This is a genomic window from Bacillus sp. FJAT-50079, assembly GCF_018343515.1.
GTDB lineage: Bacteria > Bacillota > Bacilli > Bacillales > Bacillaceae_C > Lederbergia.
Window position 1 is genome coordinate 57,672 of record NZ_JAGYPD010000007.1, and the last position, 57,671, is coordinate 115,342.

53 protein-coding genes and 3 pseudogenes (2 of these 56 cut by a window edge) are annotated in these 57,671 nt (G+C 38.8%); 43 read left to right on the top strand and 13 right to left on the bottom strand.

The window, feature by feature from the left end; genetic code table 11:
• From KHA95_RS18580 to KHA95_RS18605, 6 genes and pseudogenes are all read left to right on the top strand, one after another.
• Positions 1 to 495, top strand: the end of a protein-coding gene (locus KHA95_RS18580; RefSeq protein ID WP_213139057.1) for an MGDG synthase family glycosyltransferase. Its footprint begins 663 nt before the window's first position; 495 of the gene's 1,158 nt are visible here — the last part of the coding sequence; the start codon falls outside the window, past its left edge; it ends in the stop codon at positions 493 to 495.
• On the top strand, positions 492 to 1,106 hold the full coding sequence (locus tag KHA95_RS18585; protein WP_213139058.1) for a DedA family protein: 615 nt from the start codon (positions 492 to 494) through the stop codon (positions 1,104 to 1,106). The genes KHA95_RS18580 and KHA95_RS18585 overlap by 4 nt, the downstream gene beginning before the upstream one ends.
• Positions 1,103 to 1,897 carry a patatin-like phospholipase family protein gene (locus KHA95_RS18590; RefSeq protein ID WP_213139059.1) on the top strand — a complete coding sequence of 265 codons (795 nt, stop codon included), beginning with the start codon at positions 1,103 to 1,105 and terminating at the stop codon, positions 1,895 to 1,897. Before KHA95_RS18585 ends, KHA95_RS18590 begins: the two co-directional genes overlap by 4 nt.
• A gap of 466 nt (positions 1,898 to 2,363) precedes the next feature.
• Positions 2,364 to 3,755, top strand: coding sequence for a branched-chain amino acid transport system II carrier protein (gene brnQ / locus KHA95_RS18595; protein WP_213139060.1), 1,392 nt, complete (start codon positions 2,364 to 2,366; stop codon positions 3,753 to 3,755).
• A 758-nt stretch (positions 3,756 to 4,513) separates the two neighbouring features.
• A pseudogene (locus KHA95_RS18600) lies at positions 4,514 to 5,784 on the top strand (site-specific integrase); the annotation flags it as partial.
• Positions 5,785 to 6,346: 562 nt separating this feature from the next.
• Entirely contained in the window at positions 6,347 to 6,769 is a 423-nt protein-coding gene (locus KHA95_RS18605) for a lipoprotein (RefSeq protein ID WP_213139061.1), read from the top strand.
• Between the two features lie 228 nt (positions 6,770 to 6,997).
• On the opposite strand, the gene KHA95_RS18610 is transcribed toward KHA95_RS18605, so the two are convergent.
• Complete coding sequence (locus tag KHA95_RS18610; RefSeq protein ID WP_213139062.1) at positions 6,998 to 7,657, bottom strand: GntR family transcriptional regulator; 660 nt, start codon at positions 7,655 to 7,657, stop codon at positions 6,998 to 7,000.
• Positions 7,658 to 7,783: 126 nt separating this feature from the next.
• Between KHA95_RS18610 and KHA95_RS18615 the strand changes: the two genes are divergently transcribed.
• A complete protein-coding gene (locus KHA95_RS18615) occupies positions 7,784 to 8,545 on the top strand; it encodes a MerR family transcriptional regulator (protein ID WP_349305507.1) in 762 nt (253 codons plus the stop codon).
• A 68-nt stretch (positions 8,546 to 8,613) separates the two neighbouring features.
• On the opposite strand, the gene KHA95_RS18620 is transcribed toward KHA95_RS18615, so the two are convergent.
• Positions 8,614 to 10,290, bottom strand: a complete 1,677-nt coding sequence (locus KHA95_RS18620; RefSeq protein WP_213139064.1) for a hypothetical protein — start codon at positions 10,288 to 10,290, stop codon at positions 8,614 to 8,616.
• 141 nt (positions 10,291 to 10,431) lie between these two features.
• Between KHA95_RS18620 and KHA95_RS18625 the strand changes: the two genes are divergently transcribed.
• The 5 genes from KHA95_RS18625 to KHA95_RS18645 all read left to right on the top strand — a co-directional run bounded on the left by KHA95_RS18625 (position 10,432) and on the right by KHA95_RS18645 (position 18,903).
• A complete protein-coding gene (locus KHA95_RS18625) occupies positions 10,432 to 11,241 on the top strand; it encodes a hypothetical protein (protein WP_213139065.1) in 810 nt (269 codons plus the stop codon).
• A gap of 78 nt (positions 11,242 to 11,319) precedes the next feature.
• On the top strand, positions 11,320 to 13,488 hold the full coding sequence (locus KHA95_RS18630; protein ID WP_213139066.1) for a YhgE/Pip domain-containing protein: 2,169 nt from the start codon (positions 11,320 to 11,322) through the stop codon (positions 13,486 to 13,488).
• A gap of 157 nt (positions 13,489 to 13,645) precedes the next feature.
• Positions 13,646 to 15,550, top strand: a complete 1,905-nt coding sequence (locus KHA95_RS18635) for a PTS mannitol transporter subunit IICBA (RefSeq protein WP_213139067.1) — start codon at positions 13,646 to 13,648, stop codon at positions 15,548 to 15,550.
• Positions 15,551 to 15,676: 126 nt separating this feature from the next.
• Positions 15,677 to 17,755 carry a BglG family transcription antiterminator gene (locus KHA95_RS18640; RefSeq protein ID WP_213139068.1) on the top strand — a complete coding sequence of 693 codons (2,079 nt, stop codon included), beginning with the start codon at positions 15,677 to 15,679 and terminating at the stop codon, positions 17,753 to 17,755.
• Positions 17,756 to 17,760: 5 nt separating this feature from the next.
• A complete protein-coding gene (locus KHA95_RS18645; RefSeq protein ID WP_213139069.1) occupies positions 17,761 to 18,903 on the top strand; it encodes a mannitol-1-phosphate 5-dehydrogenase in 1,143 nt (380 codons plus the stop codon).
• Between the two features lie 36 nt (positions 18,904 to 18,939).
• Here KHA95_RS18645 and KHA95_RS18650 read toward each other — a convergent pair whose 3' ends face one another.
• The 6 genes and pseudogenes from KHA95_RS18650 to KHA95_RS23020 all read right to left on the bottom strand — a co-directional run.
• Positions 18,940 to 19,164 (bottom strand): hypothetical protein, encoded by a 225-nt coding sequence (locus KHA95_RS18650; RefSeq protein WP_213139070.1) that lies wholly within the window; start codon positions 19,162 to 19,164, stop codon positions 18,940 to 18,942.
• Positions 19,165 to 19,169: 5 nt separating this feature from the next.
• Positions 19,170 to 19,490: a YbjQ family protein gene (locus KHA95_RS18655; protein WP_213139071.1), complete on the bottom strand. Its 321-nt coding sequence runs from the start codon at positions 19,488 to 19,490 to the stop codon at positions 19,170 to 19,172.
• Between the two features lie 203 nt (positions 19,491 to 19,693).
• Positions 19,694 to 21,295, bottom strand: a complete 1,602-nt coding sequence (locus KHA95_RS18660) for an ABC transporter permease (protein WP_213139332.1) — start codon at positions 21,293 to 21,295, stop codon at positions 19,694 to 19,696.
• Between the two features lie 2 nt (positions 21,296 to 21,297).
• Complete coding sequence (locus KHA95_RS18665) at positions 21,298 to 22,191, bottom strand: ABC transporter ATP-binding protein (protein ID WP_213139072.1); 894 nt, start codon at positions 22,189 to 22,191, stop codon at positions 21,298 to 21,300.
• Positions 22,188 to 22,556 (bottom strand): hypothetical protein, encoded by a 369-nt coding sequence (locus KHA95_RS23015; protein ID WP_249317090.1) that lies wholly within the window; start codon positions 22,554 to 22,556, stop codon positions 22,188 to 22,190. The genes KHA95_RS18665 and KHA95_RS23015 overlap by 4 nt, the downstream gene beginning before the upstream one ends.
• Positions 22,557 to 22,664: 108 nt before the next feature.
• A pseudogene (locus tag KHA95_RS23020) lies at positions 22,665 to 22,829 on the bottom strand (TetR/AcrR family transcriptional regulator); the annotation flags it as partial.
• A 274-nt stretch (positions 22,830 to 23,103) separates the two neighbouring features.
• Here KHA95_RS23020 and KHA95_RS18675 point away from each other — a divergent pair.
• The 13 genes from KHA95_RS18675 to KHA95_RS18730 all read left to right on the top strand — a co-directional run bounded on the left by KHA95_RS18675 (position 23,104) and on the right by KHA95_RS18730 (position 35,661).
• Positions 23,104 to 23,718, top strand: a complete 615-nt coding sequence (locus KHA95_RS18675) for a hypothetical protein (protein ID WP_213139073.1) — start codon at positions 23,104 to 23,106, stop codon at positions 23,716 to 23,718.
• A 170-nt stretch (positions 23,719 to 23,888) separates the two neighbouring features.
• Entirely contained in the window at positions 23,889 to 24,620 is a 732-nt protein-coding gene (locus tag KHA95_RS18680) for an ABC transporter ATP-binding protein (protein WP_213139074.1), read from the top strand.
• Positions 24,617 to 25,363 carry an ABC transporter permease gene (locus KHA95_RS18685; RefSeq protein ID WP_213139075.1) on the top strand — a complete coding sequence of 249 codons (747 nt, stop codon included), beginning with the start codon at positions 24,617 to 24,619 and terminating at the stop codon, positions 25,361 to 25,363. The genes KHA95_RS18680 and KHA95_RS18685 overlap by 4 nt, the downstream gene beginning before the upstream one ends.
• 251 nt (positions 25,364 to 25,614) lie before the next feature.
• Complete coding sequence (locus tag KHA95_RS23025; RefSeq protein ID WP_249317092.1) at positions 25,615 to 25,878, top strand: mechanosensitive ion channel domain-containing protein; 264 nt, start codon at positions 25,615 to 25,617, stop codon at positions 25,876 to 25,878.
• On the top strand, positions 25,847 to 26,224 hold the full coding sequence (locus KHA95_RS23030; RefSeq protein WP_249317094.1) for a mechanosensitive ion channel family protein: 378 nt from the start codon (positions 25,847 to 25,849) through the stop codon (positions 26,222 to 26,224). Before KHA95_RS23025 ends, KHA95_RS23030 begins: the two co-directional genes overlap by 32 nt.
• 22 nt (positions 26,225 to 26,246) lie before the next feature.
• Positions 26,247 to 27,497, top strand: coding sequence for a polysaccharide deacetylase family protein (locus KHA95_RS18695; protein ID WP_213139076.1), 1,251 nt, complete (start codon positions 26,247 to 26,249; stop codon positions 27,495 to 27,497).
• 131 nt (positions 27,498 to 27,628) lie between these two features.
• The gene (locus KHA95_RS18700; RefSeq protein WP_213139077.1) at positions 27,629 to 28,807 is read left to right on the top strand and encodes a GTP-binding protein; all 1,179 of its coding nucleotides are present in this window, start codon (positions 27,629 to 27,631) and stop codon (positions 28,805 to 28,807) included.
• Between the two features lie 14 nt (positions 28,808 to 28,821).
• Positions 28,822 to 28,971, top strand: coding sequence for a 50S ribosomal protein L33 (rpmG, locus tag KHA95_RS18705; RefSeq protein ID WP_213139078.1), 150 nt, complete (start codon positions 28,822 to 28,824; stop codon positions 28,969 to 28,971).
• Between the two features lie 220 nt (positions 28,972 to 29,191).
• Positions 29,192 to 30,082, top strand: coding sequence for a carbohydrate ABC transporter permease (locus tag KHA95_RS18710; RefSeq protein ID WP_213139334.1), 891 nt, complete (start codon positions 29,192 to 29,194; stop codon positions 30,080 to 30,082).
• Position 30,083: 1 nt separating this feature from the next.
• Positions 30,084 to 30,911 carry a carbohydrate ABC transporter permease gene (locus KHA95_RS18715; protein ID WP_213139079.1) on the top strand — a complete coding sequence of 276 codons (828 nt, stop codon included), beginning with the start codon at positions 30,084 to 30,086 and terminating at the stop codon, positions 30,909 to 30,911.
• A gap of 53 nt (positions 30,912 to 30,964) precedes the next feature.
• Positions 30,965 to 32,266 carry an ABC transporter substrate-binding protein gene (locus KHA95_RS18720; RefSeq protein WP_213139080.1) on the top strand — a complete coding sequence of 434 codons (1,302 nt, stop codon included), beginning with the start codon at positions 30,965 to 30,967 and terminating at the stop codon, positions 32,264 to 32,266.
• Between the two features lie 80 nt (positions 32,267 to 32,346).
• The gene (locus KHA95_RS18725; protein WP_213139081.1) at positions 32,347 to 34,104 is read left to right on the top strand and encodes a sensor histidine kinase; all 1,758 of its coding nucleotides are present in this window, start codon (positions 32,347 to 32,349) and stop codon (positions 34,102 to 34,104) included.
• Between the two features lie 15 nt (positions 34,105 to 34,119).
• Positions 34,120 to 35,661 (top strand): response regulator transcription factor, encoded by a 1,542-nt coding sequence (locus KHA95_RS18730; protein ID WP_213139082.1) that lies wholly within the window; start codon positions 34,120 to 34,122, stop codon positions 35,659 to 35,661.
• Between the two features lie 3 nt (positions 35,662 to 35,664).
• Here KHA95_RS18730 and KHA95_RS18735 read toward each other — a convergent pair whose 3' ends face one another.
• Complete coding sequence (locus KHA95_RS18735; protein WP_349305508.1) at positions 35,665 to 36,819, bottom strand: nuclease-related domain-containing protein; 1,155 nt, start codon at positions 36,817 to 36,819, stop codon at positions 35,665 to 35,667.
• The gene (locus tag KHA95_RS18740) at positions 36,803 to 37,936 is read right to left on the bottom strand and encodes an MFS transporter (protein WP_213139083.1); all 1,134 of its coding nucleotides are present in this window, start codon (positions 37,934 to 37,936) and stop codon (positions 36,803 to 36,805) included. The genes KHA95_RS18735 and KHA95_RS18740 overlap by 17 nt, the downstream gene beginning before the upstream one ends.
• 319 nt (positions 37,937 to 38,255) lie before the next feature.
• Between KHA95_RS18740 and KHA95_RS18745 the strand changes: the two genes are divergently transcribed.
• Both KHA95_RS18745 and opuFB read left to right on the top strand, forming a co-directional pair.
• The gene (locus KHA95_RS18745) at positions 38,256 to 39,212 is read left to right on the top strand and encodes an ABC transporter ATP-binding protein (protein WP_213139084.1); all 957 of its coding nucleotides are present in this window, start codon (positions 38,256 to 38,258) and stop codon (positions 39,210 to 39,212) included.
• The gene (gene opuFB / locus KHA95_RS18750; protein ID WP_213139085.1) at positions 39,205 to 40,716 is read left to right on the top strand and encodes an osmoprotectant update ABC transporter permease/substrate-binding subunit OpuFB; all 1,512 of its coding nucleotides are present in this window, start codon (positions 39,205 to 39,207) and stop codon (positions 40,714 to 40,716) included. The genes KHA95_RS18745 and opuFB overlap by 8 nt, the downstream gene beginning before the upstream one ends.
• A 189-nt stretch (positions 40,717 to 40,905) precedes the next feature.
• Here opuFB and KHA95_RS18755 read toward each other — a convergent pair whose 3' ends face one another.
• Positions 40,906 to 41,232, bottom strand: coding sequence for an MGMT family protein (locus KHA95_RS18755; protein WP_213139086.1), 327 nt, complete (start codon positions 41,230 to 41,232; stop codon positions 40,906 to 40,908).
• Positions 41,233 to 41,319: 87 nt separating this feature from the next.
• On the opposite strand from KHA95_RS18755, the gene KHA95_RS18760 reads away from it, so the two are divergent.
• The 5 genes from KHA95_RS18760 to KHA95_RS18780 all read left to right on the top strand — a co-directional run bounded on the left by KHA95_RS18760 (position 41,320) and on the right by KHA95_RS18780 (position 46,210).
• A complete protein-coding gene (locus KHA95_RS18760; RefSeq protein ID WP_213139087.1) occupies positions 41,320 to 41,640 on the top strand; it encodes a cupin domain-containing protein in 321 nt (106 codons plus the stop codon).
• 56 nt (positions 41,641 to 41,696) lie between these two features.
• Complete coding sequence (locus KHA95_RS18765; protein ID WP_213139088.1) at positions 41,697 to 42,395, top strand: response regulator transcription factor; 699 nt, start codon at positions 41,697 to 41,699, stop codon at positions 42,393 to 42,395.
• Complete coding sequence (locus KHA95_RS18770; protein WP_213139089.1) at positions 42,395 to 43,399, top strand: sensor histidine kinase; 1,005 nt, start codon at positions 42,395 to 42,397, stop codon at positions 43,397 to 43,399. Before KHA95_RS18765 ends, KHA95_RS18770 begins: the two co-directional genes overlap by 1 nt.
• Before the next feature lie 188 nt (positions 43,400 to 43,587).
• The gene (locus tag KHA95_RS18775) at positions 43,588 to 44,358 is read left to right on the top strand and encodes an ABC transporter ATP-binding protein (RefSeq protein WP_213139090.1); all 771 of its coding nucleotides are present in this window, start codon (positions 43,588 to 43,590) and stop codon (positions 44,356 to 44,358) included.
• Positions 44,333 to 46,210: an FtsX-like permease family protein gene (locus KHA95_RS18780; RefSeq protein WP_213139091.1), complete on the top strand. Its 1,878-nt coding sequence runs from the start codon at positions 44,333 to 44,335 to the stop codon at positions 46,208 to 46,210. The genes KHA95_RS18775 and KHA95_RS18780 overlap by 26 nt, the downstream gene beginning before the upstream one ends.
• A gap of 43 nt (positions 46,211 to 46,253) precedes the next feature.
• On the opposite strand, the gene KHA95_RS18785 is transcribed toward KHA95_RS18780, so the two are convergent.
• Together KHA95_RS18785 and KHA95_RS18790 are read right to left on the bottom strand one after the other, a co-directional pair.
• Entirely contained in the window at positions 46,254 to 47,285 is a 1,032-nt protein-coding gene (locus KHA95_RS18785) for a DUF4179 domain-containing protein (protein WP_213139092.1), read from the bottom strand.
• Positions 47,257 to 47,805 (bottom strand): RNA polymerase sigma factor, encoded by a 549-nt coding sequence (locus tag KHA95_RS18790; RefSeq protein ID WP_213139093.1) that lies wholly within the window; start codon positions 47,803 to 47,805, stop codon positions 47,257 to 47,259. Before KHA95_RS18790 ends, KHA95_RS18785 begins: the two co-directional genes overlap by 29 nt.
• A 214-nt stretch (positions 47,806 to 48,019) precedes the next feature.
• On the opposite strand from KHA95_RS18790, the pseudogene KHA95_RS18795 reads away from it, so the two are divergent.
• From KHA95_RS18795 to KHA95_RS18845, 11 genes and pseudogenes are all read left to right on the top strand, one after another.
• Positions 48,020 to 48,280: pseudogene (locus KHA95_RS18795) on the top strand (ABC transporter ATP-binding protein); the annotation flags it as partial.
• Entirely contained in the window at positions 48,274 to 49,068 is a 795-nt protein-coding gene (locus KHA95_RS18800; RefSeq protein WP_213139094.1) for an alpha/beta hydrolase, read from the top strand. The pseudogene KHA95_RS18795 and the gene KHA95_RS18800, both read left to right, overlap by 7 nt.
• A gap of 97 nt (positions 49,069 to 49,165) precedes the next feature.
• A complete protein-coding gene (locus tag KHA95_RS18805) occupies positions 49,166 to 49,537 on the top strand; it encodes a hypothetical protein (RefSeq protein WP_213139095.1) in 372 nt (123 codons plus the stop codon).
• A 117-nt stretch (positions 49,538 to 49,654) separates the two neighbouring features.
• Positions 49,655 to 50,371 carry a hypothetical protein gene (locus tag KHA95_RS18810; protein WP_213139096.1) on the top strand — a complete coding sequence of 239 codons (717 nt, stop codon included), beginning with the start codon at positions 49,655 to 49,657 and terminating at the stop codon, positions 50,369 to 50,371.
• Positions 50,372 to 50,387: 16 nt separating this feature from the next.
• A complete protein-coding gene (locus KHA95_RS18815) occupies positions 50,388 to 50,783 on the top strand; it encodes a GntR family transcriptional regulator (RefSeq protein WP_213139097.1) in 396 nt (131 codons plus the stop codon).
• Between the two features lie 2 nt (positions 50,784 to 50,785).
• On the top strand, positions 50,786 to 51,643 hold the full coding sequence (locus KHA95_RS18820) for an ABC transporter ATP-binding protein (RefSeq protein ID WP_213139098.1): 858 nt from the start codon (positions 50,786 to 50,788) through the stop codon (positions 51,641 to 51,643).
• Positions 51,644 to 51,649: 6 nt separating this feature from the next.
• Complete coding sequence (locus KHA95_RS18825; protein ID WP_213139099.1) at positions 51,650 to 52,570, top strand: ABC transporter ATP-binding protein; 921 nt, start codon at positions 51,650 to 51,652, stop codon at positions 52,568 to 52,570.
• Positions 52,563 to 53,798, top strand: a complete 1,236-nt coding sequence (locus KHA95_RS18830; RefSeq protein ID WP_213139100.1) for an ABC transporter permease — start codon at positions 52,563 to 52,565, stop codon at positions 53,796 to 53,798. Before KHA95_RS18825 ends, KHA95_RS18830 begins: the two co-directional genes overlap by 8 nt.
• Before the next feature lie 179 nt (positions 53,799 to 53,977).
• A complete protein-coding gene (purU, locus tag KHA95_RS18835) occupies positions 53,978 to 54,877 on the top strand; it encodes a formyltetrahydrofolate deformylase (protein WP_213139101.1) in 900 nt (299 codons plus the stop codon).
• Between the two features lie 162 nt (positions 54,878 to 55,039).
• Positions 55,040 to 56,524 carry an aldehyde dehydrogenase family protein gene (locus KHA95_RS18840; protein ID WP_349305502.1) on the top strand — a complete coding sequence of 495 codons (1,485 nt, stop codon included), beginning with the start codon at positions 55,040 to 55,042 and terminating at the stop codon, positions 56,522 to 56,524.
• Between the two features lie 41 nt (positions 56,525 to 56,565).
• Positions 56,566 to 57,671 carry the 5' portion of a saccharopine dehydrogenase family protein gene (locus KHA95_RS18845; RefSeq protein WP_213139103.1) on the top strand. Its footprint extends 37 nt past the window's final position, so the window shows 1,106 of its 1,143 coding nt (coding positions 1-1,106); its start codon is at positions 56,566 to 56,568; its stop codon lies off the right edge, out of view.

Genomic DNA, 57,671 nt, shown 5'->3' on the forward strand with positions numbered 1-57,671 from the left:
GAATGTAAAAAGGAAATCGAATATTTCGTTTTATGCGGAAAGAACAAGAAACTTTTTCAAACAATTGCAAAGCTCAATTTCAAGAATATCCACCCGTATTCCTACATTTCATCAAAAGAAGAGATGAATGAGATGTATGACAATATCGATGCAATAATAACGAAGCCAGGAGGGGTTACAATTAGCGAAGCGGTTCGCAAAGAAATTCCAATCTTTATTCATTCTGCACTTCCTGGTCAAGAAGAAATTAATTTAAAGTTGCTAAAAGATCTAAAGCTTGTACATGAACTCAATGATAAGCAAAATTTTGATGATCAAGTGATTGCTTTTTTAAACGATAAGCTTCTAATGCAACAAAATGAAACATCATTTCACTCTTATTTAGAGGTTTTACGTGATGGGACACCGATGAATATATATCATTTCATTAACTCTTTAATTAAATCGGGTAAAGAAGATGATCAGATGTCCGTGAAAGAAGGGGCTTTTCAATGATTCAACAATTTTTGGAGTGGCTAAGTACGATCGGTCTTTCCGGCTTATTTATTGCAATGTTTCTAGAAGGATCCTCTTTGCCATTTCCAGGTTTGGCGATTGTGCTATCATACGGATATTTATTATCACCTGAATATGTAGCCACCATTTTTATCGCTGCAGGAATGAGTGTTTTTTATAGTCTTTCTAGTCTTATTCCGTATTTTATAGGAGAAAAGCTAGAGCGTATCTTCCCTAATAAATTGAGAAAGAAGCTAGATAGGGGAATTCACCTATTTAATCGATATGGTGTTTGGAGCATTGCACTTACTCGACCATTTGGAGTGGGGAATTATATTTCATATGTTGCTGGTATGAGTAAAGTGAATGTATATAAATATTTACTTTTAACTTTCATAGGCATATATCCATGGTCGTACGTAATGATTCTTGCTGGGGCCTATGTTAACGGCAATTACGAGGTATTTAAAAATTATTTTAGCACATACAGCATATATGGATATGGAATGGTTTTATGTGGTATAGCGATTGCTATTTTTATTTATTATAGAAAGTCTAAACAAAGAAATTCGAATTTCACCAAATGGAAAAAAGGAGGCCAAAGTGAATGAAGCAAACGGGAGTGTCATTAGGTGGTGGCTCTCTGCGTGGAGTTGCCCATATAGGCGCTTTAAAGGAATTGATTAGTAATGAGATCGAAATTACCCACATTGCTGGAACGAGTGCCGGATCTGTCGTTGGCGGCCTCTTTGCAAGTGGAATGGATCCAGAAAATATGAAATGCATTGTGCATGATTTATCAATTAGGCGCCATATTGATATTGGGTTCAATCGAAAAGGTTGGATAAAAGGAGATCGAATCTATCAATCATTATTAAAGTGGACAGATGGAAAACACTTCTCTGATTTGAACCTTCCATTTGCTGTTATCTGTGTAGATCTGATTTCCGGAGAGATGGTCGTGATCGATACTGGGGAGGTAGCGCTGGCAATACGTGCAAGCATTGCCATCCCGGGATTATTTTCACCAGTAGAAATGGGAGGAAAACTACTAGTAGATGGTTATATATTAAATAATAATCCCGCAGACATCGTTAGAAGGATGGGAGCGAAAAAGGTTACATCTATTCGAGTGCAGAGCTCCCATGTACATCAGCCTACAAATCTTATTTCCGTACTAAATCGATATATTGATATTGCTAGTCAGAAAAACACAGAACGTTGCTTAGAAGAGCATGCAGATGTGTTGATCGATATTGATTTACAGAATATAGGTAGATTTGAAACAAAATCTTTATCTAAGGTCATTGCATTAGGGCAGTTAGAAGCTAGAAAGGTATTATTTAACAAAAAGTACAAAAACGTTGTTTATATGGATCAGTGGCTGCAAAAGGTACATTAATAAGTAAGTTTGAAAAGAAGCAGATTATATCTGCTATTTTTTTTGAATGGATATTGTTGCGCTAGCTCGAGTTGATCGAGTAACTAACCCTTTACGATCTAGCTCACTTTATAAGTGTGTCAAATCGCCCATTTTTACGTCACCAAAGGTGTTTTATAAATGGGGAAATCTGTAATCCGCACCTTAATTCGAGATGATAATGTTATGTAAATATAATAAATGTTCTGCATACTATTTTGATTACGTTTTCAGCTGAACTTTGTGTATTTCGCATAATATAGCGGTTTTTTATGTATCTCAGTCATAAGTAGGGAGACTTTTTTGTCGGTTCGAAATCGTCAAAATACTTTGTTGAAATATATTGCAATTTGTCGAAAATCAGAGTAATATAGATTTCAGCGATATATTGCATACAAGTCTTTGCGGACTGAAAATAGGTTTACAAATTTTTAGGAGGAACAGATTTATGAAGACAAAGTTATCATTTTCGTCTTATTTTGTTATAGGAGTCATGCTATTTGCGCTATTTTTCGGGGCAGGAAATCTGATCTTCCCAGCGACACTTGGACAGAATGCAGGAACAAATCTATGGCCTGCTGTTATCGGATTTTTAATTACGGGAATCGGCTTGCCATTCCTTGGAATATTGGCAATGGGCTTTTCAGGAAGCCGCAATTTACAAGATCTTTCCAGTCGGATTCATCCAGCCTATGGGGTTATTTTTACTTCACTTCTTTATTTGACAATTGGACCATTTTTCGCAACGCCACGTACAGGAGCAGTTGCATATGATATCGGAATTGCACCATTTATCAGTGATGGATTTGTACAGATCGGATTATTTATTTTCACATTGATTTTCTTCGTTGTTACTATGTGGTTGTCTTTAAATCCAGCAAAAATTGTCGATAACGTTGGAAAAATTCTCTCACCTGGAATTCTCATTCTTCTTGCTGTATTACTTTTAATGGTCATTGTAAAACCAATGGGAGCAATCGGGGATCCACAAACCGCAGCATATACAAGTGGAGCGTTCATGAAAGGATTTACGGAGGGCTATAATACGATGGATGCCCTCGCATCGCTCGTATTTGGAATTATTGTCATTAATGCCATTCGCGGCATGGGCGTTACGTCCAAAGCCGGTATTCTTTCAGCAGCAGTGAAATCAGGAATTGTTGCAACTTCATTTCTTGGAATTATTTACGTTGGAATTGCTTATTTAGGCGCAACAAGTACTGAAACATTAGGTCTTTTTGACAATGGTGGACCGGTTCTTAGCAATGCATCTGTCCATTATTTTGGGAAATTTGGATTAGTAATGTTAGCCGTTATTATTATCCTTGCTTGTTTAACGACAAGTATTGGATTGATTACCGCTTGCGGAGAGTACTTCCATACTTTATTCCCGAAAGTAAGTTATAAAGCATTCGTTGTTTTCTTTTCAGCGCTTTCTTTCACGATTGCAAACTTTGGATTATCAAATATTATTAATTACTCGATTCCAGTGTTAATGTTCCTTTATCCATTAGCGATCGTGCTCATGCTTTTAACATTTTTATCGCCATTATTTAATCATTCTAGAATTGTTTATGTAGCAGCAACATTCGTGGCGTTTTTAATTAGTATCGTCGATGGAATTAAAACATTTTGTCAACTTTTTGAAATTGAATATTTCGGTTGGTTTGCACCTATTGTTTCTTTCTATGAGGATACATTGCCGATGTATGAAGAAGGGCTTGGTTGGTTGTTGCCGGTATTAGCCATTATTGTTATTACTGGTGTCATTGCACGAATTGCAATGCCTAATCGCCCAAAAGTAAGCTCGAAATCAGAACCAGAACCATCAACAAACTAATTAATCTTAAAAGAGGCTATTCAAAAGTTAAACTTTTGAATAGCCTCTTCTTATGATCGATTTCCCCTTAATAGCATATTTAAGTCATTATGGTAAATCGAACTCCATCCGAATGCCTTTTACCATTGGAAATTCTTCAAGAGGGTAAATCGAACTTCATCCGAATGCCCTTCAGCTGTGGAAAGTCTCCAATGAGGTAAATCGAACCCCACTCGAATGCCCTTCACCTGTGGAAAGTCCCCAATAAGGTAAATCGAACCCCGTCCGAATGCCTTTCACCTGTGGAAATTCTTCAATAAGGTAAATCGAGCAAACGATGTTTACTAAAGGCTCACATCTCCCTTTTAGACGGCATCTCTAATCACGAAATGGAGGTGGTGCAATTAAACGAAAAATCGCCAATTTCGCCGCGAAAGTCGTGCAATTTTTTCGCGAAGTTTAGACGACATTTAACTAAAGAACCTATTACTCTGTAAAATTAAGGACAAGTGAATGTACCTTTTTATTGACTGAGTAGTCTTTGTCTTTAATGTCACACATTAAATAAAAATTTAGTACATCACTTATATATTGTGGTGTACTTCTTTTGTTTAATAGACCTCTAAATGACCTCATTTACTATAACGGCAGTTTTCTGAATTTACACACATCGGGTGTTGTGGTAAAATGTGAACATACGTTCCAAGTATAAGTTCTACTTGGGGGTGTTTTTTTGAAGGAATATACAGTAAAAGAGGTTGCTGACCTCTTAGGAAAACACGAAGAAACAAATAAAAGCTGCAATAAATCGAACAGGAAGTTACTCAGATGATAAGAATCATTTTTTTGTAGAATTTATTAGAGCAGAACGATTGGAAGATGATGAGGAAGCTGAAGGTCTATGGTTTACTGAGCTATTCGAAAATAATCTTATTGGACAGTGGTATAAAAATTTGAATGACAATGAGTTAAAACATAAACGAGACCTTCTTTATTCGTGGGGCTATGGTGAAGATAATTCTAATAGTAATCCTGAACCCTTTTACTCCAAACATAAAGGAATACTCTCATCAAGTACTTTTGTTCGATGTAGAACCAATATATGTAGCCGTAACCTTCGGTTTATTGACATTAGATATATGTACTACTACCGGTACCAGATTAAATGAATTATTGCAAATTAACAATACTAAAGAATGTATCCGTACTGTTAAGAAATTACATTTTTCTTTTTATGCTATTCCAAAAGGTCGTGATGAATTAGAAGCTTTTTATATTAGCGAACAAACAATGAAAATAATAAAATCGGTTGGTTTGATGCTAAAAACTCATTATGGCACTGAAAAAATCCCAAGCGTTAAATATCGTGGTGATCGACGCCATATATTCCCGAAATCTAAGCCTTATTTTTTTCAGTATCATAATAAAGCACTTATTGGATTTGCAATTAATTCAAGCTTTCGTTTTTTGTTGCACGGGCTACAATTTGAAACACAAGAAGGTAAACCTGTTGTAGTGACCGAAGCTGTTCAGCGACAAAAGCTACCAATAGACATTGTGGCTAAGATATTGCATCAACGTGATGTTAGGGGTGACTAGTTATTACTCTGAGCCTACACCAAGCCAATTGGCTCAATCAGTAAGTGATTTACACGATGTTATATCTGATTATTTAGATATTGATGAGGCTGTATTGCGAAATCCTGAAGATCTTGAAAAAGAACTCGAGGAGTATAAAGAAAAAGTTGGTGTGTTCAATAATGTTGTAGGTGGAACGTGTGTCACTAATCACGTCTGTCCAATAAAAATGGCGTGTTTAGGTTGCCAAGCAAAAATCCCACAACCTGAAAAGAAACACGAATTATTAGAGGTTATTGAGTTATCGAAAGATATGGAGAAACGATATAGTGCAATGGGTTTAACGATTGATGTGAAAAAAGCAAAAACGATGCGAAAACACGCTCGTAATGAATTAAAGGAAATCGAACTTATTGAAAAGTATAGGGAGGAGCAAAAGTATGAGCCAGACATTCTATTCAAAAAGAAATGAACCTGTTTGGCTTAAAGAAAGTCATCAAAAGCGTAGTAATCGTTCAATAGAGCTCGGTATACAATCAATTGATTAAAAAAGGTGATCCTATCACCTATACAACGGTCTCTGAACAATCAAAAAAATTGACCCCGAAGGGAAGGGAATTCACCCAAATACAATTCGCACAAACGAACAACTATATGAGTATTACAAGCAATATAGTAAAACTCATAAATAAAAAAAGAATAGCAAAAATACTGTATTAAACGATTCTATTAACACCGAGGATTTGAATTTTTCTAAAATAAAACCAAGCCGAAATCTTGATAATCTGAGAAGGAAATATATGAAATTAACTAAGGAAGAACTTGTCCAAAGACTAATTCTTTCAGAAGAATATATTGCAGAAAATAACACAAGATGGATTACCAGTTATTTCGAATCGTTTAAGTAGGTATCCTTCGTATATATCACCTAATCTTATTAAACTAACGGTGCAGTTTAGTTCAACAAGAAATATAATTTCATATGGAATTTTATGTTAGGAAATTATGAATAATCAAATAATGGGGGTTGTGAATTGAGAAAGTTACTATCCTTAATTGTAATTATCTCTGTGCTAACTGGTTGCAGTTCAGAATTATCATTTTCAGAATTACCTGAGAAGGGTGTTAAAAAAGATATTCAATCGTTTATTGACAATGTTAAGGATGAAAATGGGGTACATCTTTACTTCGAAAAACAAAAAGCTGTATATGTATATTTGAATGGATCAAATGTAAAAGAAGGTGAAAAAGCTACACATTTTACTGATTTTAATGTTGAAAAAAACGGTGAGACATTAAGCATTTTATACAATACTGCTGAAACTGCTGATTATTCAAATCAATCATTAAAGCACGAACTTTTATATAAGGTTAAATTAGACAAGAAATACGAGGTTATTAAGCCTGTTAGTAATGGTAAAGAAACCTCGTTTGGTGTAATATCAGGAAATCAATAACCAGCTTATTGAACTAACGGGTGCGTTAGCACAACAACATTATATTTTTGTTGTTGTAAATGAGGTCATTTGTTGTACAAAAAAGGATAGGTGAGCATAAGAAATTATGCTCACCTATCCTTTTTAATTTATTACTTAAAATGTCCGACATTAAATAAAAATTCAATGTTGTTAAGGGTTTTAAGAAAAAACCTGACTTTTAATAAAACATCAGACAAGACAGGTTCTTTATTTATTCTTTACATGAAATTCATTAATGGCCCGAAGCCAATTTTCCCTCATCATAGCAGAAACTTCGATTGCATCGCGCTTTTTCATTAACTCAATAATTTGATTATGTTCATCTATCGATTTTTCCGTTAAGACGATGGAATTATAAAAAAATAATCGGCGTACATGGGCTTGCAATGATTCAAGGATCGATAGGATATAGGGATTGTTTGCTGTATTGACGATAATCTGATGAAATTGTTCATCGATTTTTAATGCTGAAAAGGAATCATTTGAACGAATCGCATCAGCAAATCGCCGATTCGTCTCTTCAAGTAATGAAATGACTTCCGTCGTTAAATGAGGAATTGCCAACTCAGCGGATAATGCTTGCAATGCGGCCAAAGGCGGGAGCAAATCTTTGATCGTTTCCTTCTTTACCTCTGTTACTTGCGTTGCTTTTCCAGGATACATTTTGACAAAACCTTGAACCTCGAGCAATTGTAAAGATTCGCGAACGGGGGTCCTACTTACACCTAATGCAGCGGCAATCTCTGAGTCAATGAGCTTTTCACCAGGCAGTAAGGTCCCATCGATAATCCATTGCTGGAGTTGATGAAACGCTTTTACTTTCGCTGTTTTACGAACCGGCTTCGAATGATTTATCGGGATCGGCATAGCGATTCACCACCCTTTTAACAATATTATATAGGTATAGTATACAGGATAATGTTCGAAAGTGAAAATAGGTGCTGGCCATTAAATTTATGTATTGACTCTCACGTAACGTGATACCTTATAGTCATAAGTGAAGGGAGGCAAGAGAAGTTGAAAGTGAAAGAAGTGGCTGATTTGGTCGGTATTAGTGTGCGCACACTCCATCATTATGATGAAATTGGCTTATTAGCCCCAGAGAAAACGACGGAAGCGGGTTATCGTTTGTACTCGGATGATAATCTCGAAACGTTGCAGCAAATTTTGTTTTTTAAAGAGCTTGGCTTCCCTTTAAAGAAAATTAAGGAGATTATCAACCGCCCATCATTTGATCGGCAAGAAGCGTTAGAATTGCATCGGAAAATGCTGCTTGAAAAACGGAAGCGTCTCAATCAAATGATTGCAACGATTGAAAAGACGATACAGCATGCGAAAGGAGAAATAGAAATGTCTAATGAGGAAAAATTTAAAGGCTTTGATTTTAGCCATAATCGATACGAACAAGAAGCGCGCGAACGTTGGGGAGATGAGGCTGTTGATCAAGCAAATACAAAAGTGACATCCATGTCAAAAGGCGAAAAGAAAGAGTTTGAGAATCGATTTAATGAGATCTATCACGGGCTTGCCGCTATTCGCCATACTGCTCCTGAATCGGACGAAGCGCAGGCGCGGATTAAAGAATGGTTCGACTTTTTAAATCAAATGGGAGATTACTCGCTTGATGCATTTAAAGGGTTAGGGCAAATGTATGTCGATGATGAGCGCTTCACAAAAAACATCGATCAATTCGGAGAAGGGCTCGCACAATTTATGTGTGATGCAATGGCGGTATTTGCTCATACAAATAAGTAATAAAAAGTTAATGCCTGAACACAAGTCGCGTTAAGCTTTAACGCGCTAGTGGTCAGGCATCTCTTTTTTTATTGTAGGCCTTCTATACGGAGTTCTTTAACAGGCATGAATATTTCACCAGTATTTAAATACTTTAAGCTCACTATATCCCCCGCTTCTAAATAGATAGACAGAGGGGCGACCTCTGAGGAGATGATAAAGTTTTGCTTATTGTCCAAATAGAATGAAACAACGGTGAGATCTCCTTGTTTTTCTTTAAATACACGTATTACCGTACCTGCAACGCTTTTTTCTTCCGCCATCGATGTCCCATCAACTGAGCTGCCGCCTCGTTGTAAGGCAGTTTTATATAACTTTAGAGCTTCATTCGGTGTATTGGCAAAAACAGATATTTCCGGATTTGCAGCAGAAACGATGAAGTAATTTTGCAAAAATCCATTGGAATCGAGCACAGGTGTTAACCAGCTTGCTTTCCCGAAAAAGTTGTACAGTACAGGCATTTCTCCGGACCACTTTTTCTCGATAAATTTTTTATCGATTATTTGTAATGCCGCCTGGGAATCCATATAAGACTCTTCTAAATTACCTGTGTAGTAAGTTGCTTTTCCAGTACGTGCATCTGTAAGTGAGTAGCCAAGCATGGAGTCGACGCCTTCTTTCGGACTTGTAAAATCTGTGAAGTAGACCATGTTTCCATTCTCATCAAAGATCGGACTCACATTGGCAACTGTACCTTCATCAGATGGAAGCTTTACATCTCTTTTTCCAAATAAACTGTTCCAAAATCCATGAATATATTTTCCGAAATAACTATTTTGCAAGCTTACAGCTTCAGGAGAAACAGCACCGTCGATGAATGTAGGAGTTTCACCTAAAGTGAATTTTTCCGTTTTTCCATTTGCGGGATCAACCATAACTACACCTTGCATATCAAAGCCATCTCTCGCAGATATAAACCGACCGTATGTCCTGACATAGAAGGGTTTCCCGTCATCATTAATCTCTAATCGTGGTTCGCCATAGAAAATTAGATTGGGGTATTGATTGCGAATAAAACGATTTAAATCCTTATTTAAATATGCCGATGGACTATAAGTCATTTCTGCTTTAATAAATTTAGGATTATTGGATGCGTCGGTCGCACTCATTTTAAAATAGCCAGGCGTTGTTTTTCCATTCCGCCATTTGAAAAATCCGGAGAATTCAACAGGCGCAATATAAACAAACTCCTCTCCGACCTTTTGGATTTGCAATTCACCTAGCTCATAATAGCTTGTGTTTGGTACTTGGCCAAACGCTTTTTTCATTTTATTTCTTGCGAATTTCGGTGGTACGCTTGCGGGTGTTTTTGATTCATCAAAGGCTTGTATTTCCACCTTTTCTTCCATTTTTGATACGGTGTATTTTTCATTCGAATTAAATAAAAAGGCGCTTAATAAATAAACCATAAACACAAGGCTTCCCAAAAATAAAACAGCTTTGAATAAACGCTCCCGTCCGCTTGCGAATAAAGCGCCAAGGGCAGTAGCAATGAGCAGCAGGAACCAAAGCGAGCTAATCGTTCGATCAATATTGGAAAGATAATAAAAACCAAATACAACCAGCCAAAACAGGATGGTCACACCTATATATTCAACGCTGATATTTCGTTTCGGTGCTTTCTTTACTTGCTTGGGCATTATTGGAATGACGATTAATGTAAGGACAATCGCCACGATCAGTGAAAAAATGAATATACTCCCCATTTGAACAACTCCTCTAAAAATAGCTTTCTTCTTTTTACGATTTCACATATAAAGAGGTTTCAATTTTTTGTATATGTAGAAGTGTTTTTCCGAACGCTAGGAAGGGAATGAATAATTAGCAGCCAAAAGGAGATGTTTCTATTGATAAAAAAGATAATGATTTGTGCGATAGGGATAATGATGCTTACCGGATGCAATGCTGGTTCATCGAAGAACGGTCAAGGGGATCAGCCGGACAAAACTGAAAATCTTTCCCACTTACAAGAAGATGGAGTAAGTGATCAAAGTAAAGAATCTGCAAATCCTCAGGCGCTGACACAAGAGGAGGTCATTCAAGAAACAGAGAAACAATTAAAAACGGGTATGCCAGTGAAGCTGCCAAAAACGATCGTCGTTTCTGATGGAAAGTATTTAACCGCCAAAACGAGTTCCGATAGCGATCAGTATGTAGTGATGTTTTTTGAAACAGATCAACCCGTTCCTATTAACAATGATGAATTGGAGAATATGAAGGTAAATATTGCTACGCTAAAAGGAACAAAGTATGAATCGGAAGAAAAGGCGGCTGAACAGGTTAATTACGAAAACCATGCAGAGGTCGGCGGACAAAAAATCGATCTTGGCAATGGAATAACAGGCTATGCGGAAGGTGCAGCTGGTTCACAGTACATTGGTTGGAATGAGGGAAGATGGTCAATTGTTGTTCGCGGGCAAACAGAGCAAGGGGAACATGTGGCTGATGAAGCGAAAAAAGTGGTGCAATATTTAGAAGAACACACACTTCCAGTTCCACATGAACATGGAGCTGCGATGCTTGATGTCACTGAAAATAATGAGGAACATGTGCAGCGAATTGTTTGGCAGGAAGGTGAGATCGTCTACGAGATAGAAGCGGTGAGGAGCGCATTGGAGGCACTTGATTTAGCAGTCGCAACAGCGGGGAATCCATAAATTCTTCCCTGTTGCGACTAAGTCACGACAACAATGGGGAAAGTATGTAAAACTGCGAAAGTTACAGAGGAATGATAGATGAGGAATATTTGGAGCATTTATACAAAAGACTTAAAACAAATCGTGTCAAACTGGGCGGCGCTCATTTTAATTAGTGGATTGATCATTCTCCCATCACTGTATGCATGGCTTAATATTGCCGCTATGTGGGATCCCTATTCAAAAACGGGCAATCTCCCTGTCGCAATTGTGAATGAAGATAAAGGAGCGGTTGTTCAGGATAAGAGCATAAATATAGGAAAAGAACTAGAGCAATCATTACGTACGAACCCAAACTTAGAATGGCATTTTACCGATCGCAAGCGGGCGATGGAAAAAGTGGAGTTTGGTGAGTATTTTGCGATGATTGTCATTCCTGAGGATTTTTCGGAAGATTTAAGTTCCGTTATCTCCGATCATCCTGAAAAAGCGAAGGTAGAATATTATGTAAACGAGAAAATCAATTCGATATCACCTAAAATTACTGAAAAGGGTGCTTCGGTCATTGTTGATCAAATGAGTAGGAAGTTTATTTCAACAGTGAGTGGTATTCTTTTTGAAAGATTTAATAAGCTCGGGATCGAGTTAGAGCAGGAATTGCCTGACATTGAAAGGTTCGAAAATTATGTGTTTATCCTCGAAAAGGATCTTCCTGAAATAAACAGTTTACTTCGGGATTCATTAGCAGATGCAAATTCGGCGGAGAGAATAGTTGCGAAGGCGCAAGGAGCTCTTCCAGAAGTAAAGCAATTAACAATGGATGGACTTGAAACGTTAAATAAAACGGCAAACCTCATTCAAGAGGCTGAAAACAGCTTAAATCAAATCATGCCGAAAGTGAGGCAGGATATTGAAAACGTACAGAAAATTTCTAATGATATTCGGGCATTTATAAATAATATAGAAAATGCCAGTATTGATCTAAGCGATGAGCAGGCTTTACAAAATAAAGTACAAGCTCAAACCAATGGTGCACTTCAAAGCATTGAAACGGTTGAAGCTGCCGTCACAGAACTAAAGGAGATAAATGGAGCTGGATCAGAAAATATAGGGAACGAGCAGTTGGGACGAGCGCTTCAAGAAACGGCGAAGCTGAAAGAGATGCTGCTGGAAAACCAAGAAAATCTGGCAAATTTAGTTGAGTTACTGAATGGAAAAGGAGTGGAATTTCAAAGCAAGCTTGATGAAATGAAAGAGATTGCCCGCCGTACACCCGTTCAATTAGATACTTATATTCATAATTATAAAGAGATAATTGAGCCGGCAATCGTAAATGAAATAGCTAAAGCGAAAAAGACTTTAGCAGGTGCAAGGGACACTTTGGAAACAATTCAGTCCGCTTTTCCTCAAATAGAGCAAACACTGGCTCAAACGAAGAAAAACCTTGGCGAGGGTAAAGATAAATTACAATATGTATATGATGAATTTCCTTATATTAGTGAGAAGGTAATACAACTTGCCAATAAAATAAGAAACGTAGAAAATGAAACAGATGTAAGGGAGTTGATTAAGCTTCTTAAAAATAACCCTGAGGCAGAAAGTAATTTTTTCGAGGAACCGGTGGAACTGGATGAAAATAAGCTATTTCCAATAAAGAACTACGGTACAGGCATGACACCATTTTATACTGTACTTGCAATCTGGGTTGGAGCACTGTTATTAATTTCCTTATTGGCCGTGGATATTAGAAGCTCCGTCACATACACTGAGAAAGAAATTTATTTTGGGCGACTTTTGACATTTATAACGATTGGCTTTTTGCAAACATTGATTGTCACTGTTGGGGATTTACTTTTACTTGGAGTAACCGCAAGTTCACCATTATGGTTGATTGCTTTTGGGCTATTGACGAGTCTCGTTTTCATGATTATTGTCTATACACTTGTATCTGTATTTGGAAATGTAGGGAAGGCGATGGCAATCATTATACTTGTATTGCAAATCGCAGGGTCTGGAGGTACATATCCAGTTGTATTGCTTCCAAGCTTTTTTCAATGGATTAGCCCGTTCCTTCCATTTACATATGCTGTTGACTTAATGCGGGAAGCAGTGGGAGGAATAATTTGGAAACGGGTTTGGATGGACATTGGTTTTTTAAGTGCTTTTTCCCTACTCTTCGTTTGTATCGGCACTATTTTGAAGGAGCCGCTTAATAGAAGAATGGAGATCATGCTGAAAAAGTCAAAGGAATCAGGTATATTTCATTGATGAGCGGACAAGCAAAGCTAGACGGCGATCAACAGATTGATTGAATAACAATAGGTTTGTCGTTCTTTATACGACAAAGTTAGTATTCGTCTTTATTGAATCGGAGTAGATCGTAAATTAAAATATAGAATGAATAATAATGAAAGGGAGCGAGCATATGGCTCAATCGAATATTAAAGTTGCTGTTCAGAAGTTTGGTAACTTCCTCAGTTCAATGGTTATGCCAAATATTTCAGCTTTTATTGCGTGGGGACTTATTACTGCGCTGTTTATTCCTACTGGATTCATCCCAAATGAAAGCCTTTCCAGTATGGTTGGTCCAATGGTTACGTACTTATTGCCATTATTAATTGGATTTACAGGTGGAAAAATCATCTATGATCAACGCGGGGGAGTTGTTGGTGCAATTGCCACGATGGGGGTCATTGTTGGAACAGACATTCCGATGTTCCTTGGTGCGATGATTATGGGACCGCTTGGCGGATATGTCATTAAAAAGTTTGATCAGTCAATTGAAGGAAAAGTAAAAGCGGGCTTTGAAATGCTCGTAAATAATTTTTCAGCCGGAATACTCGGTGGAATTCTTTCGATCTTGTCATTTTTAGCAATTGGCCCTGCTGTTAATGCCTTTTCCAATTGGTTAATGGTTGGCGTCGATTGGTTAGTAAGCGCGGGTCTACTACCATTAACAAGTATTTTGATCGAACCTGGGAAAATTTTATTTTTAAATAATGCGATTAACCACGGAATTTTAACGCCGATTGGTTTAGAGCAGGCAAAGGAAACAGGGCAATCGGTCTTACTGTTACTTGAAGCAAATCCAGGACCGGGACTTGGTGTCCTTCTAGCATATTGTATTTTTGGAAAAGGGAACGCAAGAAGATCCGCACCGGGAGCGGCGATTATTCAATTTTTAGGGGGGATTCATGAAATCTATTTCCCTTATATTTTAATGCGCCCAATGCTAATTCTAGCGGTAATCTTAGGGGGAATGAGCGGTGTATTTACACTTGTTCTTTTAGGCGGAGGTTTATTCGCTCCATCATCTCCAGGAAGTATTATTGCGATTACGGCGGTTACTCCTCACCATGCAGGCGCATTTATTGCTAACTATGCGGGAATTCTTGTTGCTGCGATTGTATCGTTTGTCGTTGCTGCCTTCATTTTAAAAACGGGCAAACAATCGGATGAAGATATTGAAGAAGCAGCGAGAAAAATGCAGGAGATGAAAGGGAAGAAGAGCTCTGTTGTCGGAGCATTGGCTACGAACAACGGAAAATTACCAGACCAAGTAGAGAAAATTTATTTTGCTTGTGACGCGGGAATGGGTTCAAGTGCGATGGGTGCCTCGCTTTTACGTAAAAAAGTGAAAGAGGCAGGCTTAAACATAGCAGTAACCAATACAGCGATTAGCAATCTGCCTGCTGATGCACAAGTGGTCATTACACAGGATGAGCTAACACCAAGGGCGCAAAATAAAGTACCTGCTGCTTATCACGTATCGGTTGATAATTTCTTATCAAGTCCTGAGTATGATGAATTAATCGAGAAACTCCAAAATCCTGAGATTCGTTCTGAAGATGGAGTCGTGGAGGAAGTAGAGGAGCCAAAAACGGATCAATCTGAAAGTAATGATTTGCTGCTTGAAGAAAACGTCTTTTTAAATCAATCGTTTGTCAATAAAGAAGAGGCAATCCGCTTTGCAGGGCGAGCTTTAGTAAAAGCGGGTTACGTGAAAGAGAGCTATATTGAAGCGATGATCGCTCGTGATGAAATGACTTCAACGTATATGGGAAATGATGTGGCAATCCCCCACGGTACGGAAGAAGCGAAAAAAGATGTCATCAAATCTGGGTTTACGGTCATTCAAGTGCCAAACGGTGTTGATTTTGACGGGCAAAAAGTAAGATTGATTTTTGGGATTGCCGGAAAAGACGGTACACATTTAGAAATACTATCGGGCATTGCTGTAACATGCGCAGACATGGACAATATCGAGAAATTAGTTGCAGCGCAAACAGCGCGTGAAATTATGGATATGATCGATATTAAAAGTAATTAGTCTGTTGCCTCAATTTCTTGGATATAACATGAACTCTAAAGATAGAATGAACCTATATAGGAATAGAAAAGCGGATATCCGCTTTTCTATTCCCATTTAACGACTTAGGGGAAATGAGATGAAGGAATGTACATTACTTCAAGGGAAAAAGAGATCATTGAATTCATTATTAAAACATCTGGGAAACATACAGCAGCATCGATCGCCAATCATTTACAAGTGAGTGTTCGAACCGTACAACGTGATTTACAAGCAATCGAAAAAATTCTCCTATCTTTTGATCTACGCCTAGACCGCAATACGAATAAAGGATTAATCGTTCGCGGCAGAAATGAACAAATTTTTCGACTCATTCAACATATCGCCGGGATGCAGCCGGTCGATCAAACAGCGGAGGAAAGAAAGCTACGCTTGTTTTTAACATTGCTTGAGAAGGAAGCATGCAAGCTACAAGTTTTGGCGAATGAGTTAGGTATTAGTATTACGACTTTAATCTCTTATTTAGATGAACTAACGGTTTGGTTAGAAGATTTTCAAATAAATATTACGAGAACGAGAGGGATTGGGGTAGAGCTCAGTGGCAATGAAGCTAATAAGCGCAGAGCATTGGCCCGCTATTTTCTACTCTATTTTCAAGAAGAGCTAATTGAAAGCTTATTTTTATTGGAAAAAGGGAAACGTACAAACAAGACGATTTCTCATTACTTTTTTCCTGATTATTTACATTCGATTGACCAGGCTGTTACATCCGTACTCAGCCATACTCAACCGCGTTTAGCAGATAGTGATTTCGTTGGGTTTATTGTACATACTTGTATAACGATGCAGCGGACGGGGGCAGGATTTCTATTGGAGGAAGCTCCGGAAGAAATTGCTGATTTTGCACATGAACATCATTTGCTTATCAATATTTCCAATCAACTGAAACAAGTACAACTAACTAACAATGATTTAATCTATTTAGCGATCATCTTAAAAGGGGCCAAGCTCCAAACGGTAAGTGATCTTGCATATGATCGCATTGACCTTGGGCAAGTAGTGAAGCAATTAATGAAAGATGTATCAGATCAACTTCATATTGATGTAACGAATGATTTTTCTTTGTATCAAGGACTGCTCGCACATATGGAACCATCGCTTTTTCGTATAAAGCAGAGAATGAGCCTATTCAATCCGTTAAAAGATGAAATAAAACGGAAATATCCCGTTTTATTTATGGCAGTAAAAAGTTTTGTCGAAAGAGAGTTTCCAGAGATTGACCCATTCCCGGAGGATGAAATAGCCTTCATCGTGCTTCATTTTGGCTCAGCTCTAGTTATGTGGGAAGAGAAATTAACGATTAAAGCACTCGTCATTTGTCCAACCGGAATAGGTACGTCAAAGATGTTAGCAAGCAGAATAAAAAAGGAAATCATTGAAATTGAATCAGTCGATGTATTGTCTCTGCAAGAGATCCAATCAAATAAGAAGATGATCGATTACGATATCGTTATTTCAACCGTGAGGCTTCCATTTTCAAACATCGATTATATTCTCGTTTCTCCACTATTAAATGAAGAGAATATTGAAGCAATTAAAAGCTATTTAACAAATAATGTTGGCAAGTTAACGGAAAAAAGACAATATCGTCAAATTGCAAGGAAGGATGCTTTCTTTAAACCAACGAAAAAATCCTCCTTAAATCAAGTGTTAGCGGAACTAAAAGATGTCCAACAAAGCATTGAATCATTGATGGATCATTTTCGTGTTTATCGAATGGAAGACAAGCGATATGAGGAGATCCTCGAGGAAATGGTCAAGCATGCGGAAAGGGATCAGCTTTTATCAAATGCTTCTGAAATTATGACTGCTCTGAAAGATAGGGAAGCAAAAGGCGGACTCGGTATTCCTAATACCGGGATGGCTTTATACCATTGCAGACATAAATATGTTCGGAACATTATTTTTCAAATCACCCATTTACCGGAACCATCTCTTGTTAAAGGGATGGACGGAAAAGACATGTACATGAAAAGCCTTTTACTTATGCTCGCTCCTGAGGAAATGAGCGTAAAAGAGCAGGAAATCGTTAGTTTAATTAGTACGAGCTTAATCGAAAATCGTGAAGCAATCATGACTTTTTCATCAGCGAACGAGGAAGCGATTCGCACGAGGTTAGAGGCGATCTTTTTAGACTATCTTCATACTAATTTAATAAAGGACTGATACAAATGAAACAAGTAGTACATTTTGGCGCAGGGAACATCGGAAGAGGATTTATTGGTGCACTTTTTTCCCAGTCTGGCTACCATGTGACATTTATTGATATTGCCGATGAGATCATTCGCAAATTAAATGAAGAAAAGCAATATGATGTGAAATTGGCAACCGATGCGCAAGAAGCGACGACGATTAAAAATGTATCGGGCTTAAATAATATGACGCAGGAAGACGAAGTCGTCCAAGCGATTGTTGGAGCGACATATGTAACGACGGCAATTGGACCGAATATTTTGCCGCGAATCGCGCCATTAATTGCAAAAGGACTTGAGAAGCGAGTCGAAGCAAACGATGAAAAAGTATATGTGATCGCTTGTGAAAACCAAATTTCAGCAACCGATTTATTAAAAGGATATATTTTGGGGCATGTAGATGATGCGAATAAAGAGCAGATTTTGAATCAAGTTCGTTTCTATAATTCTGCGGTTGACCGGATTGTGCCGATCCAGCATCATCATGATTCACTTGATGTACTCGTTGAACCATATTATGAGTGGGTTGTCGAAACGACGGATGAAATTCCTCCAGTTGAAGGAATGACTGTTGTCCCTGACTTGGCACCGTTTATTGAAAGAAAGCTGTTCACAGTCAATACAGGGCATGCAACGATTGCTTATGTAGGCTATTTAGAGAATAAAGCAACGATTGATGAGGCGTTAGCCGATGAAAGGATTCTCGCCCAAGTACAAGCGACGTTGACGGAAACTGGGGATTATTTAATTAAACAATACGGTTTGGACCGTGAAGAGCATCTTCAATATATAGAGAAAATTATTGGCCGTTTTAAAAACGCCTATTTGCAAGATGATGTGACAAGGGTTGCACGCTCACCGCTGCGCAAGCTTGGTGCAAGTGATCGCTTTATTCGACCGGCGACAGAGGCGAAAAAGGCGGGACTCTCATACACCTATTTAGCTAAGGCAATTGCATCTGCTTTATTATTTGATTATAAAGAGGATGAAGAAGCGGTTAAGCTACAAGCGATGTTAAAAGAACAAGATGTTCGCTCCGTGTTGAAGGAAGTGAGCGGCCTAGAAGAAAACAGTGAAATCACTGAGGAAATTGTTCGCCATTATGAAGAACTAAAAAAATAATAAAAGAGGAGCGAACGCCGTTTTGACGTTTGCTCCTTATTCTTCTTTATAAAACCTTTCGCCTGTATCTGGATGGTAATAGACGACTATTTTTTTCTTTGTTGTTGGATCAATCGATACTTCATTTGTACGGACAAAACCTTCAGGAACTTGTTGATCGCTTTTCATTTTGAAGCGGCGGTCCCAAATAAACCAAGAGCCGAAGATGAGGATGAGCACGATGATAATTTGAATGCCGTATAAGCCGAAAAGCCATGCCATTTGAATTATTCCTTTTCAGCTACAACAGCTGTTCCGTAAGCAACGATTTCACTCATGTTTTGCCCGATTTCTCCGGAATCAAAGCGCATCATAATGATGGCATTGGCCCCCATCACTTTTGCATTTTCTACCATCCGATCCATCGCCTGCTTCCGAGCATCTTCCAGCATTTCTGTGTACTGACTAATTTCTCCACCGATGAGTCCTTTTAAAGCTGCACCAATATCTTTACCAAGCCCGCGGGCTCTAACGGTTAACCCAAATACAGGTCCCTTCACCTCGGTAATTTTGTGATTAACGATGTTTTCAGTTGTTACAACGATCATGGCGGTTCACTCCTTGTCAATTATCATTATCTTTTATTCTACATGAATTGCGGCGATTTACTACCGATTATGGGGCTGTTATTACCGATTGTAATGGGTTTACTACCGATTATTAGATCTTTACTACCGATCTTCGCGAAGTTACTACCGATTATTGCGCAAATACTACCGATTGTAAAAAAATGTAACAAATACAGCAATTTTTATCCATGAATATCGCGCTTTCGATAAGCGATAAAGCCAATTAAGACCAACGCTAACGCTATCAATGTCAAAACTGTCGCCTTCATAAAATCCATATCCTCGATCGGCAGTTTCGATATATGTCCATATGGGGACAGCTTACTTATCCATTCAGGAAATTGAAGTAATTCTCCTAAGTAAATGACGATAAATGAATAGGTCAAGTAAAGCCAGATTGAGCTAGTAAACTTTGGTGCTATACCGACAAGCAGCGTAGCGATACCAATCATCACCCAAATTGCCGGTAAATAAACATGAGCTGCAGCGAATAAAGTGCTAAATGCCATGCCGTCATCCATTACTGTTGCTCCAGCAGCCCATATGCCAAGGACAGCAAGTGATAGCATGGCAAACGAAACGATGATGGAAACGAGTAAAGAGCTGCCAATTAATCTAGTACGTGAAACAGCAAGCGCTAATAGTTGCTCGGTTCGATTTTTTCTTTCCTCTCCGATAAGCTTTAGGACGGACATTAATGCCGGAATCGTAGAGAGCATTGCCATAATCGACATCAGCATCGTAATAAACTGTTCTGTAAATGAAAATCCTTCGGCAGTTAAGGCGGCCCGCAGGATTTCATTATCTTTTATAAAAGCATCTAAATCACCTAAGACAGACCCATAAGAAGCACCTAAAACAAACATGCCAATCGCCCAGGTGATCAATCCTGTTCGCTGTAATCTTAACGTTAGACCGAGCGGGCTTTGTAAAAATGTTGATGCATGCTTTTTCCCTGGCTTTGATGGTAAAAATCCAGATTCTAAATCGCGGATCGCGTTTAAATAAAGTGCGAGTATAATAAAGATGAAAGATACACCTATTGTCAGTAAAATCGGCCACCAATAATTATTCACATATACCTCTGCCCCTAACACCCAGCCTAATGGAGAAAACCAAGAAAGTGCTTCGTTGCTGACATCACCCACTGCACGAATAAGATAGGAAATACCTAATATCGCAAATGAGAGCCCAATCGTCCCGCGGGAATTCTCTGATATCTGAGAAAAAACAGCTGTGATGGCAGCGAAAAATATACCTGTTGCCCCTAATGCGGCTCCATATAATAAGGACCCGTCTAAATCCATGCTTTTGTCCCCTAAAGCATAGAGCCCAAAGCCACTCAGTAATGCTAATAATACATTCGTTCCGATTAAAACGAGAATAGTCGAAAACAAATTGGATAAGCGCCCAGTCGGCAACGAGCGTACCATTTCGATTCGGCCGTCCTCTTCGTCGGCTCGTGTATGCCGTGTAACGAGTAAGATACTCATTATCCCCACCGTTATTGCGGTGAATAATAGCATTTGATGAGCCATCATCGCTCCGGTTGTATAATGGTTTAACCCGTAGCCTTTCCCGACCATTGCCGTCATTGCCGGGTTTTTCATCGTTTCAGCCATCGCCTGTCTCTCTTGATCAGACGAATACATATTGTTAAAGGCATTTGCGACAGCGAATGTAACTACACATAACGAGAGTAACCAAACTGGAATACGGATGCGGTCCCTTCGCAATATGAAGCGAAAGAGGAGCCCCGTTTTATTGTATAGCTGCTTCGCCATCATTATGCCTCACCTCCGGCTCCTTCGTAATGACGCATAAATAAATCCTCTAATGTCGGTGGTGTGCTTTCTAATTTAACAATACCAAATTGGCTTACATGTCTCATCACATGATCTAATTGTTCAGAATCAACCTGGAAAGAAAGTGTTAACCCGTTTTTCTTCAAGTCATGGACACCATTCAACCCACTTAAATTATGAATCGGTTGTTTTGATTGGACAAGCAAGCTTGTTCTTGTTAAGTGGCGTAATTCTTGCAATGAACCTGTCTCAATGATTTGCCCTTGCCGAATGATAGCCACCCGGTCACAAAGCCTTTCTACCTCAGATAAAATATGGCTCGACAGCAACACGCTTTTTCCGGCTTTTTTCACTTCCATCACACATTCTTGAAAAACTCGTTCCATCAATGGATCAAGCCCTGATGTTGGTTCATCTAAAATATAAAGATCTGCATCAGACGAAAAAGCGGCAACTAACGCTACTTTTTGGCGGTTTCCTTTTGAGTATGTTCGGCATTTTTTACTTGGATCTAAGTCGAATTTTTCAATTAAATCCTTGCGTCGGCTTCGATTATTTGTGCCGCGGAGCTTTACAAATAAATCAATCACTTCTCCACCTGTTAAATTGGGCCATAGATTCACATCACCAGGTACATAGGCAATTCGTTTGTGAATATCAACGGCATCATGCCAAGCATTCTTACCGAAGATTTTCACCTCTCCGTCCGTTGCTTTCAAAATTCCGAGTAGAATGCGGATGGTTGTTGATTTACCAGCCCCATTTGGACCGATGAAACCATAAATCTCTCCTTGATTGACTTCGATGTTCACACGGTTTAAGGCGGTAAATTTCCCGAACTTTTTCGTTACATTCGTTGCCTTTAAAATAGTCATGAATGTGCCTCCTCATTTTTATAAAAACATGTTTTCATAATATGGAGATAGTCAATAAATTCATCGAAGTATGGTTCAAAATTTATAGAACTCATATCCTGATCCTGTAAACGATTTGTAAGTTCTTGCTCATAGCCTTGAAATGTCCATAGCACTAGTTTAATTGCCTTTTCATGATCAATATCATCTCTAAACATGGAGTAATCTAAATTCGAGTAAATTTTTGCGTGCGTGCTTTCCCATAATGCTTCTATCCGTGATTGAAGTTTCTCGTCTAATTGATCGAAATGCTTATAAAAAATGGTTCCTAAAAAATTTATAGCGTTTGGATACTTCGTAAGAAATGCTAATTTTGTATTTGACATTAATTCAAACCTTTTTAATATATCACGTTCACTCGTATCAATTAAGTCAAGATATTCCCGCTCCGATATTTCGATACAATAGTTAATCAGATAATAATAAAGATCTTTTTTGCTATTAAAGTAGTAAAAAAGCATACCTTTTCCGATGCCAGCATCTTTCACAATTTGATTCGTTGAGGCCTGTTCAAAGCTTTTCTCCGTAAATTCTTTTAGCGCTGCGTTAATAATCCGATTTTGTTTATCGGCTTCCAGGTTTTTAAATGGCTTCGTAATAGGAACCCCTCCTCATTATTTTTTTATGCATGGTCATTCATAGATAGACCGGATTGGTCGATTAAATTGTATCATGTTTGACCAATGTGGTCTATTTCGTATTGTTCCTTTGAATAGCCATTTCAGTATTTTAGAAAAAGACATATAAGGAGAATGTCGAATCGTCCCGCGACGTAAACACATTTAAATATTAATAGGATAGAAGCTGATACAAGCTCCTTTCCTTCTGCATGTAATATATAGATTTACTAAATAAATTTAAGGAGATAGATAGATGAGCGAGAGAGAGTTAACAAGGGAAAAAGCTTTTGCAAACTTGCAAAGAAGTCTCGAACAAAGAAGAAAGAGAGGGTACCCTGCTGAAGTACAGGAACTTTTACAAAAGGTAGAACTGCAGCAGCAATCGGCTCAATGTGATCCCATTCTTTTTGATTGTTGTACGGTTACGTTATCGCCTCAATCGATTTTTAGATTTCCACAAGGTCTCGTTAATATTGGTGCCGATTTTTTCTTTCTCGATTGTTGTGTTACACCGGTAACAGTTGATGCTGCTACTCCATGCGGGACAATCAGCAATGCCGCTACTGTAAACGAAGTGAAAGCGATTGGCCATATTAATTATGTTGCATCATTTACGATTCCTACCTACTATAACAATGGCGAGGGAAATTGTAATAGATTGGTCAATCAAACATTTTCTTGTACGGGAACGCTGAATGTAAATAATGTTTTGTGCTACTCACCATTAGACGAGCCAAATCCATGCCCTGATTTCTGTAATGGCAATGCCCAAGCCTTTGCTTATATAGCAGATATCGACACTTGTAATGCTTCAAAGGCGATCGTTACAATTGGCGTGATCGTTATTCTTCCTGATTGCGCGTCATAAAATGAGAGGTGATTTTTTATAGAAACTCCTTAGAACGTTAAGGGGTTTTTTCAATTTCTCTATCTGTATCTATCATTTAAACATAATCGATTATGTTCACTCATTCGATATACAATTCCTTTGAATCCTTTATAATGAATCATAGTGCGAATGTAAAGGATGTGGTTTTCATGTCAATCGAATATCAACCGGCCATTCATTTTCAAAACGTAAGCTATCAGATCGATAGTATTGAGATTTTAGAAAATATAACAGGCTCTTTTGCAAAAGGGAAAATTACAACTTTAGTAGGGCCTTCTGGAGCTGGAAAAACAACCTTACTTAAAATATGCAACGGGCTCATATCGCCTACTTCAGGTGAAATATATGTTCATGATCAACTTCTTGAGAAATACGATCCCATTAAATTACGCCAGCAGGTTGGAATGGCCTTACAGCATGCGCCAATGATCAAAGGAAGTGTATATGAAAATTTGGCATTGCCGTTACAATTGCGCGGTGGAACATTATTAGAGAAGGAAGCAAAGGTATTTTTACAGGATGTCGGTTTAGATCAAAAACTATTACATAGAAATGTGAAAGATCTATCAGGAGGACAACGTCAAAAAGTATCAATTGCACGTACATTAGTCAATCGTCCGCAAATTTTATTACTCGATGAAATCACATCCTCCTTAGATCCTGCTTCCGTCCAGGAAATTGAAGCGTTAATCGTGAAAATAAACCAAACCTATGACGTGTCGATCATTTGGATTACGCATAGTTTGCAGCAGGCGTGGTCAATTGGACATTTTTCATGGGTAATGAAGAATGGACGATTAATTGAAGCCGGGGAAAGCGAGTTGCTTCGATCACCAAAAAATGAGGAAGTGAAACGGTTTGTAAGGGGGGAGAGCAAGTGAGCTTTGGTACGTTATCGATTACATTAATTTTTGTGATGATCCCACTAATTTTATCTAAAACGTTCAAGCTTCAATTAGAAAGAGATACGATCATTGCAACTGTTCGTTCGATCATCCAGCTTCTGATCGTTGGATATATCCTTCAATTTGTGTTTGACGCAGAAAATCTGATTTATATTATTCTAATGGTCACGCTTATGATTGGAGTTGCCACACAAAATGTACGGAAAAAAGGAGCGGCGATTAAAGGGATTACTTGGAAGGTTGCAGTTACGCTAATTACGATAGAAGTCGTAACGCAAGGGATTTTAATCGGGTTCCATATCACTCCGCCAACTGCCCAATACATCATTTCTATTAGTGGAATGATCCTTGGAAATTCAATGGTTTTATCGATTCTTTTTCTCAATCGTTTCATTGCAGAAATGGAGGCACATCGGGATGAAACAGAATTAATTTTGACGCTCGGGGGGACACCGAAGCAAGCGATTCATACCCAGCTCATTCAATCGATAAAAGCAAGTATGATCCCGACAATTGAAAGTCAGAAAACAATTGGCTTAGTGCAATTGCCGGGCATGATGAGTGGTCAAATTATTGCCGGTGCCGATCCAATCCAAGCAGTTCAATTTCAGCTTCTGATCGTCTTTTTACTTTTAACTTGTGCGGCTGTTACAAGTGTCATGCTAGGTATTTTATCGTACCCAAGCTTATTCAATGAGCGGATGCAGCTACGATCTTAGTCCTTTTCAGTTATCCGATCTCTGGATGGTTTGGGAAAAAATTTTTACTTATGAGCATTTAAAAACGATTTTCATTTCGATCGCTATCTTTTTCGTCTATCTTTTATTTAGAAAGCTATTTACTAAGTATGTGTTTACCATTTTACTTAAATTGACGAGAAAAGCACCGAGCCAATTATTCTCTCACATTATACTCGCTTTCGAGAAGCAGATGCAGTGGTTATTTATCATTATCGGACTATATGTTTCAGTTGATAAGATCTTCACTTATTTTTCTTGTCAGTTGGGGATTATTTAATCTTGCTAGCGCATCTTCCCTTGTTTTTGCCAAAAGCATTACGTTTAATAATTGTTGCCGTGGTCTAAGCGTCATTGCTCAAGAATTTGGGTATAATGTGAACAGTTTTGTTGCTGGTCTTGGAATAGGCGGACTTGCCTTTGCTTTGGCAGCCAAGGATGCCCTCGCTAATTTGTTTGGTGGCATTGTCATCGGAAAAGCCATTTACAATCGGTGATTGGATTATGACGCCGGACAGTGGAGGATCACTTCATGATACACCGAGGCAAAAGCTAGAGAACGTTGTAAAAGAAATTGAGGCAATCGTAAAAAATCATTGTGATATACACAAAGAGGCGATTTTTGTCACCTTTAATGAATATAAACAAAATGGGCTGGAAATTTATTTGTATTTCTTTACAAAGACGACGATTTGGGGAGAATTTTTAAAAATTAAAGAAGAAATCAACTTTAATATTATGGACACACTGACAGATGAAGGTGTTTCCTTTGCGCTACCGAGTCGCAGGGTGTATGTTCAAGCGCAGAATGAAGGTGACACCCCTCTAAATCACGAATCTTAACGGTTTGTAAGGAGGGAAGAGCGTGAAAAAAATTAACATCATGATGCTGTTATTCCTTTTCATACTGACGGCTTGCGTTTCAAAGGAGGTAAAGCCCAACAATGAACTCCATCCACGAGAAAATGGCATCCATCCTAAAGAAGGACATTCTTCTGCTTTTATCCTCGAGCAATTGATGGAAAGCGCCCAAAAGGGAATGATTGCACAAGGTCCGTACAATGTGTTCGATAGTACGATGGATGAAGTGAAAAAGAAGTGGGGAGAGCCTGACAAAGTCGATCAAGCAGGTGATAGCTTTTATGCTACATATAATGACAAGAATTGTGTCTTCGGTTTTAATGCAAAGGATGAAGTGGTTGATATTCGCTCATATGCGAGCTCTCTTCATGATCTTACATTTGAAATGATCACACATTCTCAAGGACAACCGGCGGAAATGAGAAAAAATAATCATGAACATATTTACGTATATGTGCTTGATCAACAAATCGAGTTGAAATTTATCATTTCGAATGAAACGGGTACGGTTGATCATATTTCTGTTTTTAATCCGTATCGTGGTTACGTTCTCTCTATCGAAGGAAAGTCCAATCAGCTAACTGAGCGCGCTTGGGAAAACATGCTGCAGTGGCGTAAAGAGATCGTTTCTTTTTCGAAAGCGCATGAACATGTGTATGTAAATGGGCCGAATAAAAAAAAGGTCGCTTTAACCTTTGATGATGGACCGGATGAAGCGATCACCTCCAGCATCATTGATATTTTGGACGATTACAATATAAAGGGAAATTTCTTCTTTGTTGGCAGCAAGGTCAAGCGTTATCCTGATGTTGTCAGAAAAGCGTATGATCATGGTCATCTTGTCCTTAGTCATAGTTACAATCATGTCGAGTTGAGTAAATTAGCAAAAGCAGACGTGCAAGAAGAAATCGAACGTGCTGGCAGAGCAATTGAGCAAGTGATTGGAAAAAAGCCAGCCATGCTGCGACCACCATATGGAGAAACAAACGAACAAGTCGTAGCGGTTTCTCAAGAACAAGGTTATTCCATTGTCCTATGGTCGATTGATACGCTTGATTGGTCACAAATGGAAGCGGCAAATATCGTGAGAAATGTTGTCAACAATGTTCGCCACGGAGATATTATTTTGATGCATTCTGATGCAGATAAGACGGAAACGAAAAAAGCACTCCCGTCCATCATTGAAGCGTTGAAGGAAAGGGATTTTGAAATCGTTGATTTGGAAGTATTGTTGGGTGAAAAGGCATATCGATAAGCAAAGCTAAGGGAAGCTCTCCTATTATAGAGGGGCTTCTCTTTTAAAATTTCTTCTTGCTTAATGTTTCGGGTTGCGTTATTATGTAAATCGTAATGATTACGATTTACATAAGTGGAGGAGTGAAATAATTGAATAAAAAAGTACCTGTTACCGTGCTGAGCGGTTATTTAGGATCGGGAAAAACAACGCTTTTGAATCATATTTTGGCAAATAAAGAGGATAAGAAGGTTGCTGTCATTGTCAATGACATGAGTGAAGTGAATATTGATGCCGAGTTAATTAAACAAGGAGGATTTTCACGTACAGAGGAAAAAATGGTGGAATTGCAAAACGGTTGTATTTGCTGTACGTTACGTGAAGATTTAATGATCGAAGTAGAAAAATTAGTGAAGACGGGAAATATTGACTATATCGTTATCGAATCGACGGGTATTTCTGAGCCGATTCCTGTTGCACAAACCTTTACGATTGAAGATGAGTCGTTAGGCATTCGTTTGGCGGATATTTGTAGGTTGGATACAATGGTCACCGTTGTAGATGGCAATCGCTTCTGGCATGATTTTTCCTCGGGAGAAAGTCTGCTTGATCGAAAGGAAGAAATGGGTGAGTTTGATACGAGGGAAGTTGTTGATTTATTAATTGACCAGATTGAGTTTGCTGATGTACTGCTCCTTAATAAAATCGACTTAATTGCTGAGGAGGATGTGCAAGAATTAGTCGCAGTGTTGAAAAAGTTAAATCCCCGCGCAAAAATACATACGACTACACATGGGAAAATATCATTGGATAAAGTGTTGCATACGAATTTATTTGATTTTGAGTCCGCTAGTCAAGGTGCTGGCTGGCTAAAAGAACTGAATGAAGATCATACACCTGAAACGGAGGAATATGGGATTTCATCTTTTGTTTATCGGAGAAATCGTCCATTTCATCCTGCAAGATGGACACAGTGGTTGAATGAATGGCCCGAGGATGTTGTTCGTGCAAAAGGATTTTTCTGGATTGCGACAAGAAATAATTTGGTTGGCTTATTGTCACAAGCAGGTCCATCGATCATTGTTCAAGCAGTTGGTGAATGGATAGCCGCCTATCCGGAACCATACAGAAGTCAAATTTTAGCGAGTGAGCCGGAAATCCTAGAGAATTGGGATGAAAAGTACGGGGATCGTAAAACGGAATTGGTCATGATTGGGCTAGATATGAACGAACGAGAAATCGTCCAATCCCTTGATAGATGTTTACTTACAGATGAAGAAATGGAGCAGGACTGGGAATCCATTGAAGACCCATTCCCATCATTTGAATGAGGAGGTGCAAGTAAATGAGAGTAAAGATTACGCTAGCCTGTACAGAAACGGGAGATCGCAACTACATCACGACAAAAAATAAAAGAAATCATCCAGAACGGCTCGAATTGAAAAAATATTCGCCGAGATTAAAAAGAGTAACCATACATAGAGAGGTTAAGTAAATATTCCAATGAACAAGGATAGATCAGTCGCATTCTTCGGCTTATCTATCCTTTTTTTTGTACTAGGTCACATTTGTACACCTTCAACGTCAATTTAGTTCATTATCTTCATCTTGATCACCCATTATAATGATGGAAAGCGATTACATTTAAGTGGGTGGTGGGTATTGTGAAAATGCTTGATGGGGCTGAATCGCCTTTAGCACAAACGAAAATAAACATGACTCAACAGCGAAAAATAAATTGGAAAAACATCCTGACATACGTTGCATTCGTCGGACCAGCGCTATTATTTTTTATCGTCATCCAAATCATTCCCTTTTTAATGGGAGTCTTTTATTCTTTTACTTCATGGAATGGTGTGAGTTCGGCCGTTGAATGGGTTGGGTTTGAAAACTATGTAAAGATTTTCACGAATGATCCGGCGTTTTTGAAATCCTTTCTCTTTACAACGAAATTTATGTTTGCCGCGGTCATCATTAGCAATCTCATTGGCTTTGGTCTCGCCTTATTGCTAAATGCGGCATTGAAAACACGCAATCTATTAAGAACGATCTTTTTTATCCCAAATGTAATCGGCGGTCTATTGCTCGGATTTATTTGGCAGTTCATTTTTGTCAGAGGGTTTGCCTCGGTTGGAAAAGTAACCGATCTTGCCTTTTTCAAACAAGCTTGGCTTGGCGATGAAAATACGGCCTTTTGGGGCATTGTCATCGTTTTTGCTTGGCAAATTAGCGGTTATATGATGATCATTTACATTGCAGCCCTTCAAGGCGTAGATCATTCTTTACTGGAGGCAGCAAGAATTGATGGCGCATCGAACTGGACATTATTAACAAAGATTATTATCCCGCTTATTTTACCAGCATTCACAATTTGTTTCTTTTTAACGATTTCAATGGCTTTTAAAATCTTTGACTTAAACATTTCATTAACGGGCGGCGGACCGTTTAATTCGACCCAGTCGGTTGCGATCAATATTTATCAAGAAGCCTTCCAAAATAATCGCTACGGATTAGGGACGGCGAAATCGATTCTGTTCTTCTTTATTGTCGCGATCTTTACGACGGTGCAAGTCATGATTACGAAGAATAAGGAGGTTGAGGCATAAAGTGGACGGAAAATATACGAAAAGAACCTTTCTACTAGAGATTCTCGGAATCGTTATCGCACTAATATTCCTTATCCCCTTTTACTTTGTTTTCATTAATTCGGTAAAAGGTTTTGCGGAAATATTAATCGACGCGGCCGCATGGCCAAAGGAATTTTTATTCTCGAATTACGTAAAGGTGTGGGAGATTATTCATTTTCCAAGAGCGTTCTGGAATTCCCTCGTCATTACCGTCTTTAGTAATATTGGCCTTGTGATTATTAGCTCAATGGCTGCATGGAAACTTGTTAGGACGCCAGGGAAATTTAGTAAGATATTATTTATCTTTTTCGTCGCAGCGATGGTCATTCCGTTTCAGACAGTCATGATTCCACTCATGAAACTAGGAGGAATGCTCGGTTTAACGAATAGCATTCCCGGGATCATTATTATGTACTTTGGCTTTGGTGTCCCACTATCTTTATTTTTGTATCACGGATTCATTAAGACCGTACCTGTCGAAATTGAAGAATCAGCGAAAATTGACGGATGTAGCCCATTCGGTGTATTTTGGAGAATTGTCTTCCCATTATTAAAGCCGATTACTGTCACAGTCATTATTTTAAATACATTATGGATATGGAATGACTATCTGTTGCCATTGCTCGTGCTTCAGGATGCAGAGCTAAGAACGATTCCACTGGCTGCTAGTTCATTTTTCGCTCAGTATACGAAACAATGGGATATGGGGCTTGCAGCGCTTGTATTAGGGATTACCCCGATTATTATTTTCTTTCTGTTTTTACAAAAGCATATTATTAAAGGAATTGCTTCGGGGTCGATTAAATAACGGTAGTACGAGAAAGAAAAATATATATAAACAATTTAGGAGGTCAATGGATCATGAAACGATGGTTACTCATTTGTTTATCTGCTTTGTTTATTTTTGGTATCATGGCTGGTTGTTCGAAAGGCTCTTCAGGCAACACGAATGACACGGGATCAAAAGGCTCCGAGAATAATGGAGGTTCCAAAGAAGAAAAAATTACACTTAATCTCTTCCAGTTTAAAGTTGAAATTGCCGATCAATTGGCAGAAATGATTAAAGAGTATGAAGCTGAACATCCGAACGTGACAGTGAAGCTTGAAACAGTTGGTGGTGGTGCAGACTATGGTGCAGCACTCAAGGCAAAATTTGCTTCTGGTGAAGAACCGGATATTTTCAATAATGGTGGTTTCAAAGAGTTAGAGCTTTGGAAAGAACATTTGGCAGATTTATCTGATGAACCTTGGGCAGAACATGTACTGCCAATTGGTAAAGTGCCAATGACTGACGAAGATGGCAAGCTTTATGGAATGCCAGTCAACCTTGAAGGATACGGATTTATTTATAATAAAGATTTATTTGCAGAGGCAGGAATTACGGAAGCACCGAAGACAATCTCTGAATTACGCGATGCAGCAGCGAAGCTAACGGAGAAAGGAATTACTCCATTCTCGGCTGGTTATGGCGAGTGGTGGGTCATTGGACAGCATTTCCTTAATATCCCGTTTGCACAACAAGCAGACCCGCTCGCATTTATCGATGGACTGTACGATGGAAAGGAAAGCTTTGCTGGCAATAAGGCTTTTGAAGATTTTAAACAAGTGCTAGATACAGAGCTTGAATTTGCTAATGATAACCCAATTACAACGGATTACAACACACAAGTGACATTGTTTGCTTCAGGAGAGACAGCGATGCTTCAGCAAGGAAACTGGACTGAAAATATGATTCTCGAAATCAATCCAGAGATTAATATGGGCTTCTTGCCAATCCCACTTAATGATGATAAAGAGAACGCGGACCGACTTCCAGTAGGGGTTCCGAATAACTGGGTCGTGAATAAAGATTCCAAAAATCTTGAAGCGGCTAAAGATTTTCTAAATTGGATGGTCTCTTCTGACACAGGCAAGCGTTATTTAACGGAGGAATTTGCTTTCATCCCTGCGTTTGATAATATTGAGCCGACTGGATTAGGTGATCTCGGTCAATCGATCCTTGAATATTCGAAAGAAGATAAAACAATTCCTTGGACTTGGTTCAGATGGCCGGATGGTGCCAATAAAGAATTTGCTGCTGCGATCCAAGAATATGCAGCCGAAAAAATAGATTATGAAACATTAATCAAGCGAATGCAGGACAATTGGGATAATTTGAAATAACTCGCAGAGCAAGGGTGAAAAAGCATGTCTATTCAAGGCGTGCTTTTTCTTATATATTGGATGTGAGTGAGGTGTCAGCGATGATTCGAACGAGTATTAGGAATAAACTCATTGTCCTATTGCTTTTCATTACGATTATTCCTTTTGGTACGTCGATTATTATTTCGTATATTCATACGAAGGAGTCGTTAAAAGACCAAGTGATCAAAGAAAATAGCAATCTGCTTTATCAAGGAAAAGTAAATATGGAAGGGTATATGAAGGAATTAAATGGTTTCATCTTATCGCTCTACAATAATAATGATTTTATGAATTACATGAGATCATCGAATCGTGAGAAAAACTTTTTTACGATTAGCATTGTGAAACCAGTTATGCAATCACTTTTATATGCGGAAGAGAATATTGAAAGGGTGTACATTTCATTTGTTGATGATGATAGTCTTATATCTGCATCAAAACAATCAACGGTCGTTTTTTCTACGGGCTTAAAAATGGAAGATGAAGCCCATTATCTGAAAGCGAAGGAAAGCCCTTATAATATGTATATCGAACCACTACATAACCAGCGAATGATCGATCCGATTGTAAAAATTAAGAAGCCGCAACAGGTGATCGGATTGCATCGCTCTTTTACAAATGCCCCATCCAATGAACAGATTGCCTATATTACGATTGAATTGAGGCCGAATAAGATTTTTGAATTAAGCAAAAATCTTTATAATCAAGATTCAGAGGAATTTTATATTATTTCTTCAACAGGGGAGCAAATCTATCGGTCGAATCCAGATGTGGAAAGCAGCGATTGGATCGACGAGCTCATTCAAACAGATGCGGAGAGCGGTACGCTGGAATGGCAAGACGAATCCTTTAAAGGTGTGATGATTTATAATAAAATTGCCGACTCTGCCGGCGGTTGGATGTTAATTAAGCGAATTCCGTACTCAACTTTGTATGAAAGTGCAATTCAAGTGGCGCTTATTAATATTATGTTCGGTGTGATTGGGCTTACACTCGTCATTTTGGCGACGTTTTTTGTCTCTTTTAAAATTACTTCACCGATTCGCGTTTTGTTGGAGCAAATTCGTCAAGTTGAAAAAGGCAATATGAACGTGAAATTCGAGTCATTAGGGAATGATGAGATTGGTTATTTAGGTGCACGCTTTAAAGAAATGATTACGAAAATGAATCGTCTAATTAATCGTGAATATAAACTTGAAATTGAAAATAAAACGAATCAGCTAAAAGTGCTTCAGTCACAAATTAACCCGCATTTTTTATACAATGCATTGCAGTCGATTGGTACAGTTGCATTAAAAAACAATGTGCCGCAAATTTATTCACTCATTCATCATTTATCAAAAATTATGAGATATAGTATGAATATGGATGAAGATGTCGTGCCATTGGCGGATGAATTAAATTATATTGAGGCCTTTTTACTGTTACAAAAAGAACGTTTTGGCGACCAATTAGATTATCAAATTTGCGCTGAAGAGGAAATGCGATCGGTATTCATACCGAAAATGCTTATTCAACCAATTGTAGAAAATTACTTTAAGCATGGTTTTGACTCGCGGGATAAAGTAGGCATCATCAACGTGCAATGTATGAAAGAAGGGGCCTTTTTACGAATCAAAGTGCTTGATAATGGAAATGGTGTTGAAGCGGATCGCTTAACAGAGATAAGTCAGAATATTGGAGAAAGTGGCGGAAAAAATATCGGCTTAAAAAACGTTTATCGGCGTTTGCAAATTTATTATGACGGAAAGGCAAATCTTATTTTACGAAATAGAGAGAATGGCGGTTTTATAGCTGAAATGAATATTCCAATATAGACGGGGGTTGAGTGAATGAAGGCAATCATTATTGACGATGAAAAACATGTGCGAGAGGGTTTGCTTTTATTGGCTCGTTGGGATCAGTATGGGATTGATGAAATTTTAGAAGCAGAAAATGTAGATGACGCGATGGCGCTTATTAAAGAACAGCGACCTGCCATCGTTTTTACGGATATGAGGATGCCGAAAAAAGACGGGATTGATCTACTAAAATGGCTGGATACAAGCGGCATTGATTGTAAAACGATCGTTATTAGCGGCTATGATGATTTTCATTATATGCGTAATGCGATCTTTTATAAGAGTTTTGATTATCTTTTAAAGCCGATCGATCCAAAGCTACTGAATCAAACATTGGAGAAGGCTGTATTAGAGTGGAAAAGCAATGCAAGTCAAAGACGTTCACAAGTAGAACATCATCAAGTCATCAATGAAGTAAAACCTTTATATGTAGACCATGTATTTACGAAACTCATTTCCGATCCAGATCGATTATCGCCTGAAAAGATCCAAGAAGTTTTTCATAAATGCCATTTGAAGATTATGGATCAAAGCTTTGTTATTGCGATATTACCGATTCAACCGTTTATTCAGCGTCAATTTCATAAGGAAAAGCAGCTCATTTTCTTTATGCTCACGAATATTTGCAATGAAATTTTGAAGAAAGAGGAGTGCGGTGTCTGTTTCCGTCATGTTGAAAAGGAAGATAAATTGACCATTCTTATTTGGGGGAGGAAAGATCCAGTTCCTCTTATTGAACAGATTCGTTCAGCAATATACAAATCGGTTCATGTGAAGAGCATGATTGCCGTTGGGGAACAAAGCGGGCAATTGGAGAGTGCCTATCAATCGGCATATCAAACATTTTTAAAATATTCTTTATATGGGGAAACCTCATACCACCCGCCGATCCATCTTTTGGATTATTCGGAGGACATTAAGTGGGCGATCCAGAGTGGAAACACAGCGAATATCGATCGATCATTAGATCGGATATATCAAAAGTTGCGCTATATTTCTTGGGAGCAATTACAAATATGGGAAAATCAATTTACCATCCTTCGTCAGCACTGGCTAAAGGAATATAACATCGACGAAGACGTACAATTATATGTTGGAGAAAATTATTGGGATGAGCAAGGTTGTTTTTCTTTTGAAGCATTTAAAGAAGAGAAGAAAAAGGAATTTCACGATTTAATCGCCATATTGTATGATGTAAAATATCAAAAGGAGAAAAATCCGATTCAGCAAATTGCTGAGTATATAAGGAAAAATTACGAAAAGGACATTAATCTTCGCGATATTTCAGCACAATTTTATTTAAGTAGAGAACATATTTCCCGCCGCTTTAAACAAGAATTCAATGAAACGATAACCGATTATATTATGAAAATCCGTATGGAAAAGGCAAAAAAATTATTGGAGAACCCTCATCTCCGTATCTATGAAGTTTCCAATCAAGTAGGCTATCCAAATGAACGGTATTTTAGTCGATTGTTTAAAAAGGTGAGCGGTTATTCACCGATTGAGTTTAGAAACAACCTCGATAAATGATTTTTATCGAGGTTGTTGTGACTTACTACCGATAGTTGCGTGATTATTACCGATTCTCGATGGTTTACTACCGATAGTTGCAACGATACTACCGATTATCAATGATTTACTACCGTTTGTAAAAAAGTGTAAACTATTCACTTGAAAAATCATTGAATAGCTTCGATCACGGTAGCTTCCTTCGCTTTGAAGATTCATGCTTTGTAAAAGTCGGGTTGCTGTTTGCGGATTGTCGATGTGAAGAAACTCACGGCAATCTTTATTTCTCATTTTATCGCCAAAAAGTAAGAACCAATCTTTTATTGCCTCTTTATGTGCCATTTTGTCGTGATGCTTACATCTTTTGCAGTACCATCCCTTTTTAAATTTTTCCATACCGAGCATGTTGCAAAGGTTGCATTTCACACCAGTTTGAATCTCATTTTTGTAAATAGAATATGTTTGGCAAAGGGGAGTGGGGATAAAACGTTGATGGCTACGCAAGATTTCCGCAGTTAAAAAGTCGAGTTTTTCTGCATCCAACTTATTAGGATATGGTGGAAGGTTGCGGATGTATGAAGGAATGTTGCTTGGGAATAAAATCTTTGTTCTTGCGGGGGCAAGCTCTACAATTTGTTTAGGATAGGCGAGAACAACGACACCGAAAACAGGTAAGTGAAAACCATGCATCAAAAGCCATTCTTGAAATAATTCTACATTTCTTTCAAGCTGTGCGGCAGGGCAATCGAACCCATCGACTTGTCCATCAGCCCTTGTCCGAATTAATTGAGGAGACTGATTAGAGAACTTCAATCTACCACTAATATTTTTCACCTCCAAAATAAACGCATATCTACGTGTTAAAAATAAGCTATCAATTTGAAAGATCGTACTGGCGACGAGAGATACATCGTGTAAAATGCGATGTTCGAACGTAAAAGAGTAATTACGTAAGACTTCTGCCACTCGTTCTTCCCCAGCTATGCCAGCTTCACGGAAAAAATGTTTCGTCTCGAGAGTAGGATAAAGAGGATGTTGTTTTTCAATACGCAGGAGTCCAGCTTGGAGTTGTTGAAGGGTGAGTGATTCGTCACGGGATTTAGTTGTAATCGTATTCCACCTCCAGTTAAGTGAAACGATCCAATGGACCGTTTCATCATATTCATCTCTTTTTATGATACAGGAAAATCATTGATACAACTAGCAAAATAATTCCCGTAAGTAAAAATCCCTCGTTTGCCGTTAAAGCGAGAAATCCAGTTACACTGGAGCCGACAACTACACCGATCGAGAAAAATGCGTAAAAATAACCGTATGCTTGTCCGCGAAAGGTATTTTCGGTTGCTTCAATTAATAGCGAGTTAAGGGAAGGGAATAAAAAGGCAAAACCAATTCCGTAGATCCCCATAATGATATATATAATGGAAATGTTGGATGATAGGCTAATAAGTAAGAGGCCTAGCCCCATCATCGCCATGCCAAATATTAATGTTTTCAGCGGCTTGATCTTATCAAACAGGCGATTTGTCGGAAGAAGGAAGATGAGAATGGCGACAATTCCAAAGGTGCTGAGCAGCATTCCGCTCGTTTGTGTATCCTGTCCAAGATCAGCTACTTTTAAAGGGAGCATATAGGCAAGCACCCCTTGTGAAAACATTAAGAAAAAGGCCCCAACAAAAGCTTTAACAATGCTTAGGTTTTGAAAGAAAACGCGAACAGAAATTTTTTCGCCTTTATGATCTGTTTCTTTTTTACGAATAACGGCTGAACGTAGGAAGAAAAAGGAAAGCAGGCCTAAAGCAATCATAAGAATCGCCGTAATGGATAGCACCGTCACTTCGCTTGTCTTACTAGCGACAATCCCACTAAAAGCGGGACCAATGACGGCTGCTAATCCAACAAAAGCTCCGGAAATGGCTCCGCCTTTTCCCTTCTTTTCAGCTGCGACTGAATTAGCTAAAAATGTAAAAGCTGCTGGAACGATTAATCCAGCTGTGAGACCATGCACAAATCGGATGAAAAGTAATAACCAGGCATTGTCAGCGAGTGAATAAAGAAAAAGAGAAGAGCCGCTTAAAAGCAATCCTAGCAGTAAAATGACATAGGGACCTTTTCTGTCCGTTAAAAACCCGGAGGCAATATTCCCAATTGTATTAGAAAAAGAATACATTCCCACAACGAGGCCCGTTAAAAAGGGTGTTGCCCCAAGCGATATGGCAAGTGGAGTCATAATCGGAAGTTGAGTAAATAAATCAAAAAATGAGAAAAAAACAATGATATATACAAACGCACGCATAAAAAATAGCCGCCTCCATTGAATGATCTAAATCTATCATCGCTTTTTTTTATTAAATAGGCAAGAAGTACGAATCTTTGTCACTAAATCGTGGAGTGATTCCATCTTTACTACCGATTATGCCTCAATTACTACCGATCTTAGTGTAGTTACTACCGATTTTGGGAGCAATACTACCGATTGTAAAAAAATCCCACGGTAAATCGGTTAAAATGACATATTTGATCGTAAAAAGATCCCATGCGCTGCCAATCTTTTGCCATTTAATCTCTCATTCTTTATAATTGAGGAAAATTTCAATATTAAAAAGGGGAACGTTATGATTACCTTTTCAGGGGTCACAAAGCAATATACGGATGATGCAATTGCGGTTGATTCACTTCATTTACAAATTGAGAGTGGAGAGTTTTTTGTACTGATTGGTCCGAGCGGATGCGGTAAAACGACGACGCTAAAAATGATTAATCGGTTGATTGATGCAACGAGCGGGACGATTTTAATCGATGGAAAAGAAATATCAGCATACGATATTCATGAATTGCGTTGGAATATCGGGTATGTTTTACAGCAAATCGCACTTTTTCCTCATATGACGATCGAAGAGAATATTGCGACCGTTCCCGAGCTGAAAAAATGGAAACGCGAGCAAATCAAGCATCGAGTAGATGAATTACTTGAAAAGGTCGGTCTAGATCCGGCTGTATACCGCAATAGAAAGCCAAGTGAATTGTCTGGTGGCCAACAGCAAAGGGTTGGCGTAGCGCGTGCATTGGCGGCGGACCCTCGGATCATATTAATGGATGAACCATTTAGTGCGCTTGATCCCATTAGCAGGGAAAAGCTACAAGATGATGTCGTTGAATTGCAGCAAAGGATAAAGAAAACAATTGTTTTCGTCACTCATGATATGCAGGAAGCACTAAAGCTCGGGGATCGAATTTGCATTATGAAGGAAGGAAAGGTTGTTCAAGTAGGGACGCCAGATGAAATTGTCCATAGCCCTGCGAATGATTTTGTGAAAGAGTTCATTGGAACAGAATCGTCACCAAGTACTGACATTGATCTGGAATCATTGCTTGATCCAATTAAAGATCAGAAGAAATCGCTGCCGGCTATTCCAGTTCAATCTTCGCTTAAGGAAACGTTAGAAGCACTCACTCTCTCAGATGAGTTAGTTATTGAGAAGGATGGAAAAACGATTGGGATTTTAAATAGACAGAAGATCGTTCAGTATATGGCAAGTCGTATGCAAGAAAGAGGTAAGAGTGATGAATAATATATCCAATGTTTTCCGCGATAGGCAGGATCAACTGCTTCAAGCACTTTTGGAACATATTCAAATATCGTTGATCGCCCTCTTTTTTGCTGTTATCATTGCAATTCCTTTAGGCATCTTTTTAACAAGAAGAAAAAGAGTGGCTGAAAGCGTCATCGGAGTTACGGCCGTTTTACAAACAATTCCATCGCTCGCTTTACTTGGCTTGCTCATTCCACTGCTTGGCATTGGAAAAGTACCAGCAATTATTGCGCTTGTTGCCTATGCCCTCTTGCCGATTTTGAGAAATACATATACGGGCATTAAAGAAGTAGATGCTTCACTAAAAGAAGCAGCTCGTGGGATGGGAATGAACAATCGGCAGCAGCTGATCAAGGTTGAGTTGCCGCTTGCGATGCCAGTCATTATGGCGGGAATTCGCACAGCGATGGTATTAATTGTTGGAACAGCAACGTTGGCTGCCCTTATTGGTGCGGGTGGTCTTGGCGATATCATTCTCCTTGGAATTGACCGGAATCATTCAGCATTAATTGTACTTGGTGCGATTCCAGCTGCATTGCTTGCAATTCTTTTTGATACATTGCTTCGAAGGTTCGAACGACTTTCTTTTAAAAGAACCATGGCAGCATTAGGTGTATTTGCAACCGCAACGATACTAATGATGGCCGCTCCATTTTTATCAGGCGGTATAAAAAAAGATATCGTCATTGCTGGAAAACTAGGATCAGAACCAGAAATATTAATTAATATGTATAAAATATTAATCGAGCAAGAGACAGACCTACGGGTTGAATTAAAACCTGGGTTAGGAAAAACATCCTTTGTTTTTAATGCATTAAAAAGCGGCAGCATCGATGTTTATCCTGAATTTACAGGTACGGCGATATCGGAATTTTTAAAAGAAACAGCAGTAAGTACCGATCGCGAGGAAGTGTATGAACAGGCAAGGCAGGGACTGCTAGAGGAATTTGACATGACGCTGCTTGATCCGATGGACTATAACAATACGTATGCACTGGCAGTTTCCTCTAAGACCGCTGATCAATACAATCTAACGGCCATCTCGGATTTAGCAGGAGTGCAAAACAATATAAAAGCTGGCTTTACATTGGAATTCGCTGATCGTGATGACGGCTATTTAGGTATTCAAGAGCTTTATGGCATTCATTTTCCAAATGTCGTAACAATGGAGCCGAAGCTTCGCTACCATGCAATTGAAACAGAAGATATAAATTTAGTTGATGCTTATTCGACAGATAGTGAAGTTAGACAGTATGGCTTAGTCGTTTTAGAGGATGATTTAGAGCTATTCCCACCATATCAAGGAGCGCCATTGCTGCGCGCAGATACGGCAGAGCAATATCCTGAGTTAGTAACAGCACTAAATAAGCTCGCCGGCAAAATCACTGACGACGAAATGCGTGAAATGAATTATAAGGTGAATGTCGAAGGGGCCAGTCCGGCCGAAGTAGCTAAAAAGTATTTGCAGGAAGCTGGTTTGTAAGCCATGCCGCTATTTTTAAGAAATAGCGGCATGGCTTTTACCTTTACTATCGATTTTAATGCCATTATTACCGGTTCTGGAGGGGATACTACCGATTATTGCTTCAATACTACCGATTATAGAGTGATTACTTCCGATTATCGTCCTAATACTACCAATTGTAAAAAATTCCTACCACAAGCCCTCAGGTTATCCCTCTAGCCAATCGTTATCGATTGTTTCAGGCATCCATTGGAATTTTTCAAGCTGAATCCGCATCTTTTCATTCACTGAAATATTTTCCTTCTCTAATAGCTCTTTTTGTCTGTAACCATCGCTCACGACAATCTCACCTTTTGCATTAATAACTCGATGCCATGGAAGCTCATATTTTGCGCTCATTGAATGAAGTACTCTTGCCACCTGTCTAGCAGCACGCGGATTGCCGGCAAGCCGAGCGATTTGTCCGTATGTAGCAACCTTCCCGATTGGAATATCACGAATGGTTTGAATGATTTTTTCTGTAAAACTTTCCATGTTCACTTCACCTACGGCCAGTATAGCATTTTTATGTTAAAAAATAACGAAAGGGGTAAAGGTAATAAGAAGAAGGGAGCGAATATAATGAACGTTAAAAATGCTAGCGATGTAAAACGATTCAATGATGGGAGATTAGTTAGAACACAGTTATTCCAAGAAGGCAAAACAACCGTATTTGTTTTGAATTTTTTGCCTGGACAAAAATTGCCGCCACATCCGCATCCAGATTCCCATGTGTATTTATATATCATCGAAGGAAAAGGAGTATGTACAATCGATGATCAGCAGTATGCAATTGCTGAAAAGGATGTGATTCATGCAGTGGATAATCAGCATGTAAGCGTCGAAAATACAGGTGATGCTCCATTAAGTATCTACGTTGTTCAAGCACATGAATCATTATAAAGTGCTTGAAAATCTTCCGTTAATCGGGCACAGTTAAACAAAAAGGAAGAAAATGAATGACAACAATTATGATTGTGGAGGACGACTCGAAAATTGCTACACTTTTACGAAGTCATCTTGAAAAATATGGTTTTAACGTCGTGCTTGCAGAGAACTTTGAATATGTAACCGAGCTTTTTCAAGAAGTAAACCCAGCTCTTGTCTTATTAGATATTAATTTACCTAGCTATGATGGATATTACTGGTGCCGGCAAATCAGGCAGGTTTCAACGTGCCCGATTTTATTTATATCTGCGCGCTCTGGAGAAATGGATCAAGTAATGGCACTAGAAAATGGAGCCGATGATTTTATTACGAAGCCTTTCCACTATGAAGTCGTGATGGCCAAAATCCGCAGCAATTTGCGTCGAGCTTACGGCGAATATGCACCTAAGCTGGAGGAGCGGGTGATCGAGCTAAATGGACTTAAACTTTATGTAGAACGGTTGGAGCTGCAAAAAGGAAATGCAGTCGTTTCATTAACAAAGAAAGAAGCGATTCTGCTCGAATTATTAATGAAACGATCACCGAGAGTAGCAAGCCGTGAAGTGATTTTAGAAAAGCTTTGGGATGATCAATCGTTTGTAGATGAAAATACACTTAATGTGAATATTGCCAGAGTGAGGAAAAAGTTGCAGGAGCTTGGGATTGAACAGGCGATTGAAACAGTAAGAGGTGCTGGATATAAAATCACTTCAGCTTGGGAGTCGGTTTGATGAAGCTATTTTTACGAGAGCATATCCCACTTATTTGCATTAACATCGTTCAGCTCCTCTTCATTTTATCCACCTTTTGGCTTGGTGGATATCGAGATTATCCACTTGCTTTATATGCATTGTTTCTAGGAACTTTCTTATTAACCGTTTATTTATTTTATCGCTATATAACACATAAAGAGTTTTACAAACGGCTAACGGTAATGATGACGGAATTGGATGAGGCGAATCGAGTAATTGGTCATGCTCCGCTTGCGAATGCACTCGAGAAGCTATTAAAAAGGCAATATACTCACTATATGAATGAATTACACGTACAGACAAAAAAGCGCAGTGATCATCTAACATTTATTAACCAATGGGTGCACCAAATGAAAACTCCGCTATCAGTTATTGAATTAATTACCCAAGAGGCCGATGATGAGAAGCTTGAAAGCATTCGGGAAGAAGCGGATAAATTAGGAAAAGGGCTTGAAATGGTGCTTTACGCAGCAAGGCTGGAAGCATTCGAGCATGATTTCCAAGTAGGGCCTGTTTCGTTGAAAAAAACGATTGAGCAGGCGATACGTGAGAATAAACGTTTGTTTATAAAAAACAGAGTTTATCCGGAAACGGATTTAGCAGCAGATATCATTATTGAATCAGATGAAAAATGGCTCATATTTATTTTGAACCAGTTTATTACAAACGCTGTGAAATATTCGGCTGGAAAAGCGCAAAAGATCCAAATCACGCTCTTCCAATCAGAAGATCACGCTTGGATCGAGGTTCATGATCACGGAATAGGAATTGCGCAAACGGATATGAAACGCGTCTTTCGCCCTTTTTTCACAGGAGAAAATGGTCGGATGTACCGTGAGTCAACGGGAATGGGCTTATATTTAGCGAAGGAAGTATGCGACCGGCTTGGTCATGAGGTCAAAATCGATTCGGAGCAAGGGAAAGGGACGGCGGTGAGAATTACTTTTTTTTCAAAGTCAAAAGAAGCAAATTCAAGAAAATAGTGCTCTTGCGGCATAGATTATCCACTGAGGCTTATGTTCACCTCTCTGTAAAGCAAGGCGAACTTGGCAGAATTTCCTTCCGCTTTCTAATTACCTTACAAAAATGTAATAAAAGTGAAAGCTGAACCGATGGTTAATATCCCCCTTTTTCCCTTACACTAAATGTAGTTGAGAAAGGGGTTTTTCAATTGGATGTATTAAAAATTAAAAACTTAAGTAAAGTATACGATGGAAAAGTGGCGTATAGAGCTTTAAACGATATTCATTTAACGATTGAAGCAGGCGAGTTTGTAGGGATTATGGGACCATCAGGAAGCGGGAAAACAACCTTGCTCAATATGGTAGCGACAATTGATCAACCAACATCGGGATCGTTATTGATCAATGACAAAGACCCATTTCGCTTAAAGCATCATGAGCTTGCACTGTTTAGACGACGAGAGCTCGGCTTTGTTTTCCAAGATTTTAACCTGCTGCCCACGTTAACGGTGGAAGAAAATATTGTTTTACCGCTGACACTCGATGGTGAGAAGGTAAAGGTAATGGAGCAAAAGGTGCAGACAATTGCTAAAAGGCTTGGAATTGAGGGGATATTGAAAAAGCGCATTTATGAAATTTCGGGAGGACAAGCGCAAAGAACAGCGATCGCCCGTGCGATCATTCATGAACCAGATCTAGTTCTAGCCGATGAACCGACAGGTAACTTAGATTCAAAATCGTCGAAGGCAGTGATGGAAACCCTTGAACAAATTAATAAAAGGGATCAAACGACAATGATGATGGTGACGCATGATGCGATTGCAGCGAGTTACTGTGACCGGGTTGTTTTTATTAAAGACGGAGAGCTTTTTAATGAAATCCATCGCGGAGATAACCGCCAAGCCTTTTTCCAGAAAATCATTGACGTGTTATCGCTGTTAGGAGGGGATTCACATGACCTTTCGACAATTCGCATTTAATAATGTCATGCGTAATAAGCGGACGTATGCAGCTTATTTTTTAAGCAGTACGTTTTCTGTGCTCGTCTTTTTTATCTATGCGATCTTTGCCTTTCATCCTTCTTTAAGAGCAATTAACGTCAATGTGGCAGTTGGCTTACATTTTGCCGAAGGAATCATTTACGTTTTCTCATTTCTATTTGTCCTTATTTCCATGAGTGCATTTTTAAAGTCTCGTAAAAAGGAATTCGGCCTTATGGTAATGCTAGGGATGACAAATATGCAGTTACGTAGAATGGTCTTTTTAGAAAATGTCTTTATCGGGTTTTTTGCCACTCTTTCTGGAATGGGGCTTGGGCTCGTGTTCGGAAAACTGTTGTTGCTAGCCGCAGAAAATATTTTAAAGTTGGAAGAAACCTTGCCATTTTATTTACCGATTCAAGCGTTACTTTTAACATTTATTGCTTTTATGTTATTGTTCGTTATTATTTCCTTTACCACCGTTTCGATTTTAAAAGGGAATAAGCTTATCGATTTAATTAAGGGCAGCGCGGCACCGAAGAAGGAGCCAAAATCATCGATTGCCTTATCAATCATTGCTATATTATTACTGGCTATCGGTTATACCGGGGCATTAATTGTTCGTGGGATGGAAGTAACGATCGCGATGATTCCAGTCACGATTGTTGTAACAATTGGAACGTATTTTCTTTTTACACAGCTAAGCGTCTATACGATTCATCGACTCAGAAAAAGAAAATCATTATTTTGGAAAAAAACGAATATGCTGCTTTTTTCAGATCTTGCTTATCGTATGAAAGACAATGCACGGACGTTTTTCTTTGTCGCGATTGTCTCGACGGTTACGTTTTCAGCGATTGGTTCACTCGTTGGTTTTCGGTCAATGATGACAAACGCGATTGTGCAAGAAAGCCCATTTGCTTTTACGTATTTAAATGAAGGCGATAAGCAAGAAACAGAACATATACAGCTAATTAAAAAGGAGCTTGACGCCTATCCTTATAAAGAGGCAAGCGTAAAAGTGAAAAAGGTTTTGATAGAAAATACAGCCAATGCCGCATCAATTGTCAGTGTCTCGGAATTTAATCGGCTTGCAGAACTTAGCGGGGAAAAGGCTGAAAACATTCATCTTCAAGGCAACGAAGCGATCTCCCTCCAATTCGAAGCCACAATTGGGGTAAGCCCTGAGATTGATAAACAAGAATCGATAAGATTAGCTGGAAATGATGTTGTTCTTGAACGGAAAGATGTCATTTATTCCAATGTATTTGCCGATTACAGACCTTATATCATTGTTGCCGATTCGCTTTTTGCTGACTTGCAAAACGTAGAAAGTGAACAAAGCTACCATGCCTTTTATATAAAAGATTGGAAGGAAACGCTTGAAGCTGGGAAAAACTTAACGAAGGTGTTAGATTATTATGGGGATGGCTACCAATTTCGTTCATTAGCTGTTGGTTGGAATGACATAAATCAAGGCTATGGAGCTATTCTTTTTGTTGGTCTGTTTATCGGGGCGGTCTTTTTTGTGGCGGCAGGCAGCTTCTTATATTTCCGCCTTTATGCTGATTTAGATGATGAGAAGCAGAAATTTAAAGCAATTGGCAAGCTTGGAATCACCGATAAAGAGTTATCAAAAGTGTTGACGATTCAGCTTGGTTTGTTATTTTTCGTCCCAATTATTGTTGCAGTGATCCATGGGGCGGTTGCACTCACAGCCTTGCAAAATATGTTTAACTTTAATTTGGCAAAGGAATCTGCACTTGTGCTTGCAAGCTTTGCTGGCATTCAAGTCATTTACTTTTTATTCATCCGTGCCAATTATATTCGGAAAATTAAAAGGGCGATGTAAAGAGAGGAAAGAGCACCTACATAAGTGCTCTCCTTCTTTATAACTATTTTTTTAGCAATTCTACCTTTCCAATACCTTCAACGATAAATGTTAGCTTCTTAGCTTGCTGATACGATGTGAACGGTAAGTTTGTGGAAATAATCGTTTGCTGATCCTTTTCAGTCAACTGGAATCCTTCTGCTTCATATACATGTCCATCTTCATCCATCAATTTCATTTTCTCTACAAAAGGACTTTCGTTGTCAAAGATACCTTCAATCGAAAATGTAAGCTGTAGCGATGTTGGGTTAGCCTTGGCGGAGCTGACTTGAATTATCGCTGATCGATTGGCCATTGTGTATTCAGTGATTGGAATGTTTTTCTCTGTATTAGCAATAGGTAAATTCCATGTACCATCAATTTTCTTTACTTCATCCACACCGTAAAAAATATTGACACTCTCTATTTCTACTACCGCATTATTTAAATGAGGGATGATTCCTTCGTTGGAATGCAGTAACACTTCATATTGAATGGTACCTGTTTTTACATCAAGGATTGGGTTTTGCTGATCAGCACCAGAGATGTAGCTGTGGTTACTTATCTTTGGTTTTGTATCTGGAATAAATTCTTCAATGTATTCACCGTCACCGTTCTTTACTCGATAATCAAGCGAAACTTCTGTCACCTGATCGTTAAGAATAGTAGGATTATTAAACTGTAACTGAAATCCTAGCCCTAATTTATTCGCGTCTGAAAAATGCTGGGACAATGTGATCTGAATCTGCTGATCGGTAATGGATTGATGATTTTCTTGCACGAATCCTTCCGAAATCGATCGCTCGATGCCTTTATCCCCAAAGCGAAAGAAATCTTGTATGCTCGCTAAGGCTTGTTCATTTGCAACAATAATGCCAGTCGCGATCATGGCACAGGCAGCCGCCGTGACCCTTCTCCATATGTTGAAATTTCTTTTCCTTTTTGAGCGTACTTGAATGATTTCGTACGTCCGATCTAATGACTCTCTTATAGCTGTTGGTATTTCCTTTTTTTCATTCATCACTTCATTAAATTCCTTTTCGAAGTTGTTTTTCATATGCGATCGCTCCTTCACCTTTGTAATAATTATTTCTTAATATCGATTTGGCTCTGGAAAGTCTGGATTTAATTGTCCCTTCCGGCTCTTTCAAAAATGCACTGATTTCCCGGACGTTTAATCCGACAATAAAGTATAGAACTAAAGCCAATTTATAATCTTTATTCAAGCTATTTAGTGCATCTTCCATCTCGATTTTTTGAAAGTCATCGGTACCCAATTCAGATAGGTGTTGCACATCAACGGAAGAAAAATGATTTCTTTTATTAAGTAAACTATTACATTGGTTGATCAGTATTTTATAAATCCATGTGTTAAAATACGCATCGTTTTTTAAAGTATGTAATCTTTCATATGCTGTTATAAGCGTCTCTTGTAACACATCTGCGACATCTTCGTCATTGTTTAATAATTTACTCGCTGTTCGATACAAAACATCTTCATATTGCTTCACAAGTGAAACAAATGCTTCTCCATCTCCCCTTTTTGCCTTTTTCACTAATTTTTTTACTGTACTCATATAAACACCCCCTGTCCCTTTTTTGCTTTTCAATCTATTAGATACAGAATGGTATCGCTTCGTTGCATTGGTTGAAAATTTTTTAAAAAAGCTTAAATGTCTTATTTATTATACTTCGCCTTAAGAAGGTGAGAATAATCTGGTGTTGACAACCAAACGATGATCATGTAAATTTTAATTGGAATTGATAATCGTTATCATTTACCTTCGAATTATTGTCGAGCGTTTAAATAGGGAGCACGGTTGCACGATTGTGATGGTGCTTCATGATATTAATCATGCCGCTCGTTTTTCGCATGAATTGATTGCGATGCGCCAAGGAAAAATCATAACGTTTGGTTCACCGGAAGAAATTTTAGCAAATGATGTGCTTAAACAAGTGTTTAATATTAACGCCCGGATTATGATCGACCCTGCCAATGGGGCACCTGTATGTTTTGGATATGATGAGTTGGAGGAGAATGTGAAATGCTGAAGGAAGTTACTTTGGGGAATACGGAAGCATGGACGTATCATTCAAAGGAAATGGACGATGAATACGAAATCAGAGTCGCTTTACCTAAGTCGCCGCCCCCTGAAGAAGGCTATCCGATTATTTATGTGCTTGACGGACAGTCATATTTTCAATTTGCCCGAGACGTTATCCGTCTGCAATCTAAAAATTCTGCGAAAACCTTTGTACATGAAGCGATTGTAGTTGGGATTGGACATGCGGGGGAAGACGAGGATATAAGAAAACGTCGCTTTTATGATTTTACCGCTCCTGCTAAAGAGTATATATACCCTGAACGCTTAAAGGGTTTTGATGTAGGAAAACATGGAGGGGCGAAAAAGTTTCTTCATTTTATTGAAGAAGAATTAAAGCCTAGGATAGAGAAACGCTATATAATTAATAAAAAGAAGCAAGCTTTGTTCGGTCATTCGCTTAGCGGGCTCTTTACATTATGGACACTTTTCACAAAACCAGCTGCTTTCCAAACCTATTTAGCATGCAGTCCATCAATTTGGTGGAATGATTATGAACTTTTCAAGTATATGGAGGCGTTTTTACAGCAAAAGATTGAAAAGATACGTATTCACATTACCGTCGGGGAATATGAGCGTTTTATGGTCGATGATGCGAAACGAATGGCACATGAGTTAATAACAAAAATACCAGAAGCCGTTCTCGAATGTGAATACTATATCGCCCCGGAGGAAAATCATGCTTCTGTCGTGCCGACGATTATGAGCCGCGCTATTCGCTTCGCTTGCAGGTCCTGAAATGTAGGTGAGATTTGTCGGAAAAAGTCATTCGATATCAGAAAAGGCTATTGCGATTATGCTATACTATATTAAAAATGGCATGGGGGTGATGATCATGGAGGAAACCTTAAAGCAAATCTTAAGCGAGATTAAAGGATTAAGAGAAGATGTATCGGTGTTAAAAACAGATGTATCAGGTTTAAAAGAAGGTCAACACCGACTTGAAACAGACGTATCAGGTTTAAAAGAAGATGTATCGGATTTGAAGTCGGGTCAAGAACGGATTGAAACAAAGGTAGATCATCTATCATCAGAGCTTCGTAGCAATTTCAAGTATACTCAGGATAAATTAGATGAACACCGTCATATTTTCGAAGTTGTTTCTAACGAAATAAAAGGTGTGAAAGTCGATATTGAATACTTAAGTTCGAAAACAGGCAGGCATGATACGGAGCTTAATAATATCATTAACCGACTTAGAGGTTAAATCAGGATAAATAGAATCAAAAGAAACCAGTCAATGAAAAGATCATTGGCTTTTTTTTATTTGTGATGTATAGTGTGTATATAGATATACACACATAAACTTATAGGAGGGAATGTGATGGAAAGCTGGAAGCAAGCACTATGGTTAGTGAAGTTTGAATTTAAGGCGTATAAGAAAAGTATGTTTTCGATTTTACTCATTTATGTAGCATCTTTATTAGTTCTCGTTTATTCATTGGAGAGCGATATAGAGCCGCTTGATGATCTTTTCTTTGTCATTATTTTTTGGTTTATGTTTTATTTTACAAGGCCAAAAGAGATGCAATTACAAAAAATGAGTGGAGAATTTTGGGGTGTACCGTATTTTATGGTATTAAAACAGTTGCCGATTCCTAAAGATGTTTTAATAAAGAGCCGATTTCTTCAATACTACGTCACTTCGGTTCCAGCCCATTTATTTATTCTTATCTTGCTTTTTATCAGTTCAACGATGTTAGGAGAGGCATTATCTTTCGGAGAATATATTTCATTCTCCCTTATTTGGCTAAGTTCCGGCATTGCCTTTGGCTCCATTTATCCGGCTAGCGATTCTGGTGAATATATCTCAAAAATCAAATGGATCGTTTATAGTATCATCACATTTGTTGTTTTGTTCGGAGGATTTATTGGTGTTCATGTATTCACTGGCGAAGGGATTGTCTATTGGTCGATGGTCGCAGCTAGTAATTGGCCCATCCTTTCAGCGTTGATTTCGATTGCTGTTGCCGGGATCTCCTTGATCTACTGGCCGCATTATCTAAATAAAAGAATCGAATCCATCGATTATTATAAGTAGAAGGAGAGGGGTGCAGATGAAACTTCCAATTCGCCTTTCAAAAGATTCACGAGAACCGATTTATTTTCAAATAGAGGAACAAATTAAAGCATTGATTGCGAGTGGGCAATTGAGTGAAGGAATGCTTCTGCCTTCGATTCGCTCTCTTTCTAAAGATCTTGAGGTGAGTATGATTACGACGAGAAGGGCCTATCAAAATTTAGAGCAACAGGGATGGATTCGCACGACACAGGGGAAAGGGACGTTTGTTGCTAAAATGGCTGAAGAGATCAAGAGTGATATTAAGATCGCTACGGTCAAACAAGCTTTTGAAACAGCCATCGATACCGTACTTCGCCATGATTATACTTTAGAAGAAGCGATGGACATCTTTCAAGCAATCATTGAGGAGTACAAAAGGAAGGGGGAGTAACGATGGATCAGGCGATCAAGTTAACAGCGATACGAAAACAAATCGATGATTTCCAATTAGGGCCAATTGATCTGCACATAGAAAGGGGCATGATGACTGCTCTTGCCGGCAATAATGGAGCAGGGAAAAGTACGCTGCTGAAAATCATAATGAATTTAGTTAAACAAGATGATGGAAAAATAGAACTTTTTGGTGAGCTCGTTCGTAAAGATGAAGAGGACTGGCAGAAGAAAATCGCTTATTTGCCTCAATCGATGCCTGGAGCGCTTCCGTTTACGGGAAAAGATTTAAAACAATTAGTTTCCCGCTGGTACCCAGATTGGGATGAACGATTATTTAAGCAGATGATGGATGCATTTGAGGTGCCGCTGACGAAGCAATATGAAAAGTTATCACAAGGGGCTAAACAAAAATTGAATTTAGCACTTGCTCTGCCACGAAAAGCAGAATTGCTCATATTAGATGAACCGACATCACATCTCGACATTCCGGCAAAAAAGGTCTTGCAGGACTTTCTCGTAGAGTGGATGGAACAAGAGGAAAGAACGGTTATTTTTGCTAGTCATCAAGTGGAAGAAATTCGTAAGCTTGCTGATTATATTGCTGTAATGAAAGACGGGACATTGATTGGCCAATTTGAGAAGGAGCAGTTGACAGAGCAATATAAACGTTATTGGCTGACAAGTCCTTTACAAGAAATCAGAATACCGGGTGAAGTGGAACGTCAAGATCAGACGCTTGTTACGAATCGCCCGCAAGAAACAGAAGCATTTTTTGACAGCAATCATATTCAATGGACGGCTACAAAGGCAGTAGAGCTAGATGAAATTTTAACATGGATGTTAACGAAGAAGGGGTGAGCACGGTTGGAAAATGTATTAACGGTTAGCAATCTAGGAAAATCGTTTAAAACGAAACGAGTACTTCAAGATATTAGTTTCGATGTGCGAAAAGGCGAGATCATGGCGATACTAGGTCCAAATGGTGCAGGGAAGTCAACGACAATCCGCAATATTATGGGGATTATGTACCCTGATGAAGGAAGCATCACTTTCCATAACCATCAGGAAAATGAAATCCCCCGCCATAAAATCGGTTATTTGCCAGAGGAACGTGGCTTATATAAAAATGTTAAAGTGATGGATATGATTTTATATTTAGCTAATTTAAAAGACTATCCATTGAAAAAGGCTAAAGAGCGTGCTCTATCTTATTTAAAAAAGTTTGACCTAGATGGGAAAGAAAAGGTATCCGTCGATGAGCTATCTAAAGGGATGGGGCAAAAAGTCCAATTCATCGCATCAGTCATACATGAACCAGAACTGCTTATTTTGGATGAACCTTTTTCCGGTCTTGACCCAGTGAGCCAAGACGTATTTAAAAAGGAAATACGGGAGCTTGCGGATAGTGGCACGGCAATTTTATTATCGTCTCATCAGATGAATATGGTCGAGGAATTATGTGATCGTTTATTTATGATTAATCGCGGACAAAAAGTGATCTACGGGACGATCGAAGATGTGAAAAATGAATACGCGAACTTCAAGTGTTCGATTAAAGGGAAAAATGAACTTGCTTTATTAGAGCAATTGCCTAACGTGCAACGGATTAAGCATACGGAAGATGCATCGGTTATTTATTTAACGCCAGATGTTGTAGTGCCAAGCTGGCTTAGACAGCTCCCAGAAGATTTGCATATACAGGAGTTAGCGATTGATCGAATTTCCTTACATGAAATTTTCATAGATGTAGCAACTGGCAGACATGGAGGTGCGGATCATGCGTAATAGTTTAAAAGTAGCCAAATGGGAAATCAAACGGAATATGACAAATAAATCGTTTATCATCTCGCTTTTATTAACGCCGATTCTTTTTATGGTATTCTTTTTTGTTCCTTCTCTATTCAGTGGCAATGATACAGAAGATATCGTTAACGTGTACATTCATGATGAGCTAAATCTTTATAGTGAAATCGAACGAATCGTCGAGGAACGCGAACTGACTACTTGGAATCTAGAAAAAACCGATCTAGAGGAAACAGCAATGGAAGAGCAAGCTGCATCATCGGAAGGCACTGTTTATATCGCATTGACAGAGGCCGGACTTGAGCAAGGCAAGATGAATATGTACATGAGTGACGATATTGAGGAGCATTTTCTTTACGAATCTTCGATTTTAGAAGAGCCACTTCGACAATTGCAAATGGAACAAATCGGTTTAACCGCTGAACAAAAAGCAGCGATCGCCAATCCAATTACACTTGAACCCGTCATGATTGAGCATGCGGATAGTAACGAGGCTATAACTGCGGAAGAGGCTGGTGCCGATCCACTTAAGCGAATCATCCCTGGAGCTTTTGCCGGTATTATTCTCTTTTCGATTGTTATGACAGGAATGATGATTTTCCAATCTGCTTCACAGGAAAAGAAGGAAAAAGTAGCAGAAATCATTTTATCATCGTTAACGCCAACTGAACTAATGCAAGGGAAAATCATCGGGTATTTTGTACTCGGAATTACGCAAGTGCTTGCCTGGATGATCTTTATCGTTCCACTTGTTATTTGGAAACTTGACATTCCAATCATGGAATATTTACTCGTTCCAGAAACAATTTTGCTTTTATTAATTGCTTTCGCTGGTTATTTTCTTTTCGCGGCAATCTTTGTTGGACTTGGAGCAACAGTAGAAGAGTTGACAGCGACGAGCAATTTCCAAGGAATGGTCATGATGCTTCCGTTTTTACCGTTTATTTTTATCGGTCCGATCATTAGTGATCCAAGCGGAATCATCGCCAAAGTTGGAACGTATATTCCTGTTACTTCACCTGGAATCCTTCTTATTCGATTATCGATGCTGGAAGAATGGCCATGGGTGGAAATAATCATTGCACTTGCCGTTCTTGCCATTAGTATCTGGCTATTTATGAAACTAGCAGGTAAGATCTTTAAAATCGGTATTTTAATGTATGGAAAAAATGCCACACCAAAAGAAATTTGGAAATGGATGTGGACATAATTTATGTGGTTCGAAAATCCAGTTCATTTGTTTGAACTGGATTTTTGATATACCTAATTAGATAGCGATTTTACCCAATTAAGGATCTGTCTTATGGAAGTGATAGCGATTCTTGGCAATAATGATAGAAATATAGCGAATAATCCTATATAATAAATTATTAAGTAAAGCAACGGGAGATGTGGAAAAAGGTGTCTGTAAAACTAACGGAAGAACAACAAGTTAAAAATCGGGGGCGCTTATTGGTCAACTGCCCGGATCAACCTGGGATTGTTGCGGCGATTTCGAAGTTTCTATATGAACATGGTGCAAATATTATTGAATCAAGTCAATATACGAGTGATCCAGAAGGTGGCGCATTTTTTATTCGAATCGAATTTCATTGCGAAGGCTTGCTAGAAAAGCGTGAGCAAATGGAAAAGGATTTTGAAGAACTTGCCGCTAATTTTTCAATGAAACACGATTTTACGTATGGAAGCAACCGCAAGAGAACGGCGATTTTTGTTTCGCAGGAGCCCCATTGTTTAATGGAGCTTTTATGGGAATGGCAAAATGGCGATCTTGAGACGGATATCGCGGTTGTGATTAGCAATCACGAAAATTCTAGACAAGTGGTAGAGTCATTTGGTATTCCGTTTCATTACATCCCGGCAAACAAAGACATTCGCAAACAGGTGGAGGAAGAGCAAATTCGTTTAATGAAAGAATATAACATCGATTTGCTTATTCTTGCGCGTTATATGCAAATTTTGACACCTGAATTTGTTAGCCATTTTCCAAATCAAATTATTAATATTCATCATTCTTTCTTACCAGCATTTATTGGCGCTCGTCCTTATGAAAGGGCGTATGACCGAGGTGTGAAATTGATTGGTGCGACATCGCATTACGTAACGAATGATCTTGATGAAGGTCCGATCATTGAACAAGACATCGATCGTGTCGATCATCGCGACCATGTAACTGATTTGAAAAAAATTGGCCGACAAATTGAACGCCGAGTGCTTGCTCGTGCAGTAAAATGGCATCTTGAAGATCGTGTCATCGTTCACGGCAACAAAACAATCGTGTTTCAATAATTACCAACGCCTCCGTCTTATCTTTTTCGATAAGGCGGGGGCTTTTTTATATGGATAAAGCCCATATTTCATCGAAACCACGCATATATTTAGAGAAAGATTTATCATTGGTGAAATGAGGGTATTGAATAAAGAGAGCGATTGAAGGAGGGTTCGATTATTGTGACAAACGAAAAGTTGACAAACTATATTCATGGTCAATGGTCATGCTCACCAGATGTAGAATATGTGAACGTCATGAATCCTGCCACCGGAGAGATTATTGCTCAAGTACCTTTATCGGCGAAAAGTGAGGTCGATAAGGCAGTCATAGCTGCAAAACAGGCACAAAAAGAATGGGCACTCGTTCCAGCTCCACAACGCGCTGAAATATTATATAAAGTTGGCATAATGTTGATGGAAGAAAAAGAGCGGATTGCTCAATTGTTAACAATGGAAAATGGAAAAGTGATCGAAGAAGCCCGCGGGGAAGTACAGGAAGGCATTGATATGGCTTTTTATATGGCAGGGGAAGGCAGGCGCTTAATTGGCCAGACAACTCCATCCGAATTAAAAGATAAGTTTGCGATGAGTATTAGGGCGCCTGTCGGTGTTGTTGGAATTATTACCCCGTGGAATTTTCCAATTGCAATCGCAACATGGAAGTCGTTTCCTGCGATTGTTGCTGGCAATGCGGTCATTTGGAAGCCTGCGACGGAAACACCACTGATGGCATTTGAGCTGGCTCGAATTTTTGAAAAAGCGGGCTTGCCAAAAGGTGTGTTAAATATCGTGTTTGGCTCAGGTTCAACGGTTGGTAATGCAATGGTGGAACAAGAGGGAATTCGTGTCATTTCCTTTACTGGTTCAAATGATGTCGGGAGAAAGATTGCGGAAGCGTGCGGAAGAAACTTAAAGAAAGTATCGCTCGAAATGGGTGGTAAGAACGCGGTCATTGTAATGGATGATGCAGATCTAGATCTTGCTGTTGAAGGAATTGTATGGAGTGCATTTGGTACGAGTGGGCAAAGATGTACGGCATGCAGCCGAGTCATTGTTCATGAAAAGGTGAAAACACAATTAGAAGAGCGGTTGTTAACTGAAATGAAAAAACTAACGACTGGCAATGGACTAGATGAAGATGTGAGAGTTGGGCCGATCATTAATCAAGCTTCCTTGAATAAAATTAAAAGCTGCATCGACATTGGCATCGATGAAGGGGCGACGCTGAAAGCGGGCGGTTATGTGATCGATGAGGGAGAACATGCAAAAGGATTTTATTTCGCACCAACTTTATTTACAAATGTGTTACCAACGATGCGAATCGCTCAAGAAGAAATTTTTGGTCCTGTTGTTTCCATGATCGAAGTGAGAAGCTTTGCGGAAGCGATTGAAGTAAATAATCAAGTGACGTACGGATTATCGAGTTCCATTTTTACAAAAGATGTGAATCTTGTTTTTGCCGCTCAGCGCGATTTAGATACAGGGATCGTGTATGTCAATGCCGGAACGACGGGAGCCGAAATTCATTTGCCTTTTGGGGGAACAAAGGGAACCGGCAATGGGCATCGTGATTCGGGTGTGGCAGCATTGGATGTGTTTACAGAATGGAAAAGTATTTATGTCGATTTTAGCGGCAAACTGCAAAGGGCACAAATTGATACGTGAGAAAGAGAAATCCCTAGCGTGTAGAAAGGGGTGGATCAGCAATGAAAGTGATTGTTTTAGGTTCAGGGCTCATGGGTAAAGAGGTCGTCCGTGATTTACTAAAAAGTGAAGAGGTAACGACTGTTGGACTTGCGGATATTGATTTGGAACGAGCTAACGCTGTTTGCGCTCATTTGCAAGCACCGAAGTTAAAAGCTCACTTTGTCGATGCTACAAATACGGAAATGCTTGCCGAAATCATTCGTTCCTACGATATCGTCGTCAATGCTTTATTTTATTCATTTAATGAACTTGTTGCCCAAACAGCCGTAGAAGTAGGGGTGCATTGTGTTGATCTCGGCGGGCATATTGGTCATATAACTGATAAAGTGTTGCAGTTAAAAACCGAGCATACGACAGTCATTCCCGATTTAGGTGTGGCACCTGGGATGAATAATATTTTAGCTGGATATGGCGCGAGTAAATTAGATAAAGTATCTTCAATTAAAATGTATGTCGGCGGGATTCCATTAAAACCTGAACCGCCGCTCGAATATAATCATGTGTTTTCAATGGAAGGGGTGCTGGATCATTATACGGATCCTTCCATTATTGTCCGTAATGGAGTGAAACAAGAAGTATCATCTTTATCAGAAGTGGAGAAAATTTATTTCGATCATTTTGGTCCATTAGAGGCATTTCATACGTCAGGTGGCACATCAACATTGCTTTATTCGTATCCAATTTTAGATGAATTGGAATATAAGACGATTCGTTATCCAGGCCATGCGGAAAAATCCAAGTTACTCGTCGATTTAAATTTAACTCGTAGGGAAGTTGAAGTCGAGATAAAAGGGCAGAGGGTTAAACCGCGGGACGTACTATTAAAAGTTCTCGACCCGATCGTTGCCTTAAATGGAAAAATAGATGTCGTGCTCTTGCGTGTCATTGTTTCTGGTGAAAAAAACGGCGAACAGAAAACATATCAATACGAAATGATCACATATAAAGATGTTGAGAATGATGTGACAGCAATGGCACGAGCGACAGCAAATACGATCTCAGTCGTCGCGCAAATGATTGGAAATGGGATCATTACAAAAAGAGGTGTCTATCCGCCAGAACAAATTGTACCCGGAAAGCAATACATTGCTGAGATGGCGGAACG

Bases quoted from the DNA above. Each gene is read 5' to 3' on its own strand.
- KHA95_RS18585 (WP_213139058.1), top strand. From the start codon at position 492: ATGATTCAACAATTTTTGGAGTGGCTAAGTACGATCGGTCTTTCCGGC.
- KHA95_RS18590 (WP_213139059.1), top strand. From the start codon at position 1,103: ATGAAGCAAACGGGAGTGTCATTAGGTGGTGGCTCTCTGCGTGGAGTT.
- brnQ (WP_213139060.1), top strand. From the start codon at position 2,364: ATGAAGACAAAGTTATCATTTTCGTCTTATTTTGTTATAGGAGTCATG.
- KHA95_RS18610 (WP_213139062.1), bottom strand. From the start codon at position 7,657: ATGCCGATCCCGATAAATCATTCGAAGCCGGTTCGTAAAACAGCGAAA.
- KHA95_RS18620 (WP_213139064.1), bottom strand. From the start codon at position 10,290: ATGGGGAGTATATTCATTTTTTCACTGATCGTGGCGATTGTCCTTACA.
- KHA95_RS18630 (WP_213139066.1), top strand. From the start codon at position 11,320: ATGAGGAATATTTGGAGCATTTATACAAAAGACTTAAAACAAATCGTG.
- KHA95_RS18635 (WP_213139067.1), top strand. From the start codon at position 13,646: ATGGCTCAATCGAATATTAAAGTTGCTGTTCAGAAGTTTGGTAACTTC.
- KHA95_RS18640 (WP_213139068.1), top strand. From the start codon at position 15,677: ATGTACATTACTTCAAGGGAAAAAGAGATCATTGAATTCATTATTAAA.
- KHA95_RS18645 (WP_213139069.1), top strand. From the start codon at position 17,761: ATGAAACAAGTAGTACATTTTGGCGCAGGGAACATCGGAAGAGGATTT.
- KHA95_RS18650 (WP_213139070.1), bottom strand. From the start codon at position 19,164: ATGGCATGGCTTTTCGGCTTATACGGCATTCAAATTATCATCGTGCTC.
- KHA95_RS18655 (WP_213139071.1), bottom strand. From the start codon at position 19,490: ATGATCGTTGTAACAACTGAAAACATCGTTAATCACAAAATTACCGAG.
- KHA95_RS18660 (WP_213139332.1), bottom strand. From the start codon at position 21,295: ATGGCGAAGCAGCTATACAATAAAACGGGGCTCCTCTTTCGCTTCATA.
- KHA95_RS18665 (WP_213139072.1), bottom strand. From the start codon at position 22,191: ATGACTATTTTAAAGGCAACGAATGTAACGAAAAAGTTCGGGAAATTT.
- KHA95_RS23015 (WP_249317090.1), bottom strand. From the start codon at position 22,556: ATGTCAAATACAAAATTAGCATTTCTTACGAAGTATCCAAACGCTATA.
- KHA95_RS18675 (WP_213139073.1), top strand. From the start codon at position 23,104: ATGAGCGAGAGAGAGTTAACAAGGGAAAAAGCTTTTGCAAACTTGCAA.
- KHA95_RS18680 (WP_213139074.1), top strand. From the start codon at position 23,889: ATGTCAATCGAATATCAACCGGCCATTCATTTTCAAAACGTAAGCTAT.
- rpmG (WP_213139078.1), top strand. From the start codon at position 28,822: ATGAGAGTAAAGATTACGCTAGCCTGTACAGAAACGGGAGATCGCAAC.
- KHA95_RS18710 (WP_213139334.1), top strand. From the start codon at position 29,192: ATGACTCAACAGCGAAAAATAAATTGGAAAAACATCCTGACATACGTT.
- KHA95_RS18720 (WP_213139080.1), top strand. From the start codon at position 30,965: ATGAAACGATGGTTACTCATTTGTTTATCTGCTTTGTTTATTTTTGGT.
- KHA95_RS18725 (WP_213139081.1), top strand. From the start codon at position 32,347: ATGATTCGAACGAGTATTAGGAATAAACTCATTGTCCTATTGCTTTTC.
- KHA95_RS18730 (WP_213139082.1), top strand. From the start codon at position 34,120: ATGAAGGCAATCATTATTGACGATGAAAAACATGTGCGAGAGGGTTTG.
- KHA95_RS18740 (WP_213139083.1), bottom strand. From the start codon at position 37,936: ATGCGTGCGTTTGTATATATCATTGTTTTTTTCTCATTTTTTGATTTA.
- KHA95_RS18745 (WP_213139084.1), top strand. From the start codon at position 38,256: ATGATTACCTTTTCAGGGGTCACAAAGCAATATACGGATGATGCAATT.
- opuFB (WP_213139085.1), top strand. From the start codon at position 39,205: ATGAATAATATATCCAATGTTTTCCGCGATAGGCAGGATCAACTGCTT.
- KHA95_RS18755 (WP_213139086.1), bottom strand. From the start codon at position 41,232: ATGGAAAGTTTTACAGAAAAAATCATTCAAACCATTCGTGATATTCCA.
- KHA95_RS18760 (WP_213139087.1), top strand. From the start codon at position 41,320: ATGAACGTTAAAAATGCTAGCGATGTAAAACGATTCAATGATGGGAGA.
- KHA95_RS18765 (WP_213139088.1), top strand. From the start codon at position 41,697: ATGACAACAATTATGATTGTGGAGGACGACTCGAAAATTGCTACACTT.
- KHA95_RS18770 (WP_213139089.1), top strand. From the start codon at position 42,395: ATGAAGCTATTTTTACGAGAGCATATCCCACTTATTTGCATTAACATC.
- KHA95_RS18780 (WP_213139091.1), top strand. From the start codon at position 44,333: ATGACCTTTCGACAATTCGCATTTAATAATGTCATGCGTAATAAGCGG.
- KHA95_RS18785 (WP_213139092.1), bottom strand. From the start codon at position 47,285: ATGAAAAACAACTTCGAAAAGGAATTTAATGAAGTGATGAATGAAAAA.
- KHA95_RS18790 (WP_213139093.1), bottom strand. From the start codon at position 47,805: ATGAGTACAGTAAAAAAATTAGTGAAAAAGGCAAAAAGGGGAGATGGA.
- KHA95_RS18800 (WP_213139094.1), top strand. From the start codon at position 48,274: ATGCTGAAGGAAGTTACTTTGGGGAATACGGAAGCATGGACGTATCAT.
- KHA95_RS18805 (WP_213139095.1), top strand. From the start codon at position 49,166: ATGGAGGAAACCTTAAAGCAAATCTTAAGCGAGATTAAAGGATTAAGA.
- KHA95_RS18810 (WP_213139096.1), top strand. From the start codon at position 49,655: ATGGAAAGCTGGAAGCAAGCACTATGGTTAGTGAAGTTTGAATTTAAG.
- KHA95_RS18815 (WP_213139097.1), top strand. From the start codon at position 50,388: ATGAAACTTCCAATTCGCCTTTCAAAAGATTCACGAGAACCGATTTAT.
- KHA95_RS18820 (WP_213139098.1), top strand. From the start codon at position 50,786: ATGGATCAGGCGATCAAGTTAACAGCGATACGAAAACAAATCGATGAT.
- KHA95_RS18830 (WP_213139100.1), top strand. From the start codon at position 52,563: ATGCGTAATAGTTTAAAAGTAGCCAAATGGGAAATCAAACGGAATATG.
- purU (WP_213139101.1), top strand. From the start codon at position 53,978: ATGTGGAAAAAGGTGTCTGTAAAACTAACGGAAGAACAACAAGTTAAA.